The 57,671-nt window shown below is 54.0% G+C and carries 54 protein-coding genes and 1 pseudogene (2 of these 55 running past the window's edge); 19 read left to right on the top strand and 36 right to left on the bottom strand.

Translation table 11 applies throughout. The features are described 5' to 3' along the window. Positions 1-449 carry the beginning of a PLP-dependent transferase gene (locus tag SH580_RS11095; RefSeq protein WP_319830944.1) on the bottom strand. It extends 1,054 nt beyond the left edge of the window, so 449 of the gene's 1,503 nt are visible here — the first part of the coding sequence; its start codon is at positions 447-449; its stop codon lies off the left edge, out of view. A gap of 271 nt (positions 450-720) precedes the next feature. Between SH580_RS11095 and SH580_RS11100 the strand changes: the two genes are divergently transcribed. From SH580_RS11100 to SH580_RS11110, 3 genes are all read left to right on the top strand, one after another. Then, entirely contained in the window at positions 721-1,575 is an 855-nt protein-coding gene (locus SH580_RS11100) for a hypothetical protein (protein ID WP_319830945.1), read from the top strand. Between the two features lie 71 nt (positions 1,576-1,646). Then, complete coding sequence (locus SH580_RS11105) at positions 1,647-2,540, top strand: LysM peptidoglycan-binding domain-containing protein (RefSeq protein ID WP_319830946.1); 894 nt, start codon at positions 1,647-1,649, stop codon at positions 2,538-2,540. Positions 2,541-2,620: 80 nt separating this feature from the next. Further along, entirely contained in the window at positions 2,621-3,478 is an 858-nt protein-coding gene (locus SH580_RS11110) for a hypothetical protein (protein WP_319830947.1), read from the top strand. A 166-nt stretch (positions 3,479-3,644) separates the two neighbouring features. Here the strand turns inward: SH580_RS11110 and SH580_RS11115 are convergent, their stop codons facing one another. The 14 genes and pseudogenes from SH580_RS11115 to pncB form a co-directional block, all read right to left on the bottom strand. Beyond that, positions 3,645-6,188, bottom strand: coding sequence for a peptidase U32 family protein (locus tag SH580_RS11115; RefSeq protein WP_319830948.1), 2,544 nt, complete (start codon positions 6,186-6,188; stop codon positions 3,645-3,647). A gap of 85 nt (positions 6,189-6,273) precedes the next feature. Beyond that, positions 6,274-7,707 (bottom strand): two-component system sensor histidine kinase CreC, encoded by a 1,434-nt coding sequence (creC, locus tag SH580_RS11120; RefSeq protein ID WP_319830949.1) that lies wholly within the window; start codon positions 7,705-7,707, stop codon positions 6,274-6,276. Then, positions 7,704-8,432 (bottom strand): two-component system response regulator CreB, encoded by a 729-nt coding sequence (gene creB / locus SH580_RS11125; RefSeq protein WP_319830950.1) that lies wholly within the window; start codon positions 8,430-8,432, stop codon positions 7,704-7,706. The genes creC and creB overlap by 4 nt, the downstream gene beginning before the upstream one ends. Positions 8,433-8,617: 185 nt before the next feature. Further along, the gene (locus SH580_RS11130; protein ID WP_319830951.1) at positions 8,618-9,847 is read right to left on the bottom strand and encodes an inner membrane CreD family protein; all 1,230 of its coding nucleotides are present in this window, start codon (positions 9,845-9,847) and stop codon (positions 8,618-8,620) included. 116 nt (positions 9,848-9,963) lie between these two features. Then, positions 9,964-11,637 carry a hypothetical protein gene (locus SH580_RS11135; RefSeq protein WP_319830952.1) on the bottom strand — a complete coding sequence of 558 codons (1,674 nt, stop codon included), beginning with the start codon at positions 11,635-11,637 and terminating at the stop codon, positions 9,964-9,966. Positions 11,638-11,774: 137 nt separating this feature from the next. Beyond that, positions 11,775-12,587: an AAA family ATPase gene (locus SH580_RS11140; protein ID WP_319830953.1), complete on the bottom strand. Its 813-nt coding sequence runs from the start codon at positions 12,585-12,587 to the stop codon at positions 11,775-11,777. Between the two features lie 224 nt (positions 12,588-12,811). Then, entirely contained in the window at positions 12,812-13,369 is a 558-nt protein-coding gene (pnuC, locus tag SH580_RS11145; protein WP_319830954.1) for a nicotinamide riboside transporter PnuC, read from the bottom strand. A gap of 18 nt (positions 13,370-13,387) precedes the next feature. Next, positions 13,388-13,852, bottom strand: a complete 465-nt coding sequence (locus SH580_RS11150; protein WP_319830955.1) for an ADP-ribosylglycohydrolase family protein — start codon at positions 13,850-13,852, stop codon at positions 13,388-13,390. 76 nt (positions 13,853-13,928) lie between these two features. Continuing rightward, positions 13,929-14,033 (bottom strand): annotated as a pseudogene (locus SH580_RS22025) (ADP-ribosylglycohydrolase family protein); the annotation flags it as partial. Between the two features lies 1 nt (position 14,034). After that, entirely contained in the window at positions 14,035-14,583 is a 549-nt protein-coding gene (locus SH580_RS11155) for an NUDIX domain-containing protein (protein WP_319830956.1), read from the bottom strand. Between the two features lie 20 nt (positions 14,584-14,603). Next, positions 14,604-15,167, bottom strand: coding sequence for a nicotinamidase (locus SH580_RS11160; RefSeq protein WP_319830957.1), 564 nt, complete (start codon positions 15,165-15,167; stop codon positions 14,604-14,606). A 156-nt stretch (positions 15,168-15,323) separates the two neighbouring features. Further along, complete coding sequence (locus tag SH580_RS11165; protein ID WP_319830958.1) at positions 15,324-16,061, bottom strand: NUDIX hydrolase; 738 nt, start codon at positions 16,059-16,061, stop codon at positions 15,324-15,326. A gap of 6 nt (positions 16,062-16,067) precedes the next feature. After that, on the bottom strand, positions 16,068-18,029 hold the full coding sequence (gene nadE / locus SH580_RS11170) for an NAD(+) synthase (RefSeq protein ID WP_319830959.1): 1,962 nt from the start codon (positions 18,027-18,029) through the stop codon (positions 16,068-16,070). Beyond that, the gene (pncB, locus tag SH580_RS11175; protein WP_319830960.1) at positions 18,026-19,189 is read right to left on the bottom strand and encodes a nicotinate phosphoribosyltransferase; all 1,164 of its coding nucleotides are present in this window, start codon (positions 19,187-19,189) and stop codon (positions 18,026-18,028) included. The genes nadE and pncB overlap by 4 nt, the downstream gene beginning before the upstream one ends. Positions 19,190-19,424: 235 nt before the next feature. Between pncB and SH580_RS11180 the strand changes: the two genes are divergently transcribed. Then, positions 19,425-20,540, top strand: a complete 1,116-nt coding sequence (locus SH580_RS11180) for a beta-galactosidase (protein WP_319830961.1) — start codon at positions 19,425-19,427, stop codon at positions 20,538-20,540. 26 nt (positions 20,541-20,566) lie between these two features. Here SH580_RS11180 and SH580_RS11185 read toward each other — a convergent pair whose 3' ends face one another. Continuing rightward, positions 20,567-20,878 (bottom strand): hypothetical protein, encoded by a 312-nt coding sequence (locus tag SH580_RS11185; protein WP_319830962.1) that lies wholly within the window; start codon positions 20,876-20,878, stop codon positions 20,567-20,569. Between the two features lie 269 nt (positions 20,879-21,147). Here SH580_RS11185 and msrA point away from each other — a divergent pair, with 269 nt between their 5' ends. Beyond that, positions 21,148-21,768, top strand: coding sequence for a peptide-methionine (S)-S-oxide reductase MsrA (gene msrA, locus SH580_RS11190; RefSeq protein WP_319830963.1), 621 nt, complete (start codon positions 21,148-21,150; stop codon positions 21,766-21,768). 33 nt (positions 21,769-21,801) lie between these two features. On the opposite strand, the gene SH580_RS11195 is transcribed toward msrA, so the two are convergent. The 8 genes from SH580_RS11195 to SH580_RS11230 all read right to left on the bottom strand — a co-directional run bounded on the left by SH580_RS11195 (position 21,802) and on the right by SH580_RS11230 (position 30,856). After that, positions 21,802-23,748, bottom strand: a complete 1,947-nt coding sequence (locus SH580_RS11195) for a carboxypeptidase-like regulatory domain-containing protein (protein WP_319830964.1) — start codon at positions 23,746-23,748, stop codon at positions 21,802-21,804. Then, positions 23,661-25,235 carry a M56 family metallopeptidase gene (locus SH580_RS11200; protein WP_319830965.1) on the bottom strand — a complete coding sequence of 525 codons (1,575 nt, stop codon included), beginning with the start codon at positions 25,233-25,235 and terminating at the stop codon, positions 23,661-23,663. The genes SH580_RS11195 and SH580_RS11200 overlap by 88 nt, the downstream gene beginning before the upstream one ends. Continuing rightward, on the bottom strand, positions 25,232-26,644 hold the full coding sequence (locus SH580_RS11205) for a hypothetical protein (protein ID WP_319830966.1): 1,413 nt from the start codon (positions 26,642-26,644) through the stop codon (positions 25,232-25,234). The genes SH580_RS11200 and SH580_RS11205 overlap by 4 nt, the downstream gene beginning before the upstream one ends. A 119-nt stretch (positions 26,645-26,763) precedes the next feature. After that, positions 26,764-27,225: a hypothetical protein gene (locus tag SH580_RS11210; RefSeq protein WP_319830967.1), complete on the bottom strand. Its 462-nt coding sequence runs from the start codon at positions 27,223-27,225 to the stop codon at positions 26,764-26,766. 204 nt (positions 27,226-27,429) lie between these two features. After that, positions 27,430-28,020 carry a fatty acid desaturase gene (locus SH580_RS11215; RefSeq protein WP_319830968.1) on the bottom strand — a complete coding sequence of 197 codons (591 nt, stop codon included), beginning with the start codon at positions 28,018-28,020 and terminating at the stop codon, positions 27,430-27,432. 356 nt (positions 28,021-28,376) lie between these two features. Then, entirely contained in the window at positions 28,377-28,742 is a 366-nt protein-coding gene (locus tag SH580_RS11220) for a hypothetical protein (protein WP_308950162.1), read from the bottom strand. Positions 28,743-28,784: 42 nt separating this feature from the next. Next, on the bottom strand, positions 28,785-29,300 hold the full coding sequence (locus SH580_RS11225; protein WP_308950161.1) for a GbsR/MarR family transcriptional regulator: 516 nt from the start codon (positions 29,298-29,300) through the stop codon (positions 28,785-28,787). Between the two features lie 95 nt (positions 29,301-29,395). After that, the gene (locus SH580_RS11230) at positions 29,396-30,856 is read right to left on the bottom strand and encodes an NAD-dependent succinate-semialdehyde dehydrogenase (RefSeq protein WP_319830969.1); all 1,461 of its coding nucleotides are present in this window, start codon (positions 30,854-30,856) and stop codon (positions 29,396-29,398) included. A gap of 160 nt (positions 30,857-31,016) precedes the next feature. On the opposite strand from SH580_RS11230, the gene SH580_RS11235 reads away from it, so the two are divergent. Continuing rightward, on the top strand, positions 31,017-31,685 hold the full coding sequence (locus SH580_RS11235) for a hypothetical protein (protein WP_319830970.1): 669 nt from the start codon (positions 31,017-31,019) through the stop codon (positions 31,683-31,685). A gap of 204 nt (positions 31,686-31,889) precedes the next feature. Beyond that, positions 31,890-32,576: a YceH family protein gene (locus SH580_RS11240; protein ID WP_319830971.1), complete on the top strand. Its 687-nt coding sequence runs from the start codon at positions 31,890-31,892 to the stop codon at positions 32,574-32,576. A gap of 843 nt (positions 32,577-33,419) precedes the next feature. Here SH580_RS11240 and SH580_RS11245 read toward each other — a convergent pair. The 4 genes from SH580_RS11245 to SH580_RS11260 form a co-directional block, all read right to left on the bottom strand. Further along, positions 33,420-34,001: a helix-turn-helix domain-containing protein gene (locus SH580_RS11245; RefSeq protein ID WP_319830972.1), complete on the bottom strand. Its 582-nt coding sequence runs from the start codon at positions 33,999-34,001 to the stop codon at positions 33,420-33,422. Next, positions 33,991-34,356 carry a hypothetical protein gene (locus SH580_RS11250; RefSeq protein WP_319830973.1) on the bottom strand — a complete coding sequence of 122 codons (366 nt, stop codon included), beginning with the start codon at positions 34,354-34,356 and terminating at the stop codon, positions 33,991-33,993. The genes SH580_RS11245 and SH580_RS11250 overlap by 11 nt, the downstream gene beginning before the upstream one ends. Positions 34,357-34,482: 126 nt before the next feature. Next, positions 34,483-34,638, bottom strand: a complete 156-nt coding sequence (locus tag SH580_RS11255) for a hypothetical protein (RefSeq protein WP_319830974.1) — start codon at positions 34,636-34,638, stop codon at positions 34,483-34,485. 2 nt (positions 34,639-34,640) lie between these two features. After that, positions 34,641-35,186 (bottom strand): hypothetical protein, encoded by a 546-nt coding sequence (locus tag SH580_RS11260; RefSeq protein ID WP_319830975.1) that lies wholly within the window; start codon positions 35,184-35,186, stop codon positions 34,641-34,643. Positions 35,187-35,307: 121 nt separating this feature from the next. On the opposite strand from SH580_RS11260, the gene SH580_RS11265 reads away from it, so the two are divergent. The 5 genes from SH580_RS11265 to SH580_RS11285 all read left to right on the top strand — a co-directional run bounded on the left by SH580_RS11265 (position 35,308) and on the right by SH580_RS11285 (position 40,455). Beyond that, positions 35,308-36,120 carry a TPM domain-containing protein gene (locus SH580_RS11265; RefSeq protein WP_319830976.1) on the top strand — a complete coding sequence of 271 codons (813 nt, stop codon included), beginning with the start codon at positions 35,308-35,310 and terminating at the stop codon, positions 36,118-36,120. A gap of 26 nt (positions 36,121-36,146) precedes the next feature. Continuing rightward, the gene (locus SH580_RS11270; RefSeq protein WP_319830977.1) at positions 36,147-36,854 is read left to right on the top strand and encodes a hypothetical protein; all 708 of its coding nucleotides are present in this window, start codon (positions 36,147-36,149) and stop codon (positions 36,852-36,854) included. Between the two features lie 30 nt (positions 36,855-36,884). Next, a complete protein-coding gene (locus tag SH580_RS11275) occupies positions 36,885-37,481 on the top strand; it encodes a LemA family protein (RefSeq protein WP_319830978.1) in 597 nt (198 codons plus the stop codon). 23 nt (positions 37,482-37,504) lie between these two features. Next, complete coding sequence (locus tag SH580_RS11280) at positions 37,505-39,445, top strand: sensor histidine kinase (RefSeq protein WP_319830979.1); 1,941 nt, start codon at positions 37,505-37,507, stop codon at positions 39,443-39,445. A gap of 101 nt (positions 39,446-39,546) precedes the next feature. Then, a complete protein-coding gene (locus SH580_RS11285; protein ID WP_319830980.1) occupies positions 39,547-40,455 on the top strand; it encodes an archaeosortase/exosortase family protein in 909 nt (302 codons plus the stop codon). A 51-nt stretch (positions 40,456-40,506) separates the two neighbouring features. Here the strand turns inward: SH580_RS11285 and SH580_RS11290 are convergent, their stop codons facing one another. From SH580_RS11290 to SH580_RS11300, 3 genes are read right to left on the bottom strand one after another with little or no spacing between them, the layout of a single operon-like run. Next, complete coding sequence (locus tag SH580_RS11290) at positions 40,507-42,339, bottom strand: BCCT family transporter (protein WP_319830981.1); 1,833 nt, start codon at positions 42,337-42,339, stop codon at positions 40,507-40,509. 4 nt (positions 42,340-42,343) lie between these two features. Beyond that, positions 42,344-43,789, bottom strand: a complete 1,446-nt coding sequence (locus tag SH580_RS11295) for a coiled-coil domain-containing protein (RefSeq protein ID WP_319830982.1) — start codon at positions 43,787-43,789, stop codon at positions 42,344-42,346. 1 nt (position 43,790) lies between these two features. Continuing rightward, positions 43,791-44,366, bottom strand: a complete 576-nt coding sequence (locus tag SH580_RS11300; protein WP_319830983.1) for a DUF2179 domain-containing protein — start codon at positions 44,364-44,366, stop codon at positions 43,791-43,793. Between the two features lie 198 nt (positions 44,367-44,564). On the opposite strand from SH580_RS11300, the gene SH580_RS11305 reads away from it, so the two are divergent. The 4 genes from SH580_RS11305 to SH580_RS11320 all read left to right on the top strand — a co-directional run bounded on the left by SH580_RS11305 (position 44,565) and on the right by SH580_RS11320 (position 48,181). Further along, positions 44,565-45,359, top strand: a complete 795-nt coding sequence (locus SH580_RS11305; RefSeq protein WP_319830984.1) for a TatD family hydrolase — start codon at positions 44,565-44,567, stop codon at positions 45,357-45,359. After that, positions 45,356-46,744, top strand: coding sequence for a hypothetical protein (locus SH580_RS11310; protein ID WP_319830985.1), 1,389 nt, complete (start codon positions 45,356-45,358; stop codon positions 46,742-46,744). Before SH580_RS11305 ends, SH580_RS11310 begins: the two co-directional genes overlap by 4 nt. 67 nt (positions 46,745-46,811) lie before the next feature. After that, on the top strand, positions 46,812-47,624 hold the full coding sequence (kdsA, locus tag SH580_RS11315; protein ID WP_319830986.1) for a 3-deoxy-8-phosphooctulonate synthase: 813 nt from the start codon (positions 46,812-46,814) through the stop codon (positions 47,622-47,624). After that, on the top strand, positions 47,621-48,181 hold the full coding sequence (locus SH580_RS11320) for an RsmD family RNA methyltransferase (protein WP_319830987.1): 561 nt from the start codon (positions 47,621-47,623) through the stop codon (positions 48,179-48,181). Before kdsA ends, SH580_RS11320 begins: the two co-directional genes overlap by 4 nt. Positions 48,182-48,215: 34 nt before the next feature. On the opposite strand, the gene SH580_RS11325 is transcribed toward SH580_RS11320, so the two are convergent. Further along, positions 48,216-48,593: a hypothetical protein gene (locus SH580_RS11325; protein WP_319830988.1), complete on the bottom strand. Its 378-nt coding sequence runs from the start codon at positions 48,591-48,593 to the stop codon at positions 48,216-48,218. Between the two features lie 336 nt (positions 48,594-48,929). Here SH580_RS11325 and SH580_RS22190 point away from each other — a divergent pair, with 336 nt between their 5' ends. Next, positions 48,930-49,121 carry a 4Fe-4S binding protein gene (locus SH580_RS22190; RefSeq protein ID WP_425607093.1) on the top strand — a complete coding sequence of 64 codons (192 nt, stop codon included), beginning with the start codon at positions 48,930-48,932 and terminating at the stop codon, positions 49,119-49,121. Between the two features lie 81 nt (positions 49,122-49,202). On the opposite strand, the gene SH580_RS11330 is transcribed toward SH580_RS22190, so the two are convergent. The 4 genes from SH580_RS11330 to SH580_RS11345 form a co-directional block, all read right to left on the bottom strand. Then, positions 49,203-49,919 (bottom strand): DUF3793 family protein, encoded by a 717-nt coding sequence (locus SH580_RS11330; RefSeq protein ID WP_319830989.1) that lies wholly within the window; start codon positions 49,917-49,919, stop codon positions 49,203-49,205. A 299-nt stretch (positions 49,920-50,218) separates the two neighbouring features. After that, positions 50,219-52,000 carry a DNA polymerase/3'-5' exonuclease PolX gene (gene polX / locus SH580_RS11335; protein ID WP_319830990.1) on the bottom strand — a complete coding sequence of 594 codons (1,782 nt, stop codon included), beginning with the start codon at positions 51,998-52,000 and terminating at the stop codon, positions 50,219-50,221. A gap of 120 nt (positions 52,001-52,120) precedes the next feature. After that, positions 52,121-54,070, bottom strand: a complete 1,950-nt coding sequence (locus tag SH580_RS11340) for an REP-associated tyrosine transposase (RefSeq protein WP_319830991.1) — start codon at positions 54,068-54,070, stop codon at positions 52,121-52,123. Then, a complete protein-coding gene (locus SH580_RS11345) occupies positions 54,055-55,047 on the bottom strand; it encodes an o-succinylbenzoate synthase (RefSeq protein ID WP_319830992.1) in 993 nt (330 codons plus the stop codon). Before SH580_RS11345 ends, SH580_RS11340 begins: the two co-directional genes overlap by 16 nt. 143 nt (positions 55,048-55,190) lie before the next feature. Between SH580_RS11345 and guaB the strand changes: the two genes are divergently transcribed. Continuing rightward, the gene (guaB, locus tag SH580_RS11350) at positions 55,191-56,765 is read left to right on the top strand and encodes an IMP dehydrogenase (protein ID WP_319830993.1); all 1,575 of its coding nucleotides are present in this window, start codon (positions 55,191-55,193) and stop codon (positions 56,763-56,765) included. A gap of 12 nt (positions 56,766-56,777) precedes the next feature. Then, positions 56,778-57,671: the 5' portion of an adenylosuccinate synthetase gene (locus SH580_RS11355; protein ID WP_319830994.1), read on the top strand. 654 nt of this gene lie beyond the right edge of the window; only the first 894 of its 1,548 coding nucleotides appear in the window; its start codon is at positions 56,778-56,780; its stop codon lies off the right edge, out of view.

The raw sequence follows: 57,671 nt of genomic DNA on the forward strand, positions 1-57,671 counted from the left end.
AACACCGCCTCACGCAACCCATGAACTAATAAAAGATCTTCCGCCTGGCGCGATGAAATCCCAACCCCCGTGTGTTGCACAAACTTTCGCACCCGATGGCATAGCTCTTGGTTCGTCCCATCAAAGTGCAACAGAAACAAATCATCTTCAACCTCTAACCCGGTCACACCCGCCCCCACACGATCCACTAAGTCCTGCATCGCCCGACGCCCGGGGACCAAAACTGCCCCCCTCGAATCCAAGCCAGCGCGCTCAAGATAAAACGCCACTAAGTCCACAATAAACTCGTGCTGCACAAAGCGCGGGTACCCCGACTTCAAAGCATTGATAACGCGCGGCTCACGCTCTTCGTAGCCGCGCACATCGGCCATCGTCGGCAGACTACTGACGACTGCATGGGGACTAGCTGGACATGTTTCACCCAGAGGATAGTGTCTAAGAGAGCTCATTGGTAGGAAATAAAACTAGCTACAAAAAAGGCTTAATGCCATTTGGCGAGCATGGACTCGATCACAATGATATCGAGAATAGATGAAAATCCACACAACAACACATCTGATCGAATAATTCACATCTGGCTCGATTCAGCCGATCAGAACATTCAAATCCCCAAAACGGAGCACACCACCCCAAGGTCCCTCCCTCCACTGATTAGCAACTTGCATTTGAATTGACCCCACAATTACCACTTAGCAGTATACGAAATTCGCAAGATTACAAATGGGCTCATCATACACCAACACCAAGCGTAAGGGCGGGAAGCCTACTCAAATCCAAAGGCTATCGAAACAAGCGCTCTATTTGGGTGCAATTTTGCTAGTCTGCGCGGCCATCTATACCGCAATCAAGTCAATCGGTAATTCAGATCAGTCCGACGCATCAACTCAATTCCCACACGGCACCATTCGAGAACTGACCTCACTCAGAGCATTCATGCCCGCCTACCTATCCGTTAACTGCAAAGAGCCACTACTGGAAAGTATCCGAACAATTCGAATCGCAGGCACAGTCGAAAGCGACGGTAACAGCGAGAATTTTGTCTTGGTAAAAATGCGCCCAGATCGAATGCTATTCAACCTCGACCGCGTCACACATGAAATCACCTACGGAATCATCGGCCCGGAAGTCTGGGAGCGGATTCGAATACCCAAAAAAGATGACATCCACACTATGATCGAAGGAGAAGCCGCCGAAGCTTGGCGCGCTCAATCCCATTTTTTCGACCGCATCATCGAAGCACACTTAGGCAAGGGAATCATTACCGGCATCGAAGCAGCCGACTGGAACGGAAATGACTGCCTCAAAGTCCACATAACCGATGCCAACGAAAAAAGGGTAGAAACATTCATCGACCCCTTCACGATGTATCCGATTGCAGAAAGACAAATCTTGAGCAATGGCAGTATTCAACAGAGCGAATTTTTCGATTATCATGATGTCGACGGCATTCCAATTCCCTTCCATATCATCGCCTCCGTGAATAACACAATCACCACCCGCACGCGAATCGAACGAGCAGCAATCAATACTGGAATCATGTCGAGACTCTTCGAGGTGCCAGATTCCCTACGGTAGATCGAGCCCTCTGACTTTACAGATGATGAATCATCTGTAATTTGGATACTAGTCAACGACCATTCACCGATATGCACCTCCCCCGCCGAGAGTTTTCCAAACGTGCCAGCCTAATCGTCCTAGGCAGCTTAACTGGACTCAAGCTTAGCAACGCTCATACGACATACACTGTTCGCAACGGCGATACCCTCGGACACATTGCACTCAAATACGGCGTCAGCACATCAGAACTCAGAAAACTAAATAAGCTCACAGGTGACCTAATTCGAGTTGGACAAACGTTAAGCATTCCAACACAAAGCGGACAGGCAGCCACCACGTCAGCAAGCAACACCTACACGGTCAAAAATGGAGATACACTCGGAGGCATCGCACTCACGCATGGCATCAGCATCAGCGACCTAAAACGTGCCAACAACCTTTCCGGCGACAGAATCTTAATTGGTCAGAAGCTGCAAGTGCCCGCAGCCAGCCCCATGGAAGACTTACTGGCTCAGGTGAAAGCCGAAACCGCCAAGATCCATGTCCGCACCCAGAACTGGAAACGAATCGTCGCCCATCACAGCGCGATTAAGTACGGCAACGCAGCCATCTACGACCGGGCCCACCGCAAGCGTGGCATGAAAAACGGACTCGCCTACCACTTTGTTATCGGAAATGGCATCGACTCCGGCGATGGTGAAATTGAAATCGGCCCTCGCTGGACCAAACAATTACTCGGCGGCCACGTAAAAAACTATCATATCAACCTAACCGCTATAGGCATTTGCCTGGTCGGCAACTTCGAGACCAGCCACCCCACCCATCGCCAGCTCGCCGCCTTCACGCAGCTGATGGATTGGCTGCGCGGCGAAGTCATCCCTGGCGCAAAACAATTTGCCGGACATCGCGACCTACGAGGCGAACAAACCATTTGCCCAGGTAAAAACTTCCCACTCGCTGCCATGCACGCACGCTATGACTGAGACAGTCCTGACCGTCACAATAAGTTTGCCCTAACAAGCGCTGAGGCCGATACTCTAACGAAAATATACAAAACATAGAAATGGGCTCCCCCTATACCAATACCAAGCAAGCGAGTGACCAGCCTAGTAAACTCCAAAGACTGTCAAAGCGCATCCTCTACATTACGACGTTTGCACTCACCTGTGCAGCAATCTATACCGCCATACAATCTACCCGCGCCCCCGACACGAGCACGGCCGAAACTCAATCGCCCCGCGGCAGCATTCAAAAATTGCTAAACCCAGAAACTTTTATGGCTGCCTATCTCGCAATAAATTGCAAGGCACCGCTCCTCCAAACCACACAAACCATACGTGTGACAGGAAAAATCGACGACGGCACAAAAAATGAAAACTTTGTGCTCATCAAAAAACAGCCGGATCTAATGCTATTCACAATCAGCCGTGAAGCACACCAAATAACTTTCGGCGTAAACGGCCAAACAGTTTGGCGACGCATCCGCACACCAAACCGAGAACCACATTCAACAACCATCGATGGCAGCGAAGCCCAAACATGGAAATCACAAGCTCGCTTCTACGACCGAATCATCGAAGCCCACTTAGGTAATGGCCACATCACAGCGATCGAATCCGCCGAATGGGAAGATAGCGAGTGTCTAAAAGTACACGTAACAGACGCCGAAGGGGAAAAAATTGAAACTTTTATCGATCCTCAAAGCATGCACCCGCTTGCTGAGACGCAAACGCTCCCCGATGGCACACTACAAAAAACCCTATATTCTGATTATCGCGATGTCGATGGCATGCCGATCCCCTTTTTCATGACAACTTACATCAATGATAAAGTCATGAATCGCATACAACTCAATAGCGCCTCACTCAATACTGGAATCATTTCTAAACTTTTTGAAATACCAGACAGCCTTGCAAAGTAGACACGCTCCCATCCCTGGGAACTTCAACCGAAAAGCTAGAGCTATAAGCAGTTACTGCTGGCAATCATAACACACAATTTAAACGAAGCAGTCGAGGCATTACTATTCAACTTCCAGATAGGACTGGACCTTCTGTATACGCCTGTTGAAACAAAGCTTAGCCGCACTAGCGCTCCAAGGTGCCGCGGGTCACGCCGAGTTGATTGATCAGTTTGAGTTCTTTCCAAAGATGCTCCGCGCTGATCTCTCCAGCGAGCAAATCGGCGTAATGCTGCATGGTGCGGCGCACTTCCTCACCGGTCTCATTGAGAAACTCGATACGATAGGCACCGGCGCCTTGGGCGGTCATTGACTCAATGTACTCGGCACCGGTTTGCGCCTTGGAATTAAACAATGTATTGCGGCAACCGGCATCGGCTTTGAGTGGGTGCAGGGCTCCCACGCGATCCTTGAGCTGCACTTGGTGACTGTCGCAGGGGCGTCCGCAATCGCGAAAATCCTTACCTTCGGAGAGAAAGGCACAAAAGACGCAGTGCTCCATGTGAAACATCGGCATGTGCTGGTGCAGGGTGATCTCGAAACTGCCGGCAGGTGAATGACTCAGAAGTGCATCCAACTGCGCGGTGTTGAGATCGTAGGATGCGGTCAAACGCTCCAATCCCCAGCGCTCGATAAAATAGGCGGCGCTCAGGTGATTGGCGACGTTCAAAGAGAAATCGCCGCGCATGCGATAATCGGCCAGCGCGGTGAGGTGCTCGTGGTTACGCGCGAGAAAACCGTCGGCGCCACAGTTGAGCAGTTGCTTGATTAGAAAGTCTTCGCCCGACTTAAACATGCGTGGCGGCGCCACCCAAATCTGGCGCGTGCGACCATCGGCCTCCTCGGCGCCTCGGGCTTGCGCCACGGCCGCGGCGTATTTGCGCGGATCTTCTAACTCGAGGTATATCTCGTCGTAGGGCAGTTCCAGAGCGACCGCGAATTGCTCGGCATTGCGCACGTAGGGAATCAAATAAGGGCTGCTTGCTTTGCCGACAGCTGCGGGTTCGCCGATAGTAATCTGCGGCGCTGGGTTCATTTGCCAGCGCAGCGGCTCAGCGCGGTGCGCCATCAGTAAGTCGACGGCATTACGGCGCAATTGATTCAAGGCAGACACGGGCAACATGCAGTCGCCCGCCAAATCGATGTCCAAATCGCCCAGGTAAAAAGCACTGCCGCCCAAGCGTCCGAGTTGCTTGCGCAGCATCGCCTCGTCGAGTGGTTTGTTGCGCGCTGCTTGCAGTTCGGGCTCTGACTGTGCTTGAGCGATGTGCCCTTCGTCATCGCGCAAGGTCAGGCTTAGCGGCGCGCCCACCCGCCCGCTCACACTGGCATGGATCGGACGCTTGTAGTTCGGCTGCTCGACCTCGAAGCTTTGACGCAAGCTCTTATCCAGCGCGGGGTCGGAGGTCTTGTAAACCACCTGCCCGGGCTCGACGCGCTTCCAGTTGATCGAGCCTTGGAAGAAGCGAATGAAGCTCTCGTCGACATTGGTATCCACAGATGTGATACGACCCCCTTCTTCGTGTTCATCAGGGCGACCGCGATCGATCACCACGCCATCGCCAGCTTTGAGCGGATGTTCCAGCCGCAGCCAAATGCCGTCGCGCTCAATGCGGTCGATCACCCCCAGTCGTAGGCCGCGCTTTTTTCCGAAGCGGGCATGCACTAGTTTTTGATTATCGATGCCGCCCAACCATCCGGTCGACAGGCCACGGGAGAAAGTCATTTCCAGCGCGTAGCGCCCCTCAGCCTGACGGTAGGGCGCGGGCGTATGCGCCGCTTCGCCATGCCGACGCGTCCAGGCATCATCCAATGCCTTACGATACACACTCGTGACAGCGGCCACATACTCCGGCGCCTTCAAGCGGCCCTCGATTTTCAGACTCGCCACCCCAGCATCGATGATCTCGTCCATGGCATCCAATCCAGCCAGGTCTTGCGGACTCAGTAAATAACGCCGATCTCCGAGATCGACGGGCTCGCCATCGCTATACAAGCCGTAGGGCAGACGGCAGGCCTGCGCGCACTCACCGCGGTTGGCCGAGCGGCCCCCCAGCGACTCACTGGTCAGGCATTGCCCCGAGTAAGCCACACAGAGCGCCCCGTGCACGAAAATTTCCAAGGGCATATCCAAGCCCTTGTTCAGAGTCTTTTCTTTGATAGCATGCACCTCCTTGAGCGAACACTCACGCGCCAGCACCACGACGCTGCTGCCCAGCTCTTCGGCAAAGTGCACGCCCGCCTCGCTGGTAACACTCATCTGGGTCGAAGCATGAATCGGGAAGTCGGACGAAATTTTACGAATCAACTGGCAGATGCCCACGTCTTGCACGATGGCAGCATCCACGCCGGAGCGGATGATCGAGCGCAGAAAGCTCTCCGCGTCTGCGAGCTCATTAGAGAAGACCAGCGTATTAAAGGTCACATAGCCCCGCACACCACGCCCGTGCAGATAGGCCATCAGATCCGGCAGGTCGGCCTCGGTGAAATTCTTGCCCCGCATGCGCGCATTAAAACGATCCAAGCCGAAGAAGATCGCATCGGCCCCATTTTCGACAGCCGCGCGGGCGCACTCCCAATCCCCCGCAGGCGCGAGAATTTCTGGCTTTTGTAAAACGGCGTGTGATCGATCCTGATCTGCGCCGAGGCGTTTTGGTATGAGTTTGGGCATGAGTGTCTGGCTACTTTTATTGAGCTAAACCCTCAAAAGTGAAGAGCGAAAACACGTCCCCGAGCGACAGCCCGCATTTTGTCGCTCACAATTGCGGCAAACGAATCACCGCTTCGGCGCCGGCCTGCTGCTGACGATTCCCCACCTGCAAGCTGCCTCGGTGCAGTTCGACAGCTTCGCGCGCAAAGCACAAGCCCAGCCCCGAGCTCCGGCGCTCACTGTGAGGCCGAGGCAAGGAATAGAAACGATCAAAGATGCGTTCGAGCGCAAATTCTGGAATCCCGGGCCCCTCATCGCAGATGGAAATCGCGACCTGACGCCCCTCCAGCCAGGCTCGGATTTCGATGCGCCCCTCCAGCGGTGAAAAATCGATGGCGTTTTGCAGCAGGTTATTGAGCGCAGTCTCCAACAGGAAGCGCTCCCCCTCGACCCTGCACTCGTCCGACAGCTGCAGCTCGAAGTGAATCTTTTTATTCAGTCGGCTGGACTCGTGATGATTCACGATACGCCGGATCAACGCACTCAGCTCGATCTCGACGGGATCGCCCAGTTCGGTGCGATTTTCCAGCGAGGCCAAGGCCAGCAGTTGATCCACCAGATTTTGCAAGCGAGCGGATTCTAATTCAATGTTCGCCAGAAATTGTGTGCGCTTCGCCGCGGGCAGGTCCTCCTGCAACAATTCCGCCGCCCCACGGATCCCGGCAATCGGCGACTTCATTTCATGCGTCAGCGACTGCACATAGGACTCCACATATTTGCGGTTTTCCAGAGCCTCGCGCATCGCCTCAGTGCTTTCCCCGAGAATGCGTAAATGCCGCCCTGGCATGACCGGCGCCGGCGGACGCTCTCCCCGCGAGACCGCGGCCGCATAGGCGGTCAATCGCCGCAGGGGCTGAGTCACCCATTTCGAAAGCAGCCATCCCAGCAAAAGCACCAAGCCCACCGCCAGCAGTCCTAGTCGAATCAAGCGCTGCTTGGTCTCGATGATAAAGAGCAACATGCTGCGCTGCGGCTTATAGACGGTGAGCACGCCGATGATTTCGCCGTCATTCACAATCGGTGCGCCCACATACATCACCGAAGAGGTCGGGTCGGCCTCATCCAAGCGAGAAGAGCGGGCGCCATACTCCCCGCGCAATGTGCGCGCCACATCCAGATAAATACTAAAATCCTCGCCCACCTGGCCCACCACTCCGGAATCGTAAATGAGCCGCCCCGCCGCATCGGTGATATAAAAGTCCATCAGCACTTTGTCCTTCATCAGATTATAAATCTTGGCATTCAGCGGCTTCGCTTTGACTGACTCCATACCAGAACGCCAAGCCTCCGGCGCAAGAATCGCATGCCCGCCCTGATGCGATAAGAGGGCCGCCAAGATCTCCGCCACATCCACCATCGGCTCTTCGGTCGCTTCCAAATACTGGCGCTCGACCCGATCCAAGATCGGATTCAGCAAGACCGCGAAACCAGCCAAAGCCATCAGCGCGAGGCTGATCAATATGCGATTGGTTAAACTCACCAATGCTCTCTCATCGAATATCCAATGCCACGGTGTGTGACAATCGGATCCACATCGGCCCGCAAAGCTTTCAGTTTGGCCCGCACGGATTTGATATGGGTATCGACCGTGCGCTCCATCGAGGCGTCCGGCTCCTCCCATGCGAGGTCCATCAACTGCGCACGCGAATACACACGGCCCGGCTTTTCGATCAGCGCGACCAAGAGGCGGAATTCATAACGCGACAAAGTTAGCAGCGAACTGTAGTAACAAATCTGCCAACGCTCATAATCAACCTCGAAGGGCAGCCCTGAACGCGCCCGCGGAGCCACCGCATTCGGCAGCGGCACAGGCGGCGCGTTCAACTGCGCGCGGCGGATGTTGGCCCGCACCCGCGCCGAAAGCTCACGTGGACTGAAAGGCTTGGTCACATAATCGTCCGCGCCCAATTCCAAGCCCACCACCCGATCCACCTCCGAGGCGCGCGCCGTCAAAAAGATCACCGGCACCTGACTGCGCAGCCGCAAGTCACGACACAGGTCGAAACCATTCATATCCGGCAGCCCCACATCCAAAACCACCAAGGCATACTGCGTCGCCTGCAGATGCGCCAAAGCCTCCCCGCCCGATGCCGTGTGATCGACCGCAAAGCCCTCCGACTCCAAAGCATACACAATGCTATCACGAATCGAAGGCTCGTCCTCGACGACCAGCACACGGGGCAGTTTATCAGAATGAGAAGTCATTTTATACCAAAACCTAACAAGCAAAGGAACCAATTGAAATGCAAAACGTAGGGGCTTCACTTGTGAAGACCGCAGTTGATGGAACACATCACCAAGCTTCTCTCCACTCTTCATCACGAGTCCGCGATATTCATCACCCCGAATTTCTACACACTCCCTACTTTCCACTCCCCACTCCCCACTCCCTACTCCCCACTCCCTACTGACAGCCCGCTGTCGCCACGCTTACGTGCCACAAACACCGTCGACCAGTCCATCTTGGCGGTCGCGCGCATCAAGACGGCCAGCGTCAACACGGCACCGATCGCGATGGTCAGCCCGCTCAAACCGTCGAAGAAGAAGCTGTAGCTAAACAATACCATGTAAGCGAACTGCGCAGGCAGCGCGATCCGTGTCAGCGCGCGACCACCAACGGCATGTAGATACCCACACACCAATAGCAACGAAACCGCAGCCGATAAAAAGAAGCACAGATGTATCGGCATCAGATCGACCGTGTAAGCGAAGAGTAGTTGAAATGCGAAACAGCCGGCCGCTAAGAAGAAGTAATTCATCGGGTGCAAATTGATCCCCGTCACTGCGCCAAAGATTAACAGGACCGCAAAAAAGAAAAGCAAGGAGACCGGCGCAAAGAAACTGATACGGCTCGCAATCGGCCCGGGGTTTAAGACTTTGGGCATGTCCATGCCGATCGACTGCGCGCCAATCACGTCGGGGTAGTCCCAGATCAAATCCCACCCGCCCGTGGCGATTTCCGAACGGTCGGTGGGCGATGCGGTGCCGCCGGGGAAATTGATCGATTCGAAATCGGTCTGCATGGCTAACTGGAAATTCTGCACACGACTCGCTCCGTTGAGATCATACTCCCAATGGTTTAGGCCGCGCGCATGATAGCTCACCCGCAAGGGCGCCGTGCTTAGGGGCGGTATCACCACCGCCTGGGTGATGGTGCCCTCGCGTAAGATGGGCTCGTCGACGCCTGCGCCCTCGAGCTCGAAGGTGAAATTGTTATAGCTCGCATCGGCGGAAGGCAGACTGAACGCTACATACACGGTTTGCGCGATCGGCGTCGGATTCGGGATTTCATAATTGGCAGCAAATTGCACCTGATAGGTGCGATACCAGAACAAGCCCTTGCGCTTTGGCTCATACTGCAGATCGACTTGCACCCGACTCATACTCGGGCTGACAGACGAACGTCCCGAAGCATTAGCAGGCGATTCATACCAAGCGATCGGGTGCGCCTGCCGCAACTGCGGCCCCCAAGTCGCCTGCACTTCATACATCAATGAGCCGGAGCGATCCATCGAACGATGCGTCAGCGCCCCGCCTAGAAGAAACCAGCCGACTGCGGTGCAGATGAAAATAAAACCCACCGCGAAGATGGAGCGAAATGTCAGTGTGTATTTGTGCATAATTTTGTAATTGTTACTTGAGGTCATCTCTCGCAGAGACCTCACTGGTGAAGACCGTCGTGTTTGCGTGCTTTGCTTCGGCGGGCGTCACAAGTGAAGCCCCTACAAATAAAGCTTCAGCGCTCCAGGTCTCGGCGTGTGTAATAAAGCGAAGCCACCGGTGCTTCGTCGTCATAGATCTGTTTACTCAGACGCACCGATCCGCCATGCGCATCTCCGGCGTCGATCACGACGTTCCCCTCCAGCGCGGTGGCCTGATATTCACTGGGCAACTGCAGCTGCCAGATCAAGCGGTGCACAAACAGGGGCGTGCGCGGCAGCTCCAGTGATACTCTGCCCTCAACGGGATTCATCTTTGGCCCTTTGCTGGTAAAGACATAGCCCACTGTGGTCTTGGAATGTGTCCCACTGCCTTTGGGCAAATTAAGGATCAGCCCGCCATCTTCCGCCAACAACGGATCCATCGAGCGACCGTTGATCGAACTAGACAGCAGTTTACCACCTGCCGGCAGCACGAAACGGTATTCAGCCGCGTCGGCGTGTTCGATCACAAGCTTGGCTCGGTGCAACCGACTCCCTTCGGCCACCAACTCGCTGACATACTCCGCCGTCTCCACCGTGGCCGAAGCGGTTTTCACCCGTGGCAGTGGCCGCGCAGATAGTTCTAAGGCCGCTGTATCCGAAAGCGTGAGATACCTCAGCTTCTCAATCCGCACGGACGCCCCCATCCAATCGGGCAAGCGCCCGAGCGGCATCCACGCCCCCGCAGCTGGCGTCACCTCGACCCCATCGAAGTCGGAAAGATAGCATGCGCTGTCGGTCTTCTTCGTGCCCTCCACCCTCACAAGCGGCACCGCGAACTGCTCCGCCACCAGATCGATCGGCACGGCATATTGAATCATCACTTCCCGTGTGGTCGCCTCGTCGTGTGGCCACTCCAAATGTAAAATCGGCCCTTGAGCGGTCATCTCTATCGAATCACGCACACCTCCACCGCGGCCGAAGTCCGCCACAGTATTCACACTGGCAGGACTCGCCAAGCGTACTTGCGCCCTGGACGTGAGGCCACCGTCAGTCGCATTCAGCCGCAGGTGACAGCTCACCTGCATCACGCCCCCCAGATCACGAATCCAGTGCTTCGCCGAAGCTTGCCACTGCGTCGGCTGCATCGCCTCGGGCGCATACAACTTGACCTGCACAGACCCACCAGACGCCGGTAAACTGAATGTTGTCTTCTCACGATTCGCAGCAACTGCCCCCGTCACAATGATAGCCGCTGGATCCTCCGCATGCCGAAGCTCAAGAGTCGACTGTCCCGCCCCCACCGCCATAAAATCAGCAAGCAATTGACCGCGCTGCGAACGCTGCACTGGCGCAGCCTGCAGCCCCAGCGTCACAGTGGACGCAGCTTTCGGCTCCAGCAATAAACACATGCCACCATCCATCGGCACCAGTTTCGCATCCGGCGGATCCAGCGAGCGAATGCCCTCACTATCCTTAACTAAAAAGACCGATTGCCACGCATCCGAAAGGTTCACCACACTGAAACGAGCCTGCAAACTGACCGCAGCCAGATCCGTGCAATCGACCACATAATTCGCCGACTGCACCCACACGTCCACCGGCGGCTTGGGCGGCACGCGGTCGTCGCTGGCAGCTTGCGCCCGCTCCAGCAAGCCCCGCAATTCGGAATAGGGCAAGGTCACCGTCGCCTGCGAAATGCCGCCCGCAGCACCCAACGCGCTCAAACCGACACTAAATAATAAGAAGAAGCATAGAATTGTTTTCATCGTCCCCCATCCTAGAACCCTTCTTTGAAAACATTATGAACTCTCTGTGAAATCGCGGGGGGAACAGACCATATAGCGCTAAGCACATTCTATTATATTGGAAACTAGACAGCCCCCTTGCTATTGAAAATCTCAGTTCACGATAGAACCGACTCGATCACCTTGAGTCTTTCCGCGATGGATCCCTTTAGCTGAATATAATGGTGTCCACGCTTATTCAATTCCCGGATATACCAATCGTGTTGGTAGCGGCGGAATGAGTCGTCTTTTCGAGTTCCATCCTGAACAAAATCAAAGTCAGGTTCACACAGAAAAATATGCTCATATTGACGGTTCGCTAAAACTTCCAACGCGTCATCGACCTCTCCAAACATTTCGTCGCTATAAAGAAGCGTCGTCAAAGGAGACGTATCGCAAAATAAATAACGATTCGCTGACATAGATGCCTGCTGCTCTTGCTCAATTTGAACCTGAGCAATTTTCAACATATCCGAGTATAGCAAGAGACCAGCCTGCGCTTCCCACAGTGTCCGGCCATACTCAGCCACATACTCCGTAGCAAACCTTTCGGCCGCTAGACGGGATAAAGTGCTTTTCCCCGTCGATTCGCCCCCCAAGAAGCATACCTTTTCCACAAAATCACAATAAACTTCGGAGCTCAAATAAGCGCGATGCTGATGAGGATTCGCACGTATCTGCGAACCAGAAATTGGTAACCGCCGCCGCGAAGGATCTAAACAGATACTTTCAACTTCAACTGGCGCACAATAATAAACACTGAATGCACCTGATAGATATCGGGCAAATCCTGCCCCATAATCCTCGCTACTAAAAACGACATCCACAGAGGTCTTAAAAATTTGCAGGCAAATATCAGCGCACAGTTTACGGTGCACTTCGGCAGCCGCTTCATTGCTAGGCAAGTAGTCCCACCCCACAGAACCGAGCATGCAGGAAACATTCTCGGCATCTATAACAATTGAATGAACATTCGGAAAACGAAGCTTGAGCCATCGCTCCCGATGAGCCCGCTCACATCCTGAAAACTCTGGGTTCGAGTATGAAATTAAGTATACACGCTCACACCGTTCCAATGCCGCTCGAATCAATGATTCATGCCCTAAATGTAGCGGCGAAAACTTCCCTACAACTAAGCCTCGAGCATATAGATAACTCATGCTTTCCTCATTTCCCGTTTCCACCGGAGCAATCCGAACACCGCATTGGCTAGAAAGGCCGCATACAGCACAGAGGTTACATACAATCCCCGTGATGCGAAGAGCGGCACGGCAATGATATCCACTAAAATCCAACACCACCAAGTTTCGATTCTACGCTGCATGAGTAACAATTGCCCCAACACACTAAAGGCCAAAACCGTAGAATCCAGAAATGGCGCATACGCATCCGTATAGACATGCAAAAGAAAGCCATAAGCAAGCGTCACTAGGACACCCGAGCCTGCCATGAGACTTAGCAAACGAGCTCCGCTTCGTTTTACTGGAGCCGGCGCCCCCTCATCCCCCTTGGTCCACTTGAGCCAACCAAAGACACAAGTCATAATAAAAAATATTTGAAGAGTGGCATCCGCATACAATTGAGCACCAAAGAAAAGGATCCCAAACAAGACACACCCAATAACTCCAGTCCACCAAGTGTGGACGCTATTTCTCGCAGCCAGTACCACAGAGACCGCATTCATACCGTTCGCAATTACTTCAAATGCAGTCATTCTTAATAACAATCAGACCTAATCAGTGAATAACATTTTACGCATCCGAAATGGGATTAACCGCGTCAGACCGTGAAGCAAGACGATGATCAAAAAAATTAGATTACGCGCGAGCTGTAACAAGAAACACGGAGAACGGGCGACTCTCCCATCGTGAATGCATTGTATGTGAGCTTTAATAAACAATTTTCCCTTGGGCCAATCGTTTATGGGGTCGCCCCATTCATCAGGAATGCCCGAACGACCCAACTGGGCACCGGCCAACGCTCCAAGGATCGCTCCTGTCAAAGCCTCCAACACCATCAAGGTATGCTCGGTAACATCGCTTAGCATACCTCTGCCACAAATAAAGCGATGCTTCCAGTTGTCATGCCAGCCCAACTTCTTAATCTCAGCCAGCGATATCCCTTCGGCGGGCAAGCCGAGCGAATCGCCCACCGCAGTGCCCCAGACTAAGCCGGAAATTTCACCTTTGTTTCTCATTTTTTGCGCGCATCGATCAGCCCTTCGACTAAAGATTCGATTAGATAGGACTTGGCAATTCGAGCCATATCAATCAAGGCTCAAAAGCGCCTCGCTCTTTAAACTCAACGGTCGTGCCAACCGCATCACCACAAGCAAGGCCTAGCAGACAGCCGGAAAGTTTATCATTCAGTGTAATCATTTTAAATCGGGAATTTATTCATTTGTAAGTATTGATAACAAAGCGGCCAAGTGCGGCCACAAAACGCAGGGGTTCCCGCCATTAAAGCACGTAAGCCCTCGATGGTGACAGGCACGACTTCAATTTCTTCAGAAGCTTCCGGCGCAGCTGGACCACGATACTCCGCTTCCACAAATACAAATTGAAAGCACTCATCGGTCAGCCCCGCAGATGGAAATAGGGTCGGCGGACTCTTATCCAGAACCGCGGTGACCGCATAGCCAGTCTCTTCCAAAAGCTCACGCTCAGCTGTCGACTCACACCTTTCTCCTGGATCAACGAGACCAGCTGGCAAGGCTATCATCGTTTGGTTGATCGGCATGCGATACTCACGAACAAGTAGTAATTGGGTCCCTTCCGGATGCTTCACGAAGGGAACAATCACCACCGCATCGGGTGTTTTAATCGGCTGCTCAACATCTCTGCGACGACTACAATAAACCCACTGCTTGGTGCGCCCCTGGATCTCGGCTTCAGCCTCCACCAATTTCAGCCATTTGGTATCACTCAAGATTGTATGTTTGATTGCTCTCATAAAGTTCCGTCCACGATTTCTACACCCGCGGTGCGCATTGCCTCGATAGCCTGATCAATATCGCCTGGGTGCACCCCAACCCCACGGCAGGCCTCAAGCAAAACCCGCGCCTTGAGTCCTGCTCGTAGAACGGCATCGATGGCAGTCGCCTTCACGCAGTAATCAGTGGCGATCCCAGCGATATCGACGCGCTCGATCCCGCGCGCTTTCAACAGTTCGGCCAATCCATTGGTCGCCCCTCGCTCATCGTAAAAACCGCTGTAGCTATCAACGTCCTGATCGAAGCCCTTGCGAATGACCGCATGCACATTAGCCTGATTCAAATCCGCATGCAGCTCCGCACCAAAAGTGCCCGCCACACAGTGAGCGGGCCAAGTCTCAAAAGATACATGATCGCCCAAATGCCAATCCTGCGTCGCCACGACAGTCGCATAGTCTCCGCCTCCAGCTAGCTTGTTAATAACCGGCAAAATGACATCTCCACCCGCGACGCCCAACGCGCCGCCCGGCAGAAAGTCATTGTTCAAATCGACAATTATCAGTGCTGTTTTCGCCTCCATAGGTTAAGTGTATAATTTACAATTATAACAACCGTCAATCATATTGTGTATATTTTACACTTAATAAAAAGCTCCAACACTTTCAAATGCATTTCTAATTCTTATATTATTTCATACCGCCTAAGCCCATAAGTAACCAAGGATCTTCTTCCGCATTTATAAGGACGACAAGAACAGGACTCGCTCAAAACCCGAAGGAGAGCCCCTCCTCCTTGAGCTGCTGATAACGCGCTTCGTCGAAGCGATACAACTGGCTCGGTTTACCACGGGGACTGGGAACAGTGCGGTCGGGATCAACAGGCCAGTCGATTTTAGCTTCTTCTGGAAATTCCGTCGATCCAATTCGGTGCCGAGGATGACATCGTAAATACGCTTCAATTCAGACAGACTGAACTCCTCAGCCAGCAAGCTCAGCCCGATAGGCTCATAGCTCAGCTTGGCTCTTAGCCGTTTGATCGCCATCTGAACTATTTGCTGGTGGTCGAAAGCCCAGCCGACTTCGGGCAGTTGATCGATATGAAACCATTGCGCCGTCCGAGAATCCTGCCCCCATGAAAGAGGCTCCTCACTCTCGGCGATCAGCGCAAAATAACTGATACTAAAGGCACGCTTTCGCGGGTCACGATCGGGCGCACCAAAGGTATAAAGCTGCTCCAAATACTCGACCTTCAAACCCATGTCTTCTTCGAGCTTCCGCAAGCAAGCAGACTCCGGCGTTTCTTTCTCTAAAATCGGCCCTCCAGGCAGACTCCAACAATCCTGGAACGGCTCAACCGCACGCATAATGAGCGGGATATACACCGCCTGGTTCATATAGGCAAAGATGACGCTATCCACGGATACAATAAACGAGGATAACTCTGTCGGTCTGGCTGCTTTTCTAGATGGTGGCATAGTCGCTTAATTTCCTTTCAAAGTGAAAACAAAAGCCTCCAACTCCGCAAGCTCGTCGATATAACCTCCGGAAAGGATTGGATATCGGCACCAACTGCGCGGATCGAGATTCTCGTCGTCGACATGAAAACTCGGAGCGTACCGCTCCCGTTTCCATTGATTACGACTCCACAAGCTAAAGTAGCGCTTCAACCACGCGAATGTCTGCTCCGCACTTGCCCCCTCGACTTCATCCTGCAAGCAATCAAAGATGGCGCGGGGGCTCTTTTTTTGCACCACTGCTAACTTTTGAATACGATTCAGAATGGGATAAGGCATCAAATCTTCCTCATCCGTTTGGTCGGCACTGAGTGGGCGCAGCTCCGCTGTCGGGTTGAGACCGTTGACAATCTGCAAACTCGGCAAGTGCTCCCGCTCCGCCCAAACCAACCATTGACGCAGGAATGTTTTATCAATCCCAGCGACCGGCGACAGACTCCCCGCCGTATCCCCGTCCATGGTACAATACCCCACCGCTGCTTCACTGCGGTTGCTGGTCGAGAGCAAGAGGTAGTTACTGGCATTGGCCATCGCCCAAATTCCCGGCGCTCGGCAGCGGGCCTGAATATTCTGTCGGCTAATATCATCGGTCTCCCAGTTGAGCGGACGCCCGAGGTAACCACTGAGAATCGTCTCGTACTCATCGACCAGGGCTTGCACATTGATCGAGACGAATTGCGCGCCCGTCTCCTCCGCTAAGACACGAGCCGCGTCTTCCGTCGTGTCCGAGCTATTGATCGTGCCCTGATACGCACAGACACAGATGCGCCGCATCAAGGCCTCAGTCGTCGTATCCGCATCTCCTAAGAGTTGCCGCACATAAGGGTGTTGAGGGTTCTCCTGCAGCACTGTCTTCGCCATCAGATAAACCAAAGCCAGGCAGGCGGCCGAATCAGCACCGCCACTGAGCGAAATCGCAAATCCATTTGTGCGCGCCTTACGCATATAGTCGAATAGCCCCAGCGTGACGGCACGGTAAAACTCCTCGTTTTGTGTGTAAGCTGTGCGCATCGGCACGGCTTTCGTAAAGGCGGCCTCCGTCCATACCTGCCACTCGCTCACACTGAGACGCTCGACTGAATCAAATGTAGGACGATAGCTAGCCTGACGGTTTCGGTTCACTCGATTCGCTTCCACATCGACCACTGCATCAATCAGTAAGTAGTCTTGGAACTGAAAAGGCTCCGTGCGTGCAACAATCGCACCTTGTGTCGCGATCAGGCAATCACCGTCGTAAATCGCACGCCCAGCTTCATTGCCGATCAGATTAGCATAGACATAGACACAATGGAAGGCGCGTGAGCCCTCCTGAACAAAACGCTCGCGAATCCGACTCTTTCCAAACGAAAAATGACTCGCCGATGGATTCAAAATAACATCGACCGCCCGCTGAGCCAACTCCACACCTGGGCGGCCAGCCACCCAAGCATCTTCACAAATCTCGAAGCCTACCCGAAGCCCATCGATTTCGAAGACGAGATCTCCAATCAAGCAACGGCCTCCATCAAAATCATAGTGTTCTACGTGTCCGCTCGGCCATGCCTTAAAAAAGCGCGGCTCGTAGTGAATACCATCACCCGCTAGATTTTGTTTCACCGCAAAGCCAAGCAACTCTGCATTCACCACCACCGCGATCGCGTTGTAAGTTGCCCCATGACTACGAATGGGCAGCCCCACCGTGACCGCGATCTCACGCGTGGCTGGAATGATTTTTTCCAACAGAATACGCATAGCCCACTCGGAGACATAGGGTGCATGAAACTCATCCTCACAGCCATAACCCGTAGTCACCAGTTCGGGCAAACAGAGCAAACCCAAACCTCGCCGCTTCGCTTCGTCGATCACCGCAAGAATCATGTCGGTATTCCCGCTCCAATCCTTTGGCGTTGTATTGAGCGCAGCGGCTCCGATGTGTATGTGCTTTCTCATGCTAATTTTACGGCTGCTGCTTGAATCGCCTCAAGACTACGTTGCACAGCCAGCGGATCGCCACTCGCCTTGATTGGATTGTCGCTGATCTTCGCCACCTTCACTCCGTCCACCTCATACAACTTGATCACGATGTTCAGCGCACGACTATCGCCAAAGTCATTAGTGAAATGAGTCCCGATACCGAACCAAGCCTTCGTCCGTCCAGCAACATGACGATTGATCTCGACTGCTTTGTCCACATTCAGGCTATCACTAAAAACAATTCCCTTTTCAGCCGGATCGATACCTTCATCGGCATAGAATTGAAGCACCTTATCAGCAAATCCCAAGGGACATTCACTATCGTGCCGCAAGGCATCGTAAGTCTGCGCAAGGCGGCCGCGAATGTTTTGCAGGAAGAACTCAGTTGTATACGTATCTGTCAGGGCAGTATCCAACTGCCCCTGATAGACCTCAAGCCAAGCATCTAAGGCGACTTGATTCGCGGTCTCTACCCGCCCTAAGCCTGCGTGCCCCATAATCCACTCGTGCGCCATCGTCCCAATCGGACGCAATCCATACTTCATCGCAAAATGCAGATTACTAGTGCCGCCAAAAGTCCCGCCCACGTCATTAAAAGCAGCTACGACCGCATCCTGATACGCATAACTACGACGACGGCGTGTGCCAAAGTCGAAAAAGTTACAACCCTCTGCACTTAAACGCCTCCCCTTTTCAGCCGTCTTCTTAGCATACCCACTTAAATCACTTGTCCAATTCATATCCACCACCTCAAAATAAACCTCACTGATGATGGCCATCAAGGGGACTTCCCAAAGGATCGTATTCACCCATGTTCCTTCAATCCATAAATGCAAATGCCCGTCTTCGAACTCAACTTTCACGTCTTCCGCGCTAAGCGTAAAGCCACGCAAGAATTCAATAAAATCAAAGCGAATAAAAGGTAACTCTGCTAAAAATTGCAATTCTCCCTCCGTCAAGCAGCAGTCCGCCAATCGCATGATGCGCTCACGTATTATATGAACCGCCTCTTCAGTAAAGACATCCTCCCGGCGACGATTAATAAATTGATAACGCACGCGTGCCTTAGGATATTTTAACCAAACAGCCTGCATCATCGTAAACTTGTAAAGATCGTTGTCCAATAGAGTGTTCATTAACAAATACAAAAGTGTATTATTTACACTTATCAAGCTTAAATTAAACTATACGTCTTTACGAGAACTTGTATCGCAACCCACAAACCATCCACATTTATATTAATTTGGATACTAAACCGTCCAAATTAATGTAAATACGGACGTTTCAGTGCTCAAAAATACAGCGCCATTAATACTCATGAACGTTCGTTAACACTTAAAACTTTTTCGCCTAACGCACGATTTACTTCACATGGCTCAATCCATGCATCAGAAATGCCCAACCTACTGGCTCCTGACGACTTTGCTCCTCAGTCTCGCATGTTCCGCCTCCTCCGCGTTGGCGGTGTATAAACCGACGGGTGTCTTTTCCAGTTCGGGCGCGTCCCAATCAAACATCTATCAGAACCCTGAATTACGCGGCGTTTTAATTCGAACCGGCTGGTCGAAGCTCGAGCCTCGCCCGGGGGAATTTGATTTCCGTCACTTGGACGCTCAAGTGGCCAACGCTCAAAAACATGGCGTACACTGGTCCCTCGCGGTCGCGGGCGGCGCCACCGCCAGCCCGGCCTGGCTGATCGATACGCTGCAGACCGACTTCGTCCAAATCAGCTTTCGCGGAAAGTCGGGCTATCGCCTCCCCTTGTATTGGGACCCGATCGTGCAAGCACGGCTGGCACTACTGGCACAGAAACTAGCCGAGCGCTATCAGGACGACTCGCAACTCGCGCTGGTCTATGTCACTCAAATGACGAGTAACGGCATCGAAGGGCACCTGAATGGTGTCGACATGAACACAATGCGAGAGGCTGGCTACACAGATGATAAGTGGGTGAACGCCAGCAAACAAGCGGCGCACGATTTCGCCGATGCCTTTAAGAACAAAGCCATCGCAATCGAACTCCATGAGTTGAATGGCAGCGCGGCCGTGCCGACGCGCATCATGAATGAGTTGTGGGGCGATCCCTCTTTGGAAAAACGCGTTGGCGTCGGCCTATGGTGGCTCTCCGGTAAAACTCACTACCAGGCGGGACTGATTGACGCATTGACCGCCTACCCGGGCGACATTTATGCACAGGTCATTGGACGCTCGGACCAAAGCCACCGCTTCGAATCCGGCGACTACAGCCACGTCTTCGAGCAAGCCAAGCAGATCGGCATCCGCTACATTGAACCCTGGGAATATGAATTTCGCAGCTCCGGCAGATCCGCACAGGGCAAATGGAACAGCGCCATGGCCGACTTCAACCAATGGGCGGATACACACTATCGCGACACGCCTGCAAACGAATCCGCGACCTGTTGCCCCGCTTCAGGCGCACAAAAAAGTGATCAACCCAGCGCAGCTGGATTGATCACTGATAAATAGCGCGAGGCCTGAGCAGTAATGAGTGACTAGGCTGCCGATTCGACAGGAGACGACAGAATGGCAGCATATTCATGCTCACAAGTCGTCGCAATATCACCCGCTGCTTTAAGCAAGGCCCGTTCTGGCAAAATTTCCATACGCACGATAGCAGATGGCTTCGGATGCTTGGTGTTCGATGTGATCACCGTCATGCCAGGACATTTCATAAACTTGCCGACATATTCCATAAAACTCACCAGATCCGCCTCATGAGCAAATGGAAACGCACGCTGCAACTGTAAGGCTCCATCTCGTAATTCGATGACCCAGTTGGCGATAGCAGCGTTTGTGCGTTTCATATTGTCCTCCGTTTTTGATTGTTATGTCTTTTATTCTTTTTTGCCGCAGTTGTGCGACGAATGGTGACTTACCATCTTTCATGCCAATTTCAAATGGAGCTCATAGATTCATACAAAAGCGTAAGTTTATTACGGAGTATCCATCAACCCATCTTGCAAAAATCCATGTAAAAAGCTCAAAAAACACTGCAAACTGCATGCCTCAGGATGCGCTCACAAAAAGACTCCGTGAAAGTGGAATTATTTTTCAGCTAATGCATCTTACCCCCATGAAACACACCCTCTCCCTCTTCACCATCGCTGCCCTTTCACTCTTAGCCATTGGCTGCTATGCCAGCAAAACTGAGAAAGATCTCCACCCCGCCAGCGTCGAAGTGCCCAAGGGCATGCAAACCGCAGTCGTCGGCGCAGGTTGTTTTTGGTGCGTGGAAGCCTTTTTCGAAAGTTTAGAAGGCGTAAACGAGGTCGTGAGCGGATACGCCGGCGGCAGCGAAGCCTCGCCCAGCTACTACCAAGTCGCCCGCGGCGAGACCTCGCATGCCGAAGTCGTACAAATCATTTATGATCCCGAAGTGATCCCCTATCGCAAGCTGATCGATTTCTTTTGGACCACCCACGATGCCACCCGCAGCAACGGCGTCTGGCCCGACTTCGGCTCGCAGTATCGCAGCATTTTACTTTATCAAAACGAAGCAGAGCGCGAAGCCATCGCAAGCAGTCGCCAGGCCTACGAATCCAAAACGGGCAATAAAGTCGCGACCGAGATCAAGGCGCTCAACACCTTTTACCCCGCCGAAAGCTATCACCAGAACTACGCCGAAAACAACCCGAACGACCGCTACGTCGTCGGCGTCTTAAATCCTAAGTTAAAAAAGCTGGGCTTAAAATAAGCGCGATTGCAGACATCGCTTGGCACCCACGGACTACTCTACCTCAACTGGCACGAGCTTCTCCCACTCATAGAGCTCGATCTTGACCTCGACCACTTCATCGAGATCGGTGTGACCGATCGCCTCATAACCTGAAGCCATGCGCCCGCTCCGCGAAGCAACCTTAAACTCGCCCGGCGGAAGGTTTGTAAATTCGAAACGCCCCTGAGCATCTGTAAGCTCGGCATCAAACGAAAAGGGGAATGCACCCGCTTGATACTCACTGCGACTGGCATATACTTCGGCTCCTGGGATCACCTTGCCAGTTCCTGCTTCGATCACAACACCGCTCATCCGATGGCCAGGCTTAAGTTGGATCACCTGCTCCTTCTCACGAAGGTTCAAACGAGACTTGATCGGCTGATAGCCTGCAACGGAGTCGACCGTTATATAATAGGCACCATTCACCTCGCTGTTCACCGAATCCAGACGGAAGCGCCCTTCGCGATCCGTGCGAGGACCCGAACGCGAAAAACTGTGCCCCTCGCTCGGCTCAAAACTAAACTGAGTCGTCGCCATAGCAATCGCTTCACCGCCCTCATTGATGACTCTGCCGCTGATCGTCTCTCCCACGGGCATTTCCATTCGAATACGTCGCACCGGCAGCGCCTCAGTCAAATCTATCGGCTCAGAAAGTAAATGCGTGTATCCACGCGATGCAGATATCACATAGCTGCCCCCCAGCGGCAGTGGACTCGCCAAGAATTCATTATCCTGATCATGACTGCTCGATGCATTTTTTACTTTGATACTTAGGGAGCTGCGCTTCGTCTGCTCGTTCGAGTTTTCAGTTTCAAAAACTCCGATTAATAAATTGGAAGGCACGCTGCCATCAGGCTCAAGAATCCTCCCGGCGATAGCTCCCGCACGCTGCGTTTCGACCTCGTGTATCAAAGGCTCAGAAGATACAGACGAAGGCACTTCAATCCGATATTCACGCTCAAACCAGTAGCCACGCAATCCTTCGGGCTCGAGCTCTATTTGGTTCGGAACTGGAAGCTCGAACTGAGCCACGCCAGCAACCACTTCGACCAAACGCTGCGTTCTTCGTCGCGCCTGCCCTTTCACGATCGGGCTCTGATCAAAACGAACACTCAATCGTCCTTCCGCCAGCGGCTCACCTACCGGGGTTTGAAAACGTATTTCAACCGGCCTCAATACATACTCCAGCTCCGGATCAATCGCGGATGCCCCAAGCGACGCCTGCACCGCCCCCGATGTCAAATATTGCCCTGGCTGAAAACTTAAATCGATTTCACCTAACTTTAGATCAATCTGAGAACGCCACTTGGGGCTGAATTCAAACTGCAGCACCCCATCCTGCACAGCCGCACTCATAGTCTCACGCTCTCTGCCCGATGACATATGATCCTCATAGCTAAATGAATAACTGATCGTATACTCAACTTTACCCTCAGCATCCAACAACGAATCCGGTACGCCTGCGACCTGAAAAGATAGCACAGGCCGCGGCTTCAAATCGAGGCTGACGTCCTCTCCAGCTAAACAGGGCCCTACGATTTCGCCCATATATCCCGGCTTCGACACCCCAAAGTAATATCGCCCTGCGTCGTTCAAAGTATTCATGACTGCCACGCCCTCCACTGAGCTGACAATTGGCTTCTCCGCACCGAGCGCACTCATATGCATCCCCGCGGAGAAGTCTCGTGATAAAACTTCGACTTGGGCCCCCGCAAGCGCTTCTCCGCTCTCAGCCGCATACACATGCAGCCTTAGAGGCTGACTCGGCTGAAGCACTATATCATACACCTCGCCAGGTTGTAATCGCAGATCTCGCAAAGACATCTCTTGATAACCTGCAATCCGACACGAAACCTTTAGAGGCAAATCACCTAAGTCCTCCAATTGCACCAAACCATTGACATCGGCTTCTGCCGAATCAAGCCGCCCCGAAGGCCCCACATCCCATTGGTAGTCCACCTTCGCATTTGAAATAGGCTCCCCCCAGGATCGATCAGGCGCAGTTGTGCATTATAACCTTCCTGCAGTTGAAACTTCAGTTCCCGTTGTGTTTCACGGACCGTACCTAAATCCACATACAAGGGCGCCCATCCTTCCACCAACACGAGTAACGAAACATCCCCCGGCTTGACAATAAAATCAAAACGACCTGCGTGCCTCGCTTGCTCCGAACTTAACATAGAGCCCCGTCCAAATCGTGAGTAACAATAAATTTGCACCGTCCCTGCCGGCGGCGTGCCGTCGGGGCACAGCGCTTGACCCGACAGAATCAAGGGCTTGCTAGCTGCCACATCTTGGTCAAAAGACTCCACCGCATACTGCGGATACACCTCGTGTACTGTATTCACCTGTTCAATACGCTCATCGGGAGTCAGCGCCTTAACTGCCGAACGCGCCGTCCACTGCAATAGGACTGCGGCCGAAAAAACCCCGACAAAGATCAAGCATAACATCGGCATTCGCAAACGTAATTCCGGCGACGAAGTGGGCCGGAGCAATCGTTTCACCCGATCAAGTAAAGTGCCCGACTTTGCGTCACCAGCAAACGAAAGCTGAACGGCATCCGCTGGCAAGAGCTGCCCCGCCGCGACCTCAGTCAATGCTTGCACATAGATCGATCGCTGCCCGGTCGCCTCTACAGCCATGGCATCACAGGCAGCTTCACGCTCTTGCCGCACCTGTCCACTCACCCACCACAAAAACGGGTTAAAGAACAAAAAGGCTTCTGCGATCAATTGCAGGAAATTCACGATCGGATCGTAGCGCTTAATATGTGCTAATTCATGCGCCAGGATTGCTTCGATGTGTTCCGGATTCAGCGCGGTCAACTGACTCAAGGGAAGCAATATCACAGGCTTGAACAGTCCGCAGACCGCCGGCACCTGACACAGTCCGCTCTTCAGCACAGGCACCATACGACGCAAGCCAATGCGCTCACAGAGAACAGCTAACTCGACGCATTCGATCGGCTCTGCATCCCGACGCAAGTTGCGTGCGCCGCGCACCGAAGCAATCACACGAACCATACCAACGACAGTACCGAGCACCCAGCAGGCGAAGGCGTATATGGCCCAGCCCCCGCGCCTTTCCTCGACCTCCACCAGGCTCTGCCATGCATCAATTTCTGCCAACACGACTGGCTCCTCAGACGCCCCTTCCATCAACGATGGCGAAACAGCCGCCGCAGCAGCCGACCTTGGCTGCTGCGGCGCACTCTGAGAAACCACGTCTTCGGACGTCGTTAAAATCGCCAGCCCCACTGGCAATGATGCACAAATCACCAATAACACGCACAAGGAAATGCCATAGCGCACATGATAGCGTCGCGCTGGTAGACATTTTAGCGTAGCGAACAATAGCAAAGCGCATAAGGCGCCAACCCAAAGCGTATGCAAAAGCGCCTCTACCAACAACGGCGCCGTCAATTGATTATAAAACTCGATCATGACACATCGTTGTTGGACTCATACTCTTTAAGTAATCTGCGAATTTCAGCCACCTCACTGGCATCCACTGAGTCTCCATCCAACAGCTGCTGCAAAACTGAATCGTTATGCTCCAAAATAAATGCCGCCGCAGTCTCCGCACCCTGCCTCAGCACCTGATGGGTAATACTCTCGAGCACGCGTTTACGCTCATCATCATATTCAAGGCTTCCCGCAAAGCGAATCACAGATTCCAAATCATCTTGCGCCATTTTGTTGGCCACCGCCCCCAAGGCATTCAAACGAGCCTGTCCGTAGGGCAGGCTGATTACATAATCAACCGTACGCGCGAGATCACTATCCGCCATGGCATAGATCGTACTGCTCATTTTATTCTTCAAATCTCCAGGCGACATATGTGCTTCTACCCAGGAAAGCATTTCGACAATTTCATCGAAGGACCTTCCACGCGCACTGCTCTGTATTTGCACTTGCTGGAGCAATTCCTTTTGCAGCTCCGGATCGGACTGGGAATCAATAATCTCACGCACGGCCTCAAAATCATGGGAACGAATACCTTGCAAGAGTTCGGTTCGGGCGCGAAAGACACCACTGTCCATTGGCAGAGAATTAATCCAAGCGAGCGCGGCATTAAAATCGTCCTGTATCCAAACATCCAGACTACCCAGCAGTGCAAATTTCTTTTCATCGCCGGCGGGCATCGCCGCAGCCATTTGGCGCGCCTGCGCAGGGTCCGTCTCAGCCAGCGCCCGAAAAACGGAACGATACATCCATTGACCTTGTCGCGCGGGCAGCTGCCCCGCCTGCAGCAAGCCGAGCACACGTTGCGGTGACTCCATTGCGGCGCCGCCAATCACCGAAGACATCATTTGCTGACGAACTTTCGCAAGTGGAAGACTTTGGGCGGTCGCCCAGGCGGCATCAAAATCCTGCTTCGCCCACTCTCGAAAGACCTGATGCCGCAAACTTTGTTGATATTTATAATCAAGTGTCTCGACGTAAGCCAACATACCCTGCGGATCTGTGACAATCCACTGTTGCTGCACCACATTTCTAAGCTGCCCAATGCCCTCCTCCGATTGATCGCGAATCTGATCCAATATGCGCGGATAATCTTCCACCGAAATCGTCGACATCATTTCCGCCAGCGCGGCATAACGGGCCACAGGAGTCATTCGCTCATAAGCCTCCAACCATTCTTGTGAAAACCCTGACTCAGGCTCAAATGCTTCGAATTCCGGTGAAACCCCTGAGTCCTGCACTGAATTCGAAGCAGGCAGCGAGGGCGCCCCGGAGAAGTGCGACTGCCCCGAAGTGGACGCCACAGGCGCCTGCTCGCTTCGCCCAAAAAGAAAATATCCCACAATTAAACCACAACCGAGCGCCAAGAGAGGGGATATAATTTTCATGCCCACAAAACTACACAAAGATTGGTTAATGGGAAGATCGAATCGCTCTCATCGAAGCACAATTTGGCTAATGCTTAATCTAGCAATCCAATCCAGCCCGCCAGCTGTTTTTCTTATGATCATTCATATCTAGCATCCTGCGTCACAAAACTTTGATACGCTCGTATCACCATAAATCCCAGCAACCAAACCGCTACATACGCATAACCTAGCACTAGATCGAAAAGAGCCAGAGCACCGATCCAACTCAAATCATCGAGCCTTTGAGCAGTCCATCCAATGAGCACAAACATCGTGATCACTTGAACCAGCGTAAATATCAGCGGCAACATCAAGATGTATTTCACCCAGCTTCTCGCATCATCAAAATTAATTCGCCCCCAAAGGAAAACAATTGTGATCAAGTATTGAACGCCCCCGTACAAGACAGAGAGCACAACGACAAAACCAATAACAACTGTCCACTCAGGAAGTGTATCATAAAGATCCCCTGTTAGGCTTTCGAGCGCATAAGCGATCAGCCCGAGGACGACTGGAAACCAAATCGGGCTCCACAGACATAGTTTAAAATATCGTTTCATAGTTATTAACACGCGAGGGGAGCGGAACACTTGTGCGGGCAAGCCCACTTGCGCACACCTCAACGCCCTTCGACTCACTATCGGCGGGCGTCACAAGTGAAGCCCCTACGTTTCTTTCCTACAGTTCGTGCAATATTGATCTGCTTCAGCAATAAGGCGAAAATCTGTAGATATATCATGGTAAAAAATAATGGATATACTCGGCTATTTAGTTTTTCCGTATATTGCTTTGAGTTCTGGTCTATAAGGAAGGTCCCTCGGAAGCTTTAGCTTCCACACTAGACCAATGGCCTGGAGCGCCTGAAGGGCCCACCAGCCCGGATCGTGTTGTGATGCTCTCAGACCGAGCTTCGCAGATTCGGGATATGCATGATGATTGTTATGCCAAGACTCTCCCATGCTGAGTAATCCTATGTGGGGAAGGTTGTGCCCTTGAACTGCGTGCCCTTGGAGGTGCCAGTCACGTTGCCCTGTATTATGTGCGAAATACCCCACCAACCAATGCCCAATCAGAGAGATTGTAATACGAACCGACACAGTCCAAATCACAAATGGCCAACCACCAAGCAGGTAGAATAAAACAGCCCATGGCACTTGCTGGAGCATCCAGCCCTTCTGCATCTGCTGGTATATTCGATCCTGCGCGATTCGTGGTTCTATCTTAAATTCCGGAGGATGCTTCAATCGTAGGTCACAGTGCATTTGCCAAATATAATCACGCCAAATCTTACTCTGGTGAACAAAGTAGGGATGACATGCTTCATGACGTTGCGACCAATCACGGATGTCGTGCATGTATAGAATGCGAAACGGTCCTCCCATCCCGACCACCGTTCCGAGATGGACTAAGAAATACTCAAACCAACGAGGACATTCGAAACTTCGGTGCACAAGGAGCCGGTGCAAGCCTATGGAATGCCCTAAGCAAAGGGTCGCAACTGTAAATACGAATGCTATAGCTACTGCACCGTAACTAAAAGTAAAGATCCCCCCAACGACTGCAATGACCGCATGAAAACTAAACCAAAGGGACTTAACGGGTGCCCAAACAACACGCCCTGCCACTGGGTTTGTCTTATGATAAGCTTTCGCATCCGAGGTATTTCTTGTACATTCATGGTTCAGCTCCGATTAATATTTTGAAATATTCGCTACAGCTCTGCGACGTGACGGCGGCCTTTCTTTCGCATCTTGTCGAAGTTGAACATATTGAAGAAGTGCATCGCGCCGAGCACCATCAGGACGATGCCGACCTTCGTGGTGAGGTACTCGACTGCGGCGACAACGGTCTCAGGATGTCTGCCGTATTTCAGAAACATCAAGACGAAGCCGAGGTTGACTAAATAAAAGCCGACCCGCAGGAGGTGATTGACGGCAGCGGCCATCTCATCGTTGCCGTGGAAGGCTTCGACCAAGAAAATATGACCGGCTCGGTAGAGCGTTTGTGCGACCCAAACCGTCATGGCGATCGTGGCTGTGGCATAGAGTGCGTAGGTGAGTAAGATTAATGTATTCATTGTTTTTTCTTTCTGAATGCACCCCGCAATCTGTGCGGGGCGTTATTTAAATCGTTTAATTAAGAAGGGTAGCACTTTGCTCTCTTCGGAGCGGGCTACTTTATCGAGAACGAGGTCGGCGGTCTGCACGAACTCGGCGAGCGCTTTAGTTTGCGAGGCGAAGAGCTGCTGCTCGGGGTCAGTCTTCTTATAGGACTTCGACGAGGAGGACTGCAGTAAATTGAGCGCGGGGTCGATTTCGCGCCGCTTACGCTCGCGGGCAATGATACAAAACATCGTCCAAACATCCTTTTCGGCTTCGAAGTATTCCTTGCGATCGCCCGGATAGGTCACACGTCGAACCAAGCCCCAGCCGACAAGGTCGCGCAAATTACTGTTGGCGTTGCCGCGGCTGATTTTGAGCGCCTGCATGACTTCGTTGGTGTCGGTGGGCTCCACCGCCAGCATGAGAAAGGCATGGATCTGCGCCATGGTGCGATTAATGCCCCAGCTGCTACCGAGCGTGCCCCACTGTGCTATAAAATCGGCCTTTGTCTTTGCAAAATCTTCGCTGTTCATGATTGAAGTTTCAGTAATTACTGAAACTTCGTCAAGGATATTATACACGTAAATTATTATTTTGAAGGCAGAACAAGTTCCGCAATGACTGCTGCTTAAAGCCCGCCCATGCAGAGGTATTTCGTTTCGATGTAATCATCGACCCCATATTTGGAACCTTCGCGACCGTGCCCGGATTCTTTGACTCCGCCGAAGGGGGCCATCGGATTGGAGATCGCAGCCTCATTAATGCCGACCATGCCATAGTCGAGGGCTTCACTCACGCGCCAGATGCGGGCGTAGTCGCGGCTGTAGAAGTAGGCGGCAAGCCCGAACTCGGTATCGTTGGCCAGCTGAATCGCCTCGGCCTCGGTCTCGAATTTGAAAACAGGCGCCACGGGGCCAAAAATCTCTTCCTTAAAACAGCGCATGGAGGGCGCGCAGTCGCGCAGCACTGTCGGCTGATAGAAGCAGTCGCCGAGCTCTGAGCCTTGTCCGCCAACCGTCGCAACCGCACCCGCTTCAAGCGCCTCGCTCACGATCGCCTGCACACTGTCAACGGCGCTCGGACGAATCAGTGGCCCCATCGTGACCGCCTCGTCGGCACCATTGCCCAGTTGGAATTTTTCTGTTTCCTGGCTAAGTTTGTCCACGAAGGCATCATACACATCCGCGTGCACCAATAGACGGTTCGCGCACACACAGGTTTGCCCGGCATTACGAAATTTCGCGGCCATGGCTCCTGCGACCGCCGCATCGAGATCGGCATCGTCAAATACGATAAAGGGCGCATTCCCTCCCAGTTCCATGGAGGTGCGCTTAACGGTGTCGGCGCACTGCTGCATCAGCTTCTTGCCAGTCGCGGTGGACCCCGTGAAGGTGAGCTTACGTACAATCGGATTGGCGGTCAGCTCGCCGCCGATCACGGATGAGTCACTGCCACACACGACATTGAATACGCCCGCCGGCAGACCCGCCTCTTCGCCCAGTGCGGCTAAAGCCAGTGCAGACAGCGGGGTTTCTTTCGCTGGCTTGGCCACAAAGGTGCAGCCCACCGCCAAGGCCGCGGCGACTTTGCGCGCAAGCATGGCATTGGGGAAATTCCACGGTGTGATGGCGGCCACCACGCCGACCGGACGCTTCAAGACAAGCACCCGTTGATCCTGACTGGGTGCCGCCAAGATATCGCCATCGATACGTTTGGCCTCCTCCGCAAACCATTCTAAATAATGCGCCCCATAGGCGATCTCTCCCTTGGCCTCGGAGAGCACCTTGCCTTGCTCGGCAGTCAACAAGGCCGCAAGGGCGTCCTGATGCTGCATCACTAAATCGAACCAGCGCCGTAAAATATCTGCACGTGCTTTCGCAGTCTGCGCCTGCCAATCGGGCAGTGCCGCCTCGGCCGCCTCGATGGCGCGCCGCGTCTCCGCGACGCCGCAATCGGCCACTTTCGCGAGCACTTGACCGTCAACAGGGTTGCGAATTTCGAAGCGACGCCCGTCCTCGGCATCGATCCACTCACCGTTCACATAGGCCTGTTGCTGTAGAAGATTTGAAGCTAGTTTCGTCTCAGTCATAGCACAAGTAAGGTATACGAGTGCCGACATCCTGCAAGGCTCAGCCACATTTACTGCCACATAGGCAGCTCCAGCTTCCGTCATCCGGATTCGAACCCTTCGCACATTAAGAACATGCCACAATTTGACATTTTGGCATCAATTAAGCTCAGTAAATGGCATGCCAAAGGTACGACTCGAATATCGCCATCAACTGAGCCTCAACGACCTACACTTCATCAGTTCCGCGTTGGCAGGCGACAGCCCTCGCGAAGCCGAGGCGATCGCTTACTTACTGGTCGCCCCCGCCACCGTCGACACGATTTTAGACCAGCCCGCGCTCTTAGACTACGTGCTCGCGAGCCCGGACACCCTGCGCATCAGCCCACGCCTTTACTTTTATCTACTCAGCCGGCACAGCTTAAAAAGCTCCGGCTTAGACAGCCCGGAACTGGCCGACTACGTCTCCGGCGTCTTGGAGTTTTTTTTAGAAGCAGGCTTCCATCCGCACACTAGTAGCCGGGGCATTTTCTATATTGTCGACTGGCTCAAACAAATCGAGATCAGCCCCGAGGGCAAACGCTATGAGCTCTATGTCATGGCTGGAGAGCACCTCCTATTTCTCACCGGAATTTTCCCTCAGGTGATTAAAGAACGCAGTCAACGGCGCGGCGCGCCAGCTCTCTCATTTTACGAATCTGTCGGAGGCGGCTCTTACCGCTCGGCTGCGCAGCACCCGTTCAGCCAGAAGAGCGATACCACGGCTCTGTATCAAAGCCTGGCCGAAGCCTTTCCTGCGATCCGCAGTGCTCTCAACGATTTATCCGATCGCTTGATCACGCTGGACTGATCGCTGTCAATATCGCAGCAGATTCTACGCATCCACAGATGCTAGGGCGAAGTCGACAACTAAGGGATTGAGTATCGCTTGATCCAATGGACACAGGTGTGCACGCCACAGTGAAAAATCCTTCTCGGATACTATTTACAGCGATCGACATCACACTTAAAACCTGCCCTTTAAGAACTCACAACAGCTGCTTTGACAGACTCCATGGACAACGAAACATACCCTCTTCTGACTGCCGTCGACGCGCGCGTGCTCGGCTGCTTACTTGAAAAAGCGGCCACCACCCCGGACGCCTACCCGCTCACCCTGAACAGCTTGCTATTGGCCTGTAACCAAAAGTCGAACCGCCAGCCAGTGGTGGAATATGACGAAGAAACCGTGCTGGAATCGATCGACGACCTGAGAAAGGCCAAGTTAGTCTTCCGCGTCGACGTGGCCGGCTCACGCGTCGCCAAATATCGCCATAATATCGACGAGCATCTCGGCCTCGACAAAGCCGGCAAGGCACTGCTCACCGTATTATTGCTGCGCGGCGCCCAGACCCTCGGCGAATTACGCACCCGCTGCGAACGCATGCATTCCTTTGCCACCACCGACGAAGTCGAGGCGACGCTGAAGGAGATCGCTGAAGATATCGACCGCCCGATGTGGACAAAGCTACCGCGTTTACCAGGTAAAAAAGAAGAGCGCTATCAGCACCTCTTTTCCGGAGAGCCCACACCAGCAACAGAATCGGACACCGCCGATAGCGAGGCAGTCATCAGCACGTCCAGCCCGCTCAGCAGCCGCGATGCACGCATTCAAGAGCTGGAAACCACGGTAGAAACCCTCCAAGCTGAACTCGACGAATTAAAGGCCGCCTTCGAAGAATTTCAGAAACAATTCCAGTAGGCGCACCTTAATTCTGAAGTCAGAGGCCTGAAGTCAGAAAACAGAAGCCAGTCACTGTGAATCCGTTCGTTATGAAAATCACGGCATGCGCCATTTGGGCGAAACAAGAAGTGCCAGAACTGATTGATATTCATCTCTGGCCTCTGACATCTGTCTTCTCACTATTCTTTCTAGCCTGAACCGGGGAGGGGCCTTATCAGGATATTTTTTAGGCAGAATCATTAGAGGCAGAATCATTTCCCCCCGATGACTACTAGGCACGGCATTGCGTTGGGACGTAGCGTGTCCATTTATCCTAAAAAGATGAGCCATCCGTTAATTAACGTGAATAGGATGGCAGAACCTCAGAAGTTTGCTAAGATATTAACGCATAATTTTTCGTTTAAATGTAGCGGACTCGCGACGTGTCCGGGCGTAGCTTTAGCGAAGACTGAAGCGATTTCGAGTTGCGGCAGCGCGACAACCGCCGGTCGAAACGGCTTTGCCGATCCGCACCTGCAGAGGTTATATCGTATTTTTCTGAAATACGGGAAATCCGAAGCGTAGTCGTCCCAGCTCAAGGCACCGGTGAAACTGAGATACTCACAATAGTGTGAGACCACCTCTAAGAATACATGATCTATAAGCTTGGCCTTTGCGTAGCCTCGAAACTTTGTTTCAGGGAGCGATCGGCATCGCCCCGGTTCCGAGAACCGAGGTTACAAAAGATATATCTATTAGGACCAAACTTTTTTCGAGTTGGTATGAGATACATTTGCTCACGCTCCTCGGGCGCAAGAGGCTCAAAGTCGGAAGCTTTATTTTTTTCATTTCCCTTCACGTTCTTCTACTTAGGCCTCTTAATCAAACTTCGCATATCTCCTCGTGTTCGACTTCCTTATTGGAGTAGATCCGAATATCATCCTCTTCCATCGAATTTGTCGGAAGCTTACGCGCGGAATCTTCGACGATCTTGAGCATATTAAACAGCGTTTCACTAAAAAAGTCTTCGACTCCAGTTGAGATCTGTTCGTCTTTTTGCGCCAAGGACGCAAGCTGATCCAGGTGATGCTTAATCTGCAAAGCATGATGTTTGATCGATTCGACCGCGTGGCGTTTGGGTTCACCGATGCTGAACATAATCCCCGTATCCAATGCTTTAGAGTAAGCGCGCAAATCCGCCACACGAAGTTGATCGTCGCTGCCATTTTCGATTTTCGAAATGCGACTCTGCGTGCAATCCAACTTACGCGCCAGATCGGCTTGCGAAAGCTTGGCTTGGCTACGTGCAACGATGAGTTTCTTCACCAGCTTACGAGAATGGATCCGTTGATTCACAGATTGTGTCAGTGCATCGTTCTTGCCTAAAGATTTGACGAGCAAGTCCTGAACATTGCTAAAGCTATCTTTGCCTGCTGTAGTCTCTGATTTAGTTTTAGTGGCCATGGGAGTTTCCTTTCTTCAATTTACCAATAAAATCGGCACATTCTTTAAGGTCTGATTTTTGACTATTCTTATCGCCGAGCGTGATAAGATGGAGCGTATCTGTGCTCTCATCGGGAAATACATATAGTCGCGTCTGCGCTAAATTGGCACCACCGCCTTTTTGATCGATTGCTTTAAGACCCTGAGGTTCATGGTGAATGCAGCCCAATTGAATAAGCGGCGCGGGAAGACCTGAATTAAGGTGCTCATGGTAGGTGTCGAGATTATCAAATGTGGCTTGTAATTCATCTGGATGCTTCTTCGCCCAACGCTTGAGTTTGCGATCAAAAAGTAAAGTCTGCTTTAAGTTCCACATGCCATATTATTCCATAATGCAATTAAAATCAACTAAAGTCAGATAAATTGACATAAATTTATTCCAAAAAGTGGTAATACACTAAACACACTGGTACAAGTTGTCGCTCCCTGCACGTGAATGCCGCTAGTCCGAAGGCTCGTCGCTTTGCACCTTCAGGGCTTCCTCGCGGCTTTGTTTATTCTGCTTTTTAAGCTTAAAATGCAAAGCTGTGCCCACTGCGAAGACAAGGATGACGCCGAAGGCTAAAAGGACTAAGAAATTAAAGATCGTCTGCAGCATGCTCAGATTTCCTCCAGATAGGCCGCATAGCGCTGAACTCGGAAACTCGCCACAGCGACCTGCTTGTTCTGTTCGCTCGCGCTGGGCTGACAACAGACCAAAGACAGTGACATCCCGAGCAGATTGATTGGAATCCCATGCACGATCATATCCAGAGGCGCAGCTCCCTCAGCACGAGCGATACGACATTTTTGCACATCTGCATACCCGTTCAGGCTATTCATAATCACTCTTAGCCCGCCACAGAAACTGCAATGCTCGGAAGTGCCGCAACCACCCGGCCCCCGGCTAGCATGCACACAGCCAAATACCTCTCCAGGCCGACAGCCATAGACCTCTGCAGGGTCCTGGACGCCCAAGCACTTGAGCGCGACTTCATTGACATAAATAATCTGCCGATTTTGATTCAACAGCAGGATTTCATCCGGCAACTCACCCAAAATTTGCATCAAACGCTCATTCGCATGAATGGCTGCGATTTGAACATGCAGCTCCTCCCAGCTGGCGCGTTCAGCGGGGATTTCTCCAGAATATTCAATAGCTGCCATGACAATCAATAGATTAGTCGAAATTTCCTGCAAGGTCTAGAAAAATATATGCTGCATCTGCCGTTCTGATACGACTTTCCCATTGTCATTGAAGCGAGCTCCTGAAAGGCTGCACAGTTCTATGTATCGAAGAATACTGATTCTACTTTGCGGCTGGGCACTCTTACTGAGTACTCCACTGAGTGCCGCAACCAGCGAGCAATTGATCGCCCAACTGGAGCCGACAGGCAGCATCACGGATCGCGCGAACTTACTGTCTAGCAATACGGAACAACGCCTGCGTGGCATCCTGGATGGACTGCGGGCCAAGACGGGCGCCTCGCTCGTGGTGGTGACGCTGCCCTCGATGCAGGGCGGCCAGATCGATGACTTTACCAACCGCTTATTTGAAAAATGGGGCGTCGGCGAGGCGGGTAAAGACAATGGCGTGATGCTACTGATCGCAGTAAAAGAGCGCAAGATGCGGATCGAAGTCGGCTACGGGCTGGAGGGCGTGATTCCCGACGGACGCGCAGGCCAGATCCGTGATCAATATGTGCTGGCCTACTTTAAGCAAAATCAAATGGAAAAAGGCGTGGAAGCCGGGGCACTCGCCCTAGCCAACATAGTGGCCAAGCACTACGGGGTCGAACTCGCCCAGCAAGCAACGCGTCCGCAAAGCTCTAAGCGCGATCGCGATCGCAACAATCCACTGGTCTTTATATTTTTCAGTCTATTCGTGGTCTTCGTCATCTATAGTGCGATTCGCAATCAAGGTGGCGGAGGCGGTGGGGGCTACGGCGGTCGACGCTACGGTCGCCGGCGTTACTACGGAGGCGGCGGCTATTACGGCGGCAGTTCCTCGCGCGGGGGCTTCGGCGGCGGAGGCGGCTTCAGCAGTGGCGGCTTTGGTGGCGGCATGAGCGGAGGCGGCGGCGCATCCGGCGGCTGGTAAACATTTTTAAATAAGGAGACATCATCATGAAACCGGAAACATTTACTGAATCAATCAAAGCAGCGCTGGCGAGTCAGCTACAGGCAGTGGTCCTCTACGGCTCTTCCGCGGCGGGCGACTACATCCCAGGGCGCTCCGACTACAATTTGCTGCTACTCGCAGACACATGGAGCGTGGCCAATCTGGACGCAATACGTGCCCCCAGTGCCAAATGGCAGCAGGCCGGCAACCCCGCCCCACTCTGCTTCACTCCAGAGCGCTTTCGCGCCTCGGCCGATGTGTTTCCGATGGAAATGCTGGACATTGTGGAATCGCACCGCGTGCTCCATGGCGACGATCCGCTGCGCGGCATAGAGGTCAATCCCGCCCACCTACGCCAGCAGGTCGAATTCGAACTTCGCTCCAAACTGCTCAAGCTAAGGCAGGCATACTTGCAACTTCGCAAACCACAGCAAGAGCTACCACACCTATTAATCGACTCACTCAGCTCCTTCCAAACGGTATGCCGCGGTGCGCTGCGCCTCTTTAGCGACTCAGTGCCCACGGATAAGTTGGCTGCCACGCGCGCACTGGGCACAGCTTTGAACAGCCCCATCGATGCCTTCGAAAGTATTCACACGCTCAAGGCACAAAGCGTGCAAGGCTTAGCAACAAAACAAGATCACCGCGCACTATTGGCTCGCTACTTGGAACAAATCGAAACTCTTCTCGACCGAGTGAATGCTGGCGAATAAACTGCCTCCCGCAAAAAACTCTCTAGTCCTATGATGAAACAACAAAGAAACGGCTGCCTATTCGGCTCTCTCATTGCACTCGGCGTAGTGCTACTGATGGTATTGATCGGGTATTTTTACATCAAAGGCATCTATAACCGCATCGTCACACAGGACGAAGCCGTCGACGCCAATTGGGCGCAAGTGGAGAATGTGCTGCAGCGCCGCTTTGACCTGATCCCGAACTTGGTCAATACCGTCAAGGGCTATGCCAAGCAGGAGCGCGAGGTGCTGACCGAAGTCACGGCCCTGCGCAGCCAATGGGCCCAAGCGGGCAGCGTCTCCGAAAAAGCTCAAGCGGCGACTGGCCTGGAAGCTGCCTTAGGCAAGCTGATGGTGATTTCCGAGCGCTACCCCGACCTCAAATCGAACCAAAATTTCCTACGCCTACAGGACGAACTCGCTGGCACCGAAAACCGCGTCTCCGTCGAGCGCCGCCGCTACAACGAAAGTGTGCAGGCCTACAACACCACCATCCGCACCTTCCCTGCCGTGCTGATCGCCAATAATATGGGCTTCGAAAAGAAGGAGGCCTACTTCGAAGCTGTCAGTGAAGCCACGAGCGCGCCGGTGGTGGATTTTGAATGAGGCAAAGGCAGGAATTCAATCATATGTCCCTTTCACGGTCCCAGGCGTTCCGCAGCTGGATCTACCTATGCTGGCTACTGCTCACGCTCCTGCCGCTCGCCGCCAAAGCCTCCAGTTTAGGCACGCATCAGCGCACGCCCTTAGCAGATAATTGGCATTATCGTTGGGGCGATTCCCCCATCATCGACGGAGTGCCCCAATGGACCCAAGAGCATGATAAGCTGGCATGGATGCCGATCCAATTTCCGAGCGATCCCCCCTTCCGAGACGGCCGTCATAATGTGTGGTATCGATACGACTTGCCCGAGACCCCGTTACCTGGTTATTCACTTTTCATCACAAGCGTCGACCTGATCGTAGAAGTCTATCTGGAAGACCGGCTGATCTACAACTATGGTAGCTTTGCCGCAGACGGCAGCGGCAGCTTCGAGGGCTGGCCATGGCACCTGATCGACCTCCCCCCCGACAGCTCTGGCAAGTCACTGTATTTCAGAGTATATTCCGACTATTCTGACATCGGGCTCTGGGGAGAAATTGCACTCGGCAGTGAATATGCACACCTACAGCACATGATCCGGCAGGACTTGTTTCCTGTTGCGGTAGGACTGGTCTTAATAGTCAGCGGCATCATTATGCTATGCTCCACACTGGCCTGTTGGCGTTTGCCAGTGCTCATCATGGGCGCCTTCCTGATCAACTTAGGCTGTATCCCCATCATAGAATCACAAATTAAGCAGCTACTATTGTTTCAGCCAATATTTTGGCAATACTTCGCAGCTGGCAGTTACTTCCTACTTCCGGTCAGCATGGCTGGCTTTGTGCACGCACTGTATGGCAAGGGTATCTGGCGCAGCCATCAGCTCGTCTGGGGAGTGCATTTACTCTTTGTGATCGCAGCGCTCGCACTGGCCGGCATGGGCGTGAGCAACCTATCGAGTTTCTATCTCTACTTCGATTTATTAGCCCTGTTCACACTGCTGGCACTAGCAATCGCTTTGGCAGTTGCAGCAATCCAGGGCAGCTGCGACCAGCGCATACTTGCCGTCGGCTTTGGCCTCTTCTACGTGATCATGGTCTATAATGGGCTCACTGCCCATGGGATTCTGCCCTTCGCTCCCCGCACCGAGTATATGGGTCCGCTATTGATCGGCATTTGTTTCCTGATCATCTTAATACGTCGCTACACTCAACTAAGCTTAGGATTCAAAAACCGCAGCCAAGAGCTGGAAGCAATCAACGCCAGCTTGGAACAACGCGTGCATGAACGCACAACCGCCCTGCAGAATTTAAACCGTTCCAAGGATCAATTCTTTACCATCATCGCACACGATTTAAAATCGCCGCTGGGCGCGCTGCTACACCTGATGCAAGACTACGAGCGCAAGCGTATCAGCATACCGCTCAACGAACTCAGCGAGCTGCGCAGAAATTGCCAAAAGACCTATGACCTACTCACCCGCTTGCTCACTTGGGCCCGTGCACAACAGGGACAAATCGTCCCCCAAAAGGAAACAGTGGCCGCCAAGACACTGATCGAAACCACCCTGGACGAAATGCGGCCGATCGCCACGGCCAAACATATAGAGCTCCTATGCATATGCCCCTGGGAGCCCTTACTGGATACGGATATTGAAATGCTGTCGACCATCATCCGTAACCTCGTCGGCAATGCTATTAAATTTACACCTGTGGGAGGCGTTGTCCGTGTCGAAATCAAACAAGGCCTCAACGAAACACGATTCAGCGTGCTGGACAATGGCATCGGTTTACCAGAAGAGAACTTAGATCAACTCTTCCAACCCAAAGAATACTCAAGCATCCGAACGGATACAGACGGTAAAAAAGGTAGCGGGCTCGGCTTATTACTGTGCAAAGAATTCATCGAAGCCCAAGGCGGTCGTCTAGCGGCAGAAAGCCCCGAAGCAGGCGGCTCACTCTTCTGGTTTACACTCCCCAATCACTAGTCGCGGATGCACTAGCAGCCACAGGGAACTTGCCCCTGAATATTGAGTCTGAAGATATTTCCCGCTCGCCCACGCTTCGCGATTCTTTTGAACTAAGCACCATGCCCATTCGCCAACAACTAGTTAGCAGCTTCACCGAGAAATACCGTCAACCTAGCTTCTGGTTGCACGTCTTGCTCTTTGGACTACTCACGGCTGCACTATGGCCGCTGACCACTTGGTTCGCGCAGACGGCTAACGATCAAAGTCGTATTTTCAATGCGTTGATCGTGCTGGTCGCCGCTTCGGTGCTATTGGTGCGCTTCGGAGGCGTGACAGTCACTCAGCCTTTAGAGCTCAACGCCTCGGCACGCCGTGCGCTCTATGCGGCCTACGGCCTATTAATGGCCACTTATTTAGTGCCCATGGTCGCAGACGCCGCATGGGCTCGTCTATTGATTATCCCGGCCTATTGCTGTGCACTGGCCGCGATGGTGCGCTTTGTTTTTGGCGAAGGCACGCAACGACTCACACGAACCGTGGCAGGCACGCTGTGTGCCTTTTTATTGCTGAGCATCTTAATGGAACCGCTGGACTGGCCCTTACGCTCGATGGCTGGTCAGTGGAGCGGCTATGTGCTCGGGCTATTCGGCCAGAGCACCGATCTCGGGCTGGTCGGGCAAGAGGCGGGTCCACCGATGCTGATCTTAATGGTCAATGACTATCCCTTCCACGTGGCCTCAGAGTGTAACGGCTTCGGCGTCATACTCACCAGTCTGTTACTATCACTGTTGCTGGCGATTTACCGGCGCCTCAACGTCTTCGACCTCTGCCTCAACATGCTGGCAGGTGTGATCATTGGCTTTATTTTCAACACCCTCCGCATCGTAATCATTGTCATGCTCGCGCCCTCACAGATGGAACACTACCATCTAATGCATGAAATCGTGGGCGGGCTCACCTACTGGGCTTGCCTGATTTTAGTATGGGTCTCGCTCAATGGTCCGACTAGGCCGGAGGCAATCAAGTAACAAGCACCCAACTGCCTCCGACTACGGACGAACGGACTGGCGAACCCAAGCTCAGCTCGTGCCTGACTCTGGAGACGTATCCTTAACGACCAAATCTGCCTGCTGGAGCAACTCTTCTTGAGCCGACGAAATGGCTTCATCCAGACGGTGATCTGCATGCACATCGCGCAGTTTACTCTTCACCGCGTCTTCGACATAGGCTTCATGGGAAAGGCCGAGATAGAGCGAATACACGATCATCAAGAGCACAATGGTGAAGGGCAGCCCCGTGATAATCGAGGCGGTTTGCAAAGTCCTGAGCCCGCCCCCGAGTAAGAGCACTGCGGCGACAACGCCCTCCATCACTGCCCAAAAGACACGCTGTGGCACGGGCGAGTCCAGCTTGCCGCCCGAAGTCAGGTGGTCGACCACCAGCGAACCAGAGTCGGACGAGGTCACGAAAAATACTGAGACGAGAATAATGCCCACGAAGGACAAAATGCTGCTCAGAGGCATTCCTTCAAACAAGGCAAACATGGCGGTGGCGACATTGTCATTCACCGCAGCCGAGATATCGGCCATTCCAGTCGTCTGCATCCAGAGTGCGGAGCCACCGAATACAGACATCCACAAAAACGAAAGCAGCGTAGGCACCACCATCACACCAAGGATAAACTCTCGCACGGTGCGCCCCTTCGAAATTCGAGCGATAAACATACCGACAAAGGGCGACCATGAAATCCACCAAGCCCAGTAAAAGACCGTCCAGCCTCCTTGCCAATTGGTCTCGCGAAAGGTTTCCGTCCACAGGCTCAGTTGAGCAAAATTCTCAATGTAAAAGCCCAAATTCTGCGTGAATCCGCTCATGATATAAACCGTCGGCCCAACGATCAAAACGAAGAGCAACAAGAGTCCGGCTAAGCCCATGTTGAGCTCACTCAGGCGCTTCACCCCACCGTCGAGGCCGGACATAACTGAGAGCGTTGCCACCGCAGTGATCAGAACGATCAAGACCACCTGCACCGTAGGCGATATATTCAGCCCAAAGAGGTGATTGAGCCCGGCGTTGATTTGCGAAACTCCCAGCCCCAGCGAAGTCGCCAGTCCCATCAAGGTCGCGAGCACTGACAGCACATCGATCAAATCGCCCCAGCGCCCATAGATACGATTACCGAGGATCGGGTAAAAAATCGAGCGGATGGTGAGCGGCAGCCCGCGATTATACGCAAAGAAGGCTAAGCCTAGGCCAACGATTGAATAAATCGCCCAAGGGTGCAGTCCCCAGTGAAAATAGGTAACGCCCATGGCCGCCTGCGCCGCCTCAGGCGTGTGCCCTTCGACCGTGCCAAACATAGGAGAGGGCGAATCGTAGTGATACATCGGTTCGCCCACGCTCCAAAACATGAGCCCAATCCCCATACCAGCGCTCAGCAGCATCGCATACCAAGCCATGGTAGAAAACTCGGGTAAGGCCTTGGCCCCGCCGATTCGTATCCGCCCAAAGCGACTGAAAGCAAAATAAACTGCTGCCGCTATAAATACATTGGCCGCGAGAATGAAAAACCAGCCAAAGCTGCCGGAAACCCAGGCCAGGGCATCCGTTGAGAACGCAGCGGCCTCTTCTTTAAACATCAGTGTGATCACGATAAAAACCGTCAACACGAAGACTGCAGAAAAGGTCACATGTGGGTGAATGTCGAAGCCATAGCCGCTCCAGTTGTTCTCGCCCGCCTCCTGCTGCTCTGACTCGTCGAAGAGGCCGGGAGTGGGACGGATTTGTAAGCCGCGGAATTTTGCGCGCTCTTTGATCGCCTTTTCGCGGGCGACTTTTTCAGCGTGCTTGAGCTTTTCCGCCAAGGTGGGCGGCTTCGCATCTTTAGTAGGTGTGAATTGTTTCTTTGTCATTGGCTTAGAAGTAGTATCCGAAGTTAATATTGAAGCGGGTTTCCCACTCGTTGGTCGGGTTGGCTCCGAATCGGCTACTTTGAAAGACACCATCGTCATTCGTCGCGCCGCTAGTCGGGTCACCGTAGCCGGCTTCATTACCGATGAAGTCGTTGCCATTAGAGGCGGCCACTTCAGTGTAAATATACCAACCGCCGCGCGCCCAAGCACTACCGACCACGAAGAGGTCGCTATCGTTGAAGCCAGACTCCGTTTTCATGATCGAACTGTATTCGATGTAAGGAACGATGTAATCGAGCCAGTCCACAGCATTCACTTCATAGTAGTAGCTGAGCGAGACGCCCGCAATCCAAGCCTCGGCCGCCGCGAAAGTGGCAAAGTCATAGGCACCAAATTGCACCAGTGTGTCGGTGGGGTTATCGATGCCGTCGTCGGTCGTATCCACGTAGCCATCAATCGCGTATTTGTAATAGGTCAACTGCGTCGCGAGTGTCCAATTCGACCATTTAAAGACGGGGTGAAAAGAAAACGCATAGTGCTCCCCATCATCTTGGCCGCCCTGGCTTTCCAGCAGGCCGAACTGCGCGGATGCACCGAGATCAGCAGTAATGCCGTGCCCAAGATCCGCGGCATAAATCGCACGCAGGTTGACCTGATTGCGCTCTTGATAGCCATCGCCGGTCTCATTCACGACGTCGTAGGAATAGCGGACACTATCGCTGGAGAAATTCTCCCCGAAATAAGAACCTTCGTCCGCATAGTAATACGCAAAGTCGAAGCTCCAATCGCCACGCTGAGCGACATATTTGATCCCCAGGTCCATGTCGTCCGAAAGTCCGACATAGTAGTGCTGATCAAAAAACCAGCTCTGCGAGATCCCATAAGCGCCAGGGCCAAAAGGCACGCGATTGACGCCTACTTGCACTTGATCGCCACTGGCAAAGTCATAGCCTAGCCAGCCAGTATGTAAAAAACTATAGCCGTCCGAGTTACTTCCCGAGTAGCCTGGGTAAAAGCGATACTCGAACTTGGCGCGCCAGGGACCATTCGCGTAGTCGGCATTTAGGCGGAAGGTATCCAGGCTAATAGTCCCCGCATCACCGCGGTTCATATCCTTGGCCAATCCATTGCTGCTATAATCGCCCCCGTAGTAATTGGCGCGAATCGCCCCGCCGATGCTCAGACCACCGATCTGTATTTTAGAGCTGGTGGACGATGCTGTCTCCGTCTCTGCCAGTGAGTTTTCCGCCAAAGTGGCGCGTTCCGTGGCCAAGGCCTCTCGCTCGGTGGCGGCACTCAGTTCGGTGCGGGCGGTGGCGAGGGCTTGCTCTAATTGCGCTACGCGCTCAGCAAGTTCCTCCTTAGTTTGGGCAGACAAAGTCGTGCCTGCCAGGCAGGCCGCAGTGAACCAACACAGCGACCGGTTTCTATTTCGTAATCGAATCAACATATCATTTGCGCTTAAGCAGAGATCTCCAGTTTTGCGGCATTATTGCCATTTGTCCGCGATAACGACGCACCCGATTGGGCGTCTCGCAGAGGTAAAAGACATCTGGATCGATCGCTTGCACCCGCTTAAGCGCAGGCGCGAGACGTTTACGCTCACAGACGACATAAAGTTCACTGACAGGACCGCGGACGCCTTCGCCCTCGAAGCGAGTCACACGATAATCAGCCTCAATCAAAGCATCCAGAATTTCCTGAGCATGGGTCCCCGTAATGATCCGCAAAATCGCATGACCGAGCGCGAGTTTACGCTCCAGCACGATACCGACCACATTGCCTGTCGAGTAGCCCAGTGCGTAAAACAACAACAGCCATGGGCGCTCCAGCACCGTATTCACCACAGTCGCGATCACGATCAACCAGATCGTCACCTCGAAAATCCCTAGAACGAAAGCCATCACGATACGTCCTTGCACCGTCGCAATCATCCGGATCGTCCCAATCGAAACATCGAGCACACGGGAGAAAAAGACGAGCAAAGCCAGCAAGCCGAGAGGCAAATCATTAAATTCAAAAGCCATGAAGGCAGCGCAGCTTTACCCGCCTACGCCACACATACAAGACTAAGTCACCAATAGTAGCCTCCATTATAGCCATTGAAAGCAATCCCCTGATAAAATTGACCCACTCGATATAAATACCCTGCGTAATTATTGTAATCGTGATGACACGAATTTGCGCTTTCAACTCTCAGGAAATCCAACAGGCTGTTTAAGCCTATGGAACTCATCGATAGTCACTGCCACCTAAAGAGCTTTAAAGACAAAGGCGAACTGGAGCCCATGCTAGAGCGCGCGGCCGCAGCTGGCGTGCAGCACTTCATCACCGTCGGCACCTCGCCTGCCGATTGGGTGCCCTACCGCGAGATGCACGCCGCATATGCGGGTAAAATCGACTACACCGTAGGTGTACACCCTTGTTACGTCGATGCTGACTGGGAAGCCGCCGTCAGCCAGATCAGTACCTTTTTCATGCCGCCTCACGCGCCCGTTGCCTTCGGCGAAATCGGCTTGGACTACTTCCACCTGCCCAAAGACCCGGTGCAAGCAGGCGAAACGATTCTACTGCAAGAAGCTGCCTTCCGCCAACAGCTGATGCTGGCCAGTGAACTGGACTGCCCGGTCATCATTCACAGCCGCGAAGCTTTTACCGAAAGTGTGCAGTTAATCGACGAGTCGGGCATCGACTGGCGACGCATCGTTTACCACTGTTTCACCTATGGCGCCGAAGAAATCGCCCAGATCAATCAACGCGGCGGCCGCGCCTCCTTTACCGGCATCACCACTTACAAAAGCGCCAACAAGGTCCGCGAAGCCCTACGCCAACAAGGCATCGAGCGCCTGATGCTCGAAACGGACTGCCCTTACCTCACCCCGGAACCCCACCGGGGCAAGCCCAACGAGCCCGCCTACCTCACACACATCGCGGAGCGCTGCGCCCAAGCGCTCACCATGGAGGCCCCAGAGCTGGCCGCACGCAGTAGCCAAAACACCAGAGACTTTTTTAAATTATGATTACAGGCTTTGCTAAAAGTGCCCTCATCGTAGCTGCCGACCTCGCACTACTGTGTGCACTGCCGCATGTTATAGATTTACGCGTCGAACTGGATGCTCTGCGCGCCGAGCGACAAGCCGCCACAGCAAGTAGCAGCGCCCCAATCCTAAGCCCCATCGAAGCCAGTGGGAATGCCTCCCAACAACCATTGTTGGCGCGCATTACCCTGCCGCTCCTCAGCCAAATCACGCGCCCACTCCTCAGCCAAATCACACGCCCACTCCTCAGCCAAATCACACGCCCACTCCTCAGCCAGATTCACCCTCCGCTCTTAAAGCCCATTACAAACACAGCCCCGAGCCCTGGAAATCCGGTGCTCACGCCCATTGTACAGGCAGCCACCAACGACAGCTTTCTAGCAGAAACACGCCGCCGGGCGGAAATAGATCCGGAAGCTACAATGCTCTGGCTACAAAATCAGCATACAGGCAGTGAGCGCCTGCGAGGCATGCTGGAAGTCGTCGCCCTCTGGGCCACTCAGGACTCTGAAGCCGCACTACTCTGGCTGGAATCCAATGCGCAGGGCCTTGCACGGCTGGAAACTCTCAGCAACGGTGTCGAACTCTGGGCAGAACGCAATCCCACCGCGGCCGCAGAGTGGATCGACGGCATGGCCAACGACGGCAGTAAAACCACCGCCGCAAAGACCTTGGCCGCGAAATGGGTACAAACCGACCCCGATGCAGCCCTCGCTTGGGTTACGGGCCTCGCCAACGGCCCCATCCGCACAGAGGCCACTCTAGCACTCGCCCAGTCCTGGACCCAAACAGACCCCAAGGCAGCCAGCATCTGGGCATTGAGCGAAGCTGAGTTTAATGGCAACTACGAGCTCCTAAGCCAGACGATTCTCCAATTCAGCCAACAAGCCCCGCAAGATGCCGAATTATTCGTGCGTGATTTAGCAGACAATAACTACGCCTCCATCGCAGTCAGCTCCTTCGTGACAGGTCGCGCACAAGCCGACCCGATCCGCACCGCCCAATGGCTGGCCAAGCTAGCTCCCGAAGATCCAATCTACTCCGCAGAATACGCCAACAGCCTGATGCAAGTCTGGGCCGAAAGCGACTCCATCGCAGCTTCTGAATGGCTCAACGAACAACCCGCCGGTGAATTGCGCGATGCCGCTGCCTACGGTTTTAGCGAAAGCATCCAAGCCTTCGAGCCCGAAGCCGCCGCCGCATGGGCCAATACTATCGACGATCCCGACCGCCGCATCCTGCGACTGACCGACAGCATCATTCAATGGTCGCGCAGTCAACCACACCAAGCGCTCGAATGGGTGCAAACTGCCGAACTCGAACCAGCCATACGCACTCACCTAGCCAACCAAATCGGCGTGGACTAAGGCCTCGAGGATTCATTGCTCAACTGCAAGCTTGGCCTTTCACAGATTGCCACTCTTAATCACCCGCATGATATACGATTCCGAAAAACTCCTCGTGCTAGCAGGCCCCTGCTCACTCGAAAGCCTCGAAACTTGCCGCCCTGTAGCCGACACGCTGGCGGCGCTCCAACAAAAGCACCCGGAACTCAACATCCTGTTCAAAGGCTCCTTCGACAAAGCCAACCGCACCTCCATCGGCAGCGACCGCGGCACCGGCATGGAAGCAGGCATGGAAATTTTCCAAACCATCAAAGCTGAATATGGCTTCAAGACGATCACCGACATCCACACACCTGATCAATGCGCCACAGTAGGCGAGGTCGTGGATGCGCTGCAAATCCCTGCCTTTCTCTGCCGTCAAACCGACCTACTGGTCGCGGCGGCCGCCACCGACTGCGCGATCAATGTCAAAAAGGGCCAGTTCCTCTCGCCCTACGAAATGGAGTTCGTCACCAATAAACTGGAAGAAGCCGGCGCGGCAGAAATCTGGCAAACCGACCGCGGCACCACCTTCGGCTACCAAAATCTTGTCGTCGACATGCGCAGCTTCAGCATCATGGCAGGCAACGGCCACCCGACAATTATCGACGCCACCCACAGCGTGCAGATCCCCGGAGGTGCCGGCGGTATCAGCGGCGGACAGCGCGAATATGTCGCCCCCCTCGCTCGCGCCGCCATCGCTGCCGGAGCCAATGGTGTCTTTCTCGAAACACACCCGAACCCCGAAAAAGCCATCTCCGACGCCGCCAGCCAAGTGCCACTCGGCGAATTCCCACAACTCGTCGAAAGCCTACTGCGCGTCTGGCAAGCGGTTCGATGTTCAACAGGGGGTGATTCATGAGAATCACAGGCGGCCGCGCACGCGGCATTCCACTCAAAGCCCCCAAAGGCGATAGCACCCGCCCCGCCACCGACCGCATGCGCGAGTCGGTGTTTTCCAGCCTGGGGCCTAGCGTTGAAGGCTGCCGCGTGGCGGACCTCTTTGCCGGCACCGGTAGCTACGGACTGGAAGCACTCAGCCGCGGCGCCGCCAGTGCCAGTTTTTTCGAATCTGACCGCGCGGCACTCAGGTGCTTGCAAGAAAATGTGCGCGCGGCCCTGCGTAGTTGCCAATTAGAGGCCCCAGTCGCCAAGGTCGTGGCCCGCGACGTCTTCAGTCTCGACGTCAATAGCCCCGCCTACGACTTAATCTTTCTCGACCCGCCCTACCACATCATCGCCGACCAGATCGGCCGCATTTTCACCCAAGCAGTCGACGCCATCGCCACCCCCGAGGCCCGCGTCATACTCGAGCTCCCTGGCAACTTAGAGCCCGACATCCCAGGCTGGGAACTACAGCGCCGCATCGGCAAAGCCGGCAAAGACAAACCCACCGCCGCCATTTTCAAAAGATCGTAGCAAGGGATTGAGAGAAAGCACACTCCCGTAGCGATCAACGCTCCAGCTGCTCCAGTTGATACCCGGGCGTGGCATAACTCGGTGCAAACTGAATAATACTCACAACTGCCACCATCAGGATACCGATCTGGAATTGTGGGTAGCTCGGTGCCACCAGAAAAATACTGCCCAGCACGCTGCCCTCACACAATGCGAGGCCGATGATCATGGCCACCAGTTGCTTGGTAGGCTCCGTCAATTTCGGAATACTCAACCAGCGAATGCCCGTCGCCACCACCAGCGGCAGCAGACAGAGTAACCACAACCAGATCGCCATCGGTTCCTCTGCGTTCGCTTCTTTGGAAAACCCATCAGCCAAGAAAAATTGAAAGATAAACGCAGCCTGCAGCTGCGCAAACCAGAGGATCCACATAACGAGGGCGTGTTGTTTAGTAGGCATCCCGCATCTCAACCAATCCTCGCCTTAAAGAAAAGCTCAGAGTGCACCGCGCCGCACATCGCTCAGAACTTGAAGCCTGCGCAGAGCCACCGCAGCGGGCTGGCTATAAACTGACATTCTGTCTCAATAAGCCTCACCCCGAAGGCTACTGAGTCTCAATAACGCTTAAAACGCATAATTAGCTATTAAGCAGCAAGTTAAGACCATACAACCAACACATACAACTTGCCAAAGACGACAAATTGAGTCTCAATAAGTCAGGTTCGCACTCGGCGTGCCTCGAAGCACATTACAAAAAAATCAATCATCATGTATCTAATTAAACCAGATCTATGTGTTATGTGCGATGCCTGCCGTCCGGTATGCCCGCGCAATGCGATCAGTGCACACGCCACTGACAAAACGTATGTAGTCGATGCCGATCAGTGTAATAGCTGCTCCAACATGGGCGCTGTTCGTTGTGTGCCCCAGTGCCCGACGGACGCCATCGTAAAGAAGTAGCCTCGCAGTTAGGCAATTTCTCGCACCGAACACGACATGCCGCACTGCCTGTAAAGGGGTGCGGCATTGTTGTGCATACGCCTAACTAGCCGAGCTGCTCGCAAGTTGTGAAAGGAAAATCAAAGCCTGACAGCGCGCATTATTGAAAGCACAGCTGCGGCGCTGCGACTCTTTCATGCAGCCGTAAACCTGCCAGCCACACGCGCCCTTACAAGACAGCGGCAACAAGCCCATATAGCCAAAAACATCCTCCAGCGGATAGCCGAGCGCCACTCCGATCTCATGCGGGATCGTGCCATGCAGACGCCAACGCTCGTTCAGCTCTTCAATGAAATGACCCGCTCGCAGTGGATAACTGTAATTAAGCTGCGCCCCCATCACACAATAGGGAGCACTATCCAGCACTGCCTGTAGGCGCTCTGCTTGGAATATAATAAATTTTTGCAGACCATTGCTCTCGATCAACAAACGAAAATCAAAGCCCCATTGCGCTGACAGACGCGCGAGACCTGCCTCCACCTGTGCCACCGACATGCCCATCTCCTGGAGATCCAAAGACAGCAGCTCTCCGGTCTTTTCACTTAACAAGACACTCGAAGCATTCAAAAACACCCAAGCATCAAAGCGCTGCTCCAGCTCAGATGCACGCGACAATGAGGCCTTCCAATCGTGAAAGGGCCGCATATTTGCCTCTGTTTGTTCCAATACCATGACTGCGAATGTGAAGTGAATCGATTGCTTTGTGTGCTGCACATGAGCGATGCGGAATGCATCCACCCGCCGCATACCAATACGCACTCTCTCAAAATTGCAAGCCCCATATGATACTGAGTCTCATTCTGCAGCGCGCAAAATAATGCAAACGACGCAGACGCGCCTTCAAATTGGGCTATTTTTACTCCGTGTGCGGGTAGAAATAGAAGCAAGCGCCATGCTATAGTCTAAGTGTAGATTAATACAGCAATCATCTTAAATGATGGGAGGCATGAGCTATAGCCTTCGCTGCTTGATCTCTACATATCCAGATAATGTCATATCAACGCTCGGCTGTGAGCACATAGCCGGGCGTTCTTGTCGCTGAAGATCGGAAGCGCTTGCTATCGGCGCTCGGCAAACCACTGCGCGACGCCCGCGCAGTCCCGGCAGTTCAAGATTTGCTCCGCGGGAATGCCGCCCTTGCGTGCGATGTTTACCCCGGCCGCGTAGTGAGCGAGCCCCTCTGTTTTGTGTGCGTCGGGGTTGATAGCGCACATCAGGCCCTTCTCCGCGGCTCTGCGCCAGAGGCGCCAGTCCATGTCCAAGCGTTTGGGATTGGCGTTGATCTCGATAATGACTTTGTTGGCGATCGCGGCGTCGATCACCTTTTGTAGGTCGATCTTATAAGACTCGCGGCGCAACAAGATACGCCCGGTCGGGTGCCCGAGCATCACCGTGCCCGGATGCTCTATTGCGCGTATGACACGCGCAGTCATCTCGTCTTCCGATTGACTGAAGCTGGAGTGTACCGACATCACGGCGTAATCCAGCGCAGCCAAGGTGCTGTCCTCCAAGTCCAGCGAACCGTCGGGCAAGATGTCGCATTCGATGCCTGCAAAGACATGTAAGCCAGACTCCCCGGACTCATTATAAGCGCGAATCTGCTCCAATTGCTTCAACACGCGCGCATCGTCCAGTCCATTGGCTTGGTAGCTGGCCTTCGAGTGATCCGCCAGCCCGAGGTAATCGAAACCGAGCGCCTCCGCGGCCTCGGCCATCTCTTCGATCGTGCCACGCCCATCGGATGCGGTGGTGTGATTATGAAAGACGCCCCGCACTTGCGAAAGCTCCAACAAGGATGGCACCGAATCGCCCCCCTGCTCATAGCGTTCCACCTCACCCATGCCCTCACGCAACTCCGGCGGAATCGCCTGTAAGCCCAAAAATTCAAACAGCTCCTGCTCCGAAGAAACTTCCAACTCTCCACTCTCCTGAGCTGAGCCTGTCGAAGGCTCCACTTCCAACTCCCCACTGCCTGAGTTCGACGAAGGCTTTAGCCCCCACTCGCTCAAGCTGTAGCCCCGGCTCAGCGCACGCTGGCGCATGGCGACATTGTGCTCCTTCGAGCCGGTGAAATGATGCAGTGCAAAGGCGAACTGCGCCATAGGCACCACCCGCAGGTCGGCCTGCAAGCCGGACTCGAAGCGCACGCTGGACTTCGTCTCCCCGTGCGCAGTCACTTCCTGCACGGAGTCTTGCCCCACAAACCAGTCCATCACCGGCTGTGGCTCGGAGCTGGCCACGATAAAGTCCAAATCGCCCACGGTCTCTTTTAAACGCCGCAAACTGCCCGCCGCTTCCGCCTGCTCGACCTGCGGCAAGTCGCGCAAGCCGGCCAGAATGGGCTCTGCCACCGTGCGCGCATCCCACCACAAGTGGCGCTTAGCGTAAGCCGCCCGATTGGCGATGCCGGTCAAAATCTTTTCTTCTGACTTTTTACCAAAGCCCTTGAGCGCCGACACCTCGCCCGCTTCGCAGGCAGCTTTGAGCGCATCGATGCTTTCCACGCCGAGTGCGTCGTGCAATTTTTTCACCTTCTTGCCGCCCAGCCCGGGGATGTCCAACATCTCGATCAACCCCGGCGCAATGGAGGCGCGCAGCTTGGTATAATACTCCAGCTCTCCGGTGGCATACAGCGTCTCGATCTTGTCGACCAAGGCCGAGCCGACGCCCTTGATCGAGCCCAGCCGCCCCTCGGCAATCACCTCGCCCAAGTCGTCCTCCATCGTCTCCAACACCCGCGCGCCCCCGGAATAGGCACGAATTTTAAACGGGTTCTCTCCCTTGAGCTCTAAGAGCACAGCAATGTCTTCGAGGACGTCTACGATGTCGGCTTTGTTCATATACGAAAACTTGAGACAGTTAATCCAGATGACAAGCGTAGGATAAAAACGTAGGGGCTTCACTTGTGAAGACCGCAGTGGTTCGGCTCTGATTCTCGGCGGTCTTCATAAATGAAGCCCCTACGACCATTCACCTGAAGCAGTATCTATTTCGATCAGTTCTTGCGCTCCAACCGAGTCAACAATCCATTGGCTAGGCGGCGCCCCCTGATCATCCAAGTGTTGCACAAACTCCGGCCGATACTCTTGGCTGCAATGCCAATGCGGCCATTGGTCAGTCAGAGGCAGCAACGATTTTCGATAAGGGTTCAGAAATATATAACGCGCAAAACTTTCCATCGCGTCATCCGCGCGCAGACCGTGATCGTAAAAATCGCGCTGCCACTCCAGGCCCGCAGCTGCGAGGGCCGCCTTAGTTTTCGCTTTAAGTTTGATGATGCATTGTCCCAGTGAAATGCGATCCCCCAGCGTGCATAAAAAATGAATATGATCCGGCATCAGTGTGCCGCAGTGAAAGGTGTAATCCTGGTCCGTGTGTTGCCGACGCCAGATGTTTAGAATCGCCGCCGCCAAGGCAGGCTCCAATAGAGAGGTCTTTCGATCCTTAACACACAAAGTAATGAAATAGCGCTTACCGGGGTTGGAGACGCGACCTTTGCGTAGGTTTGCCGTTTTACGGACGGGTAAGATGATTTTCGTAGGGGCTTCACTTGTGAAGACCGCCGTGGTTCGGCTCTTAGGCTCGGCGGTCTTCACAAGTGAAGCCCCTACCTTTGCGACGTTCGCCAGCGCCCCTACGACCTTTCCTTTTTCATCCAACGGCAGGCGATCCACCCAACGCAGCTCTTTCGGGATCTTATAATTCACCAATTTCTCGCGCAGCTGTGCTTTCCAAGCGGGCTGTTCGCGACCGGTATAATACACGACCAGCCGCTGCCCCCACTCGGGGTCGGGCAATCCCACCGCTAGCACGGCTTCGACGCCAGCTAACTGCGCCACCGCGGCTTCCACCTCGCGGGGGTCAATCTTTTCGCCGCCGCTGTTGATCAGCCGATCTTTGCGCCCGATCACATGCAAACGTCCTTCGTCATCAAGTCGTGCCTCATCGTCGGTCAAATAACCGGCGCTGCCCTCTATGCGCGACTGTCCATGATAGCCCAGGAAAAGGGCCGAGCTGAAGATGCGCAAACGGCCATCGGCTTCGATCTGAAAACGCGCCTCACCAATCGCCACCGCTCCGGCATCGGGCGTCTGCAAGAAGTCCGCCACTGGCACGGCGGCCACCATGGCCGCGGTCTCGGTCATGCCGTAGACGGGAATGATCGGTAACTGACAGGCGCGCGCTTGCTGCGCAAGCGACTCAGGCAAGGCGGCCCCGCCCACAAAAATCGCACGCGCGGTCTGCAATGTTTGGACACGCGCATCCGAGCCCAAGGCGCGCTGCAACTGTGTCGGCACATAGGAGAGACAACGGCCCGCAACCTCATCTTCATCGAAGCGTATCTGCCCACCCGTCACATAAGCACGCAACAACTGCATCAACCCGCTCACATGATACAGCGGCAACACGCAGCAACTATCAATCGGCCCACCGCCCAGTAAGCCTTGCACGCCCTCGCAGGCGGCACAAAGCGAATCCCAAGTATGCACGGCCAGCTTAACCCCCCCCGTGCTGCCACCGGTCGGAATGAGAATGGAGCCCGGCTCTGGAGACGTAGGGGCTTCACTCGTGAAGACCGCCGAGCCATCCCGCTCCATGCCACCGCGGTCTTCACAAGTGAAGCCCCGACCAAAGCAAATGGCCGGCGACACTAAACGCCCCAGCTCTGCCTGCTCTTGCGCGCCCCAGTTGGGATTGGCCAAGGTCACAGGCACATCCAGCAAAACAGCCGCAAAAAACGCAGCGGCAAATTCAATGGGATCCTGCTCCGTCAGCAGCACCCCACGCGCTTGTTGCTGGCGCGTGAGCGCTTCCACCCGCGACAGATAATCCTGCACGCGCGCCACAAAGGCCTCGCCTGAAATGCCGTCGATCCAGTCGCGCGCGAGTTCTTCTAAATCGAGTTCCATATCTGCTCGGGCGCATAGGCTGCGCGGGCGTCCGTGTCAATCGCCGCCGCCGCGGGCAGGTGATTGAGTGTATCATTAAAAGCGTCTACGGTATCGAAACCGATCGGACCTGACAAGTCTGGTAAGCGATCCGCCAAGGCCAACACACTCTCTGCGCCGATGCCGGTCTCGAACACCGACGAGAACACCACCTGCGCCGCCACCGGTAACAAGCGCTGGCGCAGGGCTCCGACCTCCCCCATCAAGGCAGCCTTGACCACCAAGGGCCCCGACCAGGCGCCTGGTTCTAAAAAACGCGCCCCGGTGTCACCATTCAGCGACTCATCGAGAGCGATTGGCACCCCGTAGTCGTGCATGTAGCGGGCCATGCTTGCCTCTTGGCCGCAAGCCAGCGGTTGTTCGATGTAGTCCGTTTGCTGCGGGAAGCGCGCCAAGAGCTCCAGCCATTGCTCTAGCTCGGATGGATTCAAGCCGGCATTGGCATCGAAACGCAGCCGCACGCCTGGCGGCAGGGCGTCCAAGAGCTGACCTGCCCGCTCCAGCTCTTGAGCGACGGGGGCCAGGCCGATCTTCCATTTCAAATTACGGTAGCCCGCTTGCACGTGTTGCCGCGCACGCGTCAATCCCGCGTCTCCGGCGGGCAATAACCCAGACACGGGGTAGGCACGTGTCCTCGCTGATGCCGCGGCGTCCGCTGCGGCCCCGACCTGCGCACTGGAGAGTGCAAAGGCGCAACAGGGCAAATCCTGCGGCACTGGCAAGTCCGCTTGCACTTGCAAGTGCTGCAAAAAGGTCTGCGCTTCTGCCAGCGTCTCGCTGCCAAATTCCGGGATCGGGGCGACCTCGCCATAGCCGACTTGCCCGTCCTGCTCGACGCGCAGCAAAAAGCCTTCACGCCGCGCCCACTCTCCGCGCGCAGTGCGCAATGGCCTGCGAAAGGTGCGTCGATAGGGTTTAAATGAAATTTCGCAGGTCATGGAATTCTATCGTAGGGGCGTGATTTATCAAGACCGCCCAGCCTCCGCCAACAACACTGCGGTCTTCATAAATGAAGCCCCTACACTCTCATAAAGTATCATTTACGACTTGAGAAAAGACAATCTTTTGCTGAAGTCAGCCTATGAAAGCACCTCGAATCGAAGACTATTATCAATCTGCAGATCAGTTCTTCCAGAACAACTTGCCGGTCGGCCTGACCTACGACGACATTTCTCTGGCGACGCTCTACTCAGACGTGCTCCCTCGCCAAACCAATTTGGGCACCCGTCTCTCAGAGTCGCTCGAGCTGCAAATTCCGATCATTTCTTCGGACATGGACACAGTGACCGAATCCAAGATGGCCATTAAAATGGCGCTCAATGGCGGCCTGGGGCTCATTCACTATAATATGACCGACGAGAAGCAGGTGCGTGAGGTCGCCCGCGTCAAAAATCATATTCACGGCTTCATTCAGGAACCGATCAAAGTCGAGCCCAACCAGAAAATCGGCGAGGTCATGGACCGCATCGCAGATCGTGGCTATGGTTTCAGCACTTTCCCAGTGGTGGATGACAACAATAAATTACTCGGCCTGCTACCGGGGCGAGTCGTCAAAGCGCGCTACGCCAACCGCCTGGTCTCGGAAGCGATGACGCCACGCGATCAAGTCTACACGCTCAACGAAAAAGAGATCACTAAAGATCCGATCAAGACCGCGGACAAATTTTTCACCGACCACCTCGGCATTCACAAGCTACTGGTGGTGGACGACGAAGACCGCCTACGCGGCCTGTTCACACTCTCCGACATCGAGCGCATCGACGCCGAGTCGCAGCAGTCCGTCAAACCCGCCCGCGACAGCCACTTCCGTCTGATGTGCGGCGCAGCCATCTCCGCCCACCGCAAGCCCGATGGCGAACTGGACCGTGAGCGCATCATCAACCACGTAGGCAAATTGGTGGACGAGGGCGTGGACACCATCGCAGTATCCACTGCACATGGATTTTCTAAAGGCGTCGGCGACACCATCCGTATGCTACGCGGTGAGTTTGCCGACCTGACTTTGATCGCCGGTAACGTCACCAGCGCCGAGGGGGTCGAATTCCTCGCCGACGCGGGTGCCAATACCATAAAAATCGGTCAAGGCCCGGGCTCGATCTGCACCACTCGCATCGTCGCTGGTGTCGGCATTCCGCAAATGACCGCGCTCTACTGCGCCTCCATCGCGGCCCGTAAGAAGGGCGTCGCGATCCTCGCCGACGGCGGCATTTCCAAGTCGGGCGATATGGTCAAAGCCCTCACCTTGGCCAACGGCGTCATGTGCGGCAGCCTGCTGGCCGGCTGCAACGAAGCCCCCGGCCAGATTATAGAAATCAACGGCAAGCAATATAAACAATACCGTGGCATGGGCAGCAGCGCCGCCATGAAAGACGGCTCCGCCAGCCGCTACGGGCACGATCGCAAGGACATCGCCACCAAGGCCGCGGCCGAAGGCATTGAAGCGCTCAAAGAATCCGTCGGCTCACTCAGCGGCGTGCTGCGCGAGCTGGTGGGCGGCATCCAGTCCGGCATGGGCTACCTCGGCGCCGCCGACCTAGCTCAGCTCCGCGAGAAAGCCCGCTACATCCGCGTCAGCCCAGCCGGCCAAAAGGAATCCGCTCCACACGATGTAATCACCGTGAAAACGAGTGACTCATCAGCTGACTCTTCAAAATAAGTTTACTAAAACATGCTCACACCATTTACCTCCCAACTGATTGCCGATACCGGCATCTCCACAGGCGACGAAGGCAAGGGTCGCGTCATTCTCGAAATCGTGAACGAATTACGCGAGACCACCGGTCGCGAAGACGCGGTAGCGGCCGTCATGAAGGTCAACGGCGGCTCCAACTCCGGACACACCGTCGCGGGACTCAAGCTGAACCTATTGCCAGGCGGCGTAGCGGACCCGAAGGTTCCCTATCTGCCAATCGGCGCGGGCGTGGTCGCCGATCCACGCAAGTTCCTCTGGGAGTCGGCCTATGCGGAGCTGCACGGCCATGTTGCAGTCAAACGCCTCGCGATCGACGAGCGCTGCTTGGTCTCCGACCTCTGTCACCGCCTGCTCGACCTCGCCTGGGAAGACTACCGCGTGCACGTGCAAAAGGGCGATCCACGCGGCTCGACCGGTCGCGGCATCACGCCTGCCTACCTCGACGAAGTGGGACAATTTCAAATTTTCTATGCCGATTTCCTCGGCAGCAAAGAGGCCTTTGTCACTAAAATGCAGGGCCGCATCGACCGCGCACTACGCGTGATCGAGCACGTCTGCCAAGTCGCGCCGGAACGCTGGTCTGCTTTCTTTGAAACTCTGACTGGAGCGGAAACCCGCGCCAACGACGAAGTCATCCAAGCAGGCAAGTTCGACGCCAGCGAGTTCGACTTCAGCCAATTCGCCGGCGAAGCCCCCTTCACACTCAATGCCGAAAAACTGATCGAAGCCTACTGGGCCGCCGGCCAAATCCTGGCACCACAAGTCTGCGATGTGCGCGAACTGGTGCTGCGCGAGCAAGACAAGGGCAACTACATCATCGGTGAATTTGGCCAGGCTTACTGGCTGGATAAGCGTCACGGCTTCGCCCCC

Origin of the sequence: Coraliomargarita algicola (assembly GCF_033878955.1) — a bacterium.
Lineage (GTDB): Bacteria > Verrucomicrobiota > Verrucomicrobiia > Opitutales > Coraliomargaritaceae > Thalassobacterium > Thalassobacterium algicola.

Coding starts and splice junctions, on each gene's coding strand:
- SH580_RS11285 (WP_319830980.1), top strand. CDS start 39,547: ATGCCCATTCGCCAACAACTAGTTAGCAGCTTCACCGAGAAATACCGT.
- pncB (WP_319830960.1), bottom strand. CDS start 19,189: ATGAACACTCTATTGGACAACGATCTTTACAAGTTTACGATGATGCAG.
- SH580_RS11215 (WP_319830968.1), bottom strand. CDS start 28,020: ATGCACGACATCCGTGATTGGTCGCAACGTCATGAAGCATGTCATCCC.
- SH580_RS11165 (WP_319830958.1), bottom strand. CDS start 16,061: ATGCCACCATCTAGAAAAGCAGCCAGACCGACAGAGTTATCCTCGTTT.
- SH580_RS11180 (WP_319830961.1), top strand. CDS start 19,425: ATGGCTCAATCCATGCATCAGAAATGCCCAACCTACTGGCTCCTGACG.
- SH580_RS11325 (WP_319830988.1), bottom strand. CDS start 48,593: ATGTGGATCCTCTGGTTTGCGCAGCTGCAGGCTGCGTTTATCTTTCAA.
- SH580_RS11265 (WP_319830976.1), top strand. CDS start 35,308: ATGTATCGAAGAATACTGATTCTACTTTGCGGCTGGGCACTCTTACTG.
- nadE (WP_319830959.1), bottom strand. CDS start 18,029: ATGAGAAAGCACATACACATCGGAGCCGCTGCGCTCAATACAACGCCA.
- SH580_RS11275 (WP_319830978.1), top strand. CDS start 36,885: ATGATGAAACAACAAAGAAACGGCTGCCTATTCGGCTCTCTCATTGCA.
- SH580_RS11245 (WP_319830972.1), bottom strand. CDS start 34,001: ATGGCCACTAAAACTAAATCAGAGACTACAGCAGGCAAAGATAGCTTT.
- SH580_RS11105 (WP_319830946.1), top strand. CDS start 1,647: ATGCACCTCCCCCGCCGAGAGTTTTCCAAACGTGCCAGCCTAATCGTC.
- SH580_RS11295 (WP_319830982.1), bottom strand. CDS start 43,789: ATGTTGATTCGATTACGAAATAGAAACCGGTCGCTGTGTTGGTTCACT.
- SH580_RS11320 (WP_319830987.1), top strand. CDS start 47,621: ATGAGAATCACAGGCGGCCGCGCACGCGGCATTCCACTCAAAGCCCCC.
- SH580_RS11310 (WP_319830985.1), top strand. CDS start 45,356: ATGATTACAGGCTTTGCTAAAAGTGCCCTCATCGTAGCTGCCGACCTC.
- SH580_RS11300 (WP_319830983.1), bottom strand. CDS start 44,366: ATGGCTTTTGAATTTAATGATTTGCCTCTCGGCTTGCTGGCTTTGCTC.
- kdsA (WP_319830986.1), top strand. CDS start 46,812: ATGATATACGATTCCGAAAAACTCCTCGTGCTAGCAGGCCCCTGCTCA.
- SH580_RS11230 (WP_319830969.1), bottom strand. CDS start 30,856: ATGACTGAGACGAAACTAGCTTCAAATCTTCTACAGCAACAGGCCTAT.
- SH580_RS11255 (WP_319830974.1), bottom strand. CDS start 34,638: ATGCTGCAGACGATCTTTAATTTCTTAGTCCTTTTAGCCTTCGGCGTC.
- polX (WP_319830990.1), bottom strand. CDS start 52,000: ATGAACAAAGCCGACATCGTAGACGTCCTCGAAGACATTGCTGTGCTC.
- SH580_RS11160 (WP_319830957.1), bottom strand. CDS start 15,167: ATGGAGGCGAAAACAGCACTGATAATTGTCGATTTGAACAATGACTTT.
- SH580_RS11340 (WP_319830991.1), bottom strand. CDS start 54,070: ATGGAACTCGATTTAGAAGAACTCGCGCGCGACTGGATCGACGGCATT.
- SH580_RS11210 (WP_319830967.1), bottom strand. CDS start 27,225: ATGAAACGATATTTTAAACTATGTCTGTGGAGCCCGATTTGGTTTCCA.
- SH580_RS11280 (WP_319830979.1), top strand. CDS start 37,505: ATGTCCCTTTCACGGTCCCAGGCGTTCCGCAGCTGGATCTACCTATGC.
- SH580_RS22190 (WP_425607093.1), top strand. CDS start 48,930: ATGTATCTAATTAAACCAGATCTATGTGTTATGTGCGATGCCTGCCGT.
- SH580_RS11110 (WP_319830947.1), top strand. CDS start 2,621: ATGGGCTCCCCCTATACCAATACCAAGCAAGCGAGTGACCAGCCTAGT.
- creB (WP_319830950.1), bottom strand. CDS start 8,432: ATGACTTCTCATTCTGATAAACTGCCCCGTGTGCTGGTCGTCGAGGAC.
- SH580_RS11235 (WP_319830970.1), top strand. CDS start 31,017: ATGCCAAAGGTACGACTCGAATATCGCCATCAACTGAGCCTCAACGAC.
- SH580_RS11290 (WP_319830981.1), bottom strand. CDS start 42,339: ATGACAAAGAAACAATTCACACCTACTAAAGATGCGAAGCCGCCCACC.
- SH580_RS11115 (WP_319830948.1), bottom strand. CDS start 6,188: ATGCCCAAACTCATACCAAAACGCCTCGGCGCAGATCAGGATCGATCA.
- pnuC (WP_319830954.1), bottom strand. CDS start 13,369: ATGACTGCATTTGAAGTAATTGCGAACGGTATGAATGCGGTCTCTGTG.
- SH580_RS11140 (WP_319830953.1), bottom strand. CDS start 12,587: ATGCTCGGTTCTGTGGGGTGGGACTACTTGCCTAGCAATGAAGCGGCT.
- SH580_RS11305 (WP_319830984.1), top strand. CDS start 44,565: ATGGAACTCATCGATAGTCACTGCCACCTAAAGAGCTTTAAAGACAAA.
- SH580_RS11220 (WP_308950162.1), bottom strand. CDS start 28,742: ATGAATACATTAATCTTACTCACCTACGCACTCTATGCCACAGCCACG.
- msrA (WP_319830963.1), top strand. CDS start 21,148: ATGAAACACACCCTCTCCCTCTTCACCATCGCTGCCCTTTCACTCTTA.
- SH580_RS11200 (WP_319830965.1), bottom strand. CDS start 25,235: ATGATCGAGTTTTATAATCAATTGACGGCGCCGTTGTTGGTAGAGGCG.
- SH580_RS11205 (WP_319830966.1), bottom strand. CDS start 26,644: ATGAAAATTATATCCCCTCTCTTGGCGCTCGGTTGTGGTTTAATTGTG.
- guaB (WP_319830993.1), top strand. CDS start 55,191: ATGAAAGCACCTCGAATCGAAGACTATTATCAATCTGCAGATCAGTTC.
- SH580_RS11345 (WP_319830992.1), bottom strand. CDS start 55,047: ATGACCTGCGAAATTTCATTTAAACCCTATCGACGCACCTTTCGCAGG.
- SH580_RS11100 (WP_319830945.1), top strand. CDS start 721: ATGGGCTCATCATACACCAACACCAAGCGTAAGGGCGGGAAGCCTACT.
- SH580_RS11135 (WP_319830952.1), bottom strand. CDS start 11,637: ATGAAAACAATTCTATGCTTCTTCTTATTATTTAGTGTCGGTTTGAGC.
- SH580_RS11130 (WP_319830951.1), bottom strand. CDS start 9,847: ATGCACAAATACACACTGACATTTCGCTCCATCTTCGCGGTGGGTTTT.
- SH580_RS11260 (WP_319830975.1), bottom strand. CDS start 35,186: ATGGCAGCTATTGAATATTCTGGAGAAATCCCCGCTGAACGCGCCAGC.
- SH580_RS11240 (WP_319830971.1), top strand. CDS start 31,890: ATGGACAACGAAACATACCCTCTTCTGACTGCCGTCGACGCGCGCGTG.
- SH580_RS11270 (WP_319830977.1), top strand. CDS start 36,147: ATGAAACCGGAAACATTTACTGAATCAATCAAAGCAGCGCTGGCGAGT.
- SH580_RS11150 (WP_319830955.1), bottom strand. CDS start 13,852: ATGAGAAACAAAGGTGAAATTTCCGGCTTAGTCTGGGGCACTGCGGTG.
- SH580_RS11225 (WP_308950161.1), bottom strand. CDS start 29,300: ATGAACAGCGAAGATTTTGCAAAGACAAAGGCCGATTTTATAGCACAG.
- SH580_RS11185 (WP_319830962.1), bottom strand. CDS start 20,878: ATGAAACGCACAAACGCTGCTATCGCCAACTGGGTCATCGAATTACGA.
- SH580_RS11250 (WP_319830973.1), bottom strand. CDS start 34,356: ATGTGGAACTTAAAGCAGACTTTACTTTTTGATCGCAAACTCAAGCGT.